Here is a 57,671-nt window from a genome sequence, read left to right on the forward strand (position 1 = left end):
ACTGTTATCTGTTGGATTTTCGAGTCTCAACATATAACCGGCACCCACATGCTTAGCTTTCTCGCCCTCGCCTACTTTTTTGATAGAAACATTGCTGTATTTATCAACGCTAAAAGTAATAGCTTGAGTTTTCATAGGGCATGTACCACCACCGTTTAGTGAATAAGTTCCAGTATAATTATTAGGAATCAACTTCCACGCGCTTCCTACGAAACAGTTAATATCAGCACCCTCGTCAAAAGGCTTGATACTATATGATTTATTGTAATCCACATTAGAGATTGTCCATTCTCCTTTCAGTTTCATTACATCTGCTCTCAGACTTTGAGCCTGTCCTGGAGTAACACTACCATCAGACGAAGCTGTTTTTGTTGTTGAACAGGAACCGGCAAATAATGCGATCCCAAAAAGCCCAAAAATTATTTTTCTCATAGTATTATATTTAAGCGCTAAGTTATTATAAAAAACTGTGCCAAATTGTAAAAAATAAAAAATCTGAGAAAACTCAGATTTTTTTATTTTTAATTGGATACTTGCTCAATTTTTATCAAAATGTAATATTATCGAGCTCTCACTTTCTTAGCCGGCTTTTTTATTGACTTAGTTGATGCATCAGGTCTATAAAAATGGCTGTATGCATACTCAGCTGCCTTTTCAACATCAATAACACCTTGTGATCTAGAAAGGTTATTAAATCCATTAGCATTAGACTTGTTTGACGTGTTTACCAAAGATTCTATAACCTGAGCCGGACTCAAATTCGGCATATAGGCTAATAAAACTGCTGCGGCACCTGCAACGACCGGCGAAGCCATGGATGTCCCCTGAAGATATTCATACTTAGCATCTGGTACTGTAGAATAAATTTGGTCACCAGGCGCAAAAACATCTACCATCTTGGCATCATAATTAGAAAAACTAGCCTTCAGCTTATCCGAATCATTGGTACTGGCACCCACTACAATCATATTATTGATGAACGGTTTTTCATCAGTTTGAGTTTTAAAATTAGTAGGAAAATACTGGTGTTCGGCAATATCCTCATTCTCGTTACCTGCAGCTTTTACAAGAAGTACACCTTTGCTCTCGGCATATTTGAAGGCGTCCCAAACCACATTTTTACCTGGCGAAACCGGTTTCCCAAAACTCATGTTAAGAACTTTGGCACCATTATCCACCGCATATCGGATTGCATTAGCCACATCCTTATCACGCTCGTCACCATCCGGAACAGCTCTTACGGTCATGATTTTTGCCACTCTGGACGCAACACCATATTGAGGTTCTGCACCATTAGCCAATCCAGCAATAATCCCTGCAACGTGCGTCCCATGCTTGCCATCAGGACCTTCGTAATGGTTATTACCATAGTTTTTCTGGGAGTAATCATCATAATTATCACCCACAATTTCTTTTCTTGGATCAAAATCGAGATTATATCCTTTCTCGGCCTGAGGTTTAAAATAATCAATCGCCTCTTTCATCTGGGCCTTCATATATTTTTCTACCTCGGCACCGGATTTTCCAGTAGCTTGTGGATCATTGGCAACTTGAGCCAACACCTGCATTGCCATAGCTTCTTGCTGCGTAGTAGGTTTGATGGTGGCCAGATTCTCTTTAGTAAGGGTTTTATTGCCCAACAACCTTACCATATCAGGAATAACGCCATCTATCATGGTGTACATCTGCAAATTTTGCTTGGCTTCCTGACTTTTTTTCGTAAAGATCTCTTTCGATTTCATGTACATTGCGAAATCTTCAGGATACTTGGCCTGGTTTTCTTTGTTTTTGGCAGAGTCAGTACCTTCAAACACCGGTTGGAATTTTTTTACCATCCTGGTGACTTCCATATTATCTACACTAATGTCACCATTTTTGCCACCGAGAAAATTCCATCCGTGGATGTCATCTACATAACCGTTCCCGTCATCATCTTTACCATTGTTTGGAATCTCGTTAGGGTTTTTCCACATATTTTTCACCAAACCGGGATGATCCACTTCTACTCCACTATCCAAAACACCTACGATAACAGGTTTTGGTTTAAGACCTTTGCTCTCCAAAAATTTGTAGGCATTGGCGGTATTCACGCCATACACTTTTGTGGTCGCAAAATCTTTGTGGTACCAGGTTTTGAGATCGTTATCCTTTTCCGGTGCGGTTGTCTGCGCCGCTACATTTAAAAATCCGGCATAAAAAGCTGCCGCTATCAATAATTTTTTCATATTAGATAATTGTTATTACTAAAATAGAATTACTTATAAGGCACGTATATTTTAAGTTAAAGGCTATCAATTTTTTTTATATATGTAAGGCTTTCCGGGCCAATATTACAAAGGAGATCCAAAATAGACAAATCTTTTACAAATCCATACTTGTCAGAAAAGCTCTGGTAATATTCCGGCATTGTGGCTGTAGATTCTGTTTTAGCAGAAAACTGCCCGCGTAAATCTATTGCATCGGGATTTTTAAAATATTCTGTGGTAAGTTCAAAATCCTTTTCTGTTTTTAGGATATTGAGAATAATCTGTAGTGCCCTGATATTAAAATCTTTCAAAGATGCTGATTCATCCTCATAAATTTTTTTGAGTTTATCCTCATAAAACTCAAAGTAAGGTGTGCTTTGGTATGCCGTCTTTATAGATTTCCAATGCAGTTTTTTCCAATCTTCGGAAAAAGAAACCTCAATATCTTTCATCCCCCGCTTGCCGTTATGCTTTATCGGAATAATCAATGCTAATTTTCCATTGGCACCATAGATGGCTGACCGGTTTCGGTAAGTTTGTTTGGGGAAATTCTCATACTGCTCCAGCAAAATCCCGTTTTCATCATCCAAAAAAACCGAGAACCATGAGACTGGCGGCAGATAAAATATAGGTAAAAGAACTTTTTTCATTCTATTTTAAAAAAAACTTTGTCAAAGATACGAAGCTTTGACAAAGTGTTGAATGTTTATTCCGGAGGACAAATCCCATAGCCCCGATAGGAACGGCATCCTTTTTTGTTATTGCGGTTGTCAAAAACTTCAACAGACGGCTTCACGTTGTTCGCAATAACAAAAAAGATATAGTGGATAGCGGGAATTAGCTCCTAATTTTTTTTATTAATCTTCTTCTTTTTTCTTCCTGAAGAGTTTGGCAAAGTAATCCCAGCCGAAGAACAGCACCAGAATGGCAACTGCCACCCACCAATAAGAAGTTTTGTTGGCCTCGCCTGTGTTGGTTGCTTTGAACATCCTGTCCCAACGGATTTTCTTGCCCGGTGCCTGATACGTAGAACTGGCATCTGAGAATAATCCCTCAACACTTAACCAAGTAAACATGGGGCGACCGACGATATTTTCCTCTGGAACAACACCAAAGAACCTGGCATCCAGAGAAGCATCGCGGTTGTCACCAATCATCATGTAATAGTTTTGTTTGATGGTATATTGGTTGGTTTCCTGCCCGTTGATATAGATTTTCCCGTTTTTGTTTTCGAGTTTATTATGCTCGTACTCGGAGATGATCCATTGGTATTGCGGCAAAGATTCCTGATCCAGTTTTACAACATCCCCTTTTTTAGGAATGCGGAGCGGCCCGTACCAATCCTGATTCCAAGGTTTGTTGATGGGATAGATGGACTGCGTGGTATCTATATGCTTAGTATAGGCTGTTTTGTCTGCATTCAGCTTATAACGCACGGCAGCTTCACCTTTTTTCTCTATCATTTCCTTCATGTCAATCACCTGAGGAAGTGCTTTGATTTCTTTAGCAATCTGATCTGTCAAGCCCTGAAAAGCATAGACAAAACCTGTATCGGTTTGATTTTCCTGAACCGGGAGAAACCCATACGCTTTGTACAATTGCGGAATATCCAGCTGAGAACCTGTGGTTACCAGATAACCGTGCTGCTGCTGCTCATCGCCTAAAATTTTCTCAGGTTGATTATTGATAAACAACCTGCCAGCGCGGAATTCTATAACATCACCAGGAATACCGACACACCTCTTAACATAAGGGTCTTTTCTGTCTATCGCTGTATGAACGGAATCTTGAGGATAGTTGAAAACGACAATGTCGTAACGCTTCACTTCATCGTAACCCGGGATCCTTAGATAAGGCAACTTAACGGCATCCACATAAGATTTGGGATCATCTTTCGGATTCCCTTTCTCGCCGGTGTCAAAGATGGTTCCTTGTAAAAACGGCAAAGCTACCGGACGCATCGGCATCCTGAAACCATAAGCCCATTTGTTGACAAACAAGAAATCACCAACCAACAAGGTCCTTTCCATTGAACCAGTGGGAATCCCAAATGGCTGCGTAATGAAAGCATGAATAATGGTTGCAAAAACTACCGCAAACGTTACAGAACCCAAAAATGTTTCTTTCTTTTTGGCTTCGTCTTCCTCCTCTTCGGTTTCGATTTCCGGATCTTTGCTGTAATTGACAGTCGCCATAAAAATGAATGGTAAAATTACCGTCAGTAGTCCATTTACAAAACCTCTTTTACCAAATTTTTTCATCAGGAAAATATGGAAGACGGACATCATAATGGGCCCAACAATAGGAAGGTAAGACAATATAGCCCACCACTTTGGATGTTTGGTTTCCTTGAGGATAATCAGATAATTGTAGAAAGGCACAAAAGAAAACAGCGGATTGTAACCCATTTTCTTATATAACTTCCAGGTTGTAAGCCCCATCAGCACACTGATGATTAGGACATAAACCGTATAAGTAATAATATAATTCATATTGTTTGGCTTTTAGCTCCCAGCACATTGCTGTCGGCTTTTCTTAATTTTTCTAATTAGTTTTTAAGAAGTCTGTTTTGTTACAATTTTTATAGTCCCAGAACATCTTTCATGGTGAAAATGCCTTTTTTCTCGGCAATCCATTCCGCTGCTATAACGGCTCCCAATGCAAAACCACTTCGGTTATAGGCTTTATGTTTAATCTCGATTTCGTCCACTTCTGACCTGTAGAAAACGCTGTGTGTACCGGGAACCTCATCCTCACGGATAGCAAAAATCCCCAATTCTTTATCTTTGGTCTCATCCAGCTTCCACGCCTTGTAATCCGAATTGGCAATGATACCTTCGGCCAGGCTGATCGCCGTTCCGCTAGGTGCATCTTTTTTATGAATATGATGAATCTCCTCCATTTGGCAGGTATATTCATTAAATTTGCTCATCATTTTGGCCAGATTCTCGTTAAGCGCAAAAAAAAGGTTGACGCCAAGACTAAAATTGGATCCGTATAAAAATGCAGTGCCGTTATCTATGGCTAACTGCTCCACAGCAGGTTTTTTGTCTAGCCAGCCTGTTGTCCCGCATATCACAGGAATCTTGTTCTGAAGGCAAACGCTGATGTTGTCAAAAGCAACTTCGGGATTGGAAAACTCAATCACCACATCGGCATTGTTGAGCGATTCTTTGGTAGGTGTTTCTTTTAATCTTGCAACCACTTCGTGACCGCGGTTTTGGGAAATTTCATCAATAATTTTTCCCATTTTACCATAACCTACTATTGCAATTTTCATTCTTTATTAATTAAAATTTCTTTGATTTAAAACCGAAAACTCAAGGTTAACCCAGGTTTTGCAATTCCCAAATTGTATTGATCATTAATGACCGATGGGACAATAGCCAGATCCGGATCATGCCGCCCCTCGTAGAGTTGGGCGTCTACCACCGCATCTATAATATTAAGAATATAGATAAGCCCCGTGATGCCAATGGCGTAATCCCGTTGCCGCTTGGATCTGTCTTGTGCATTACCCAAAACAGTTTTATCTACACCTTTTATTCCAGAAAACTCATGTGGCAAGCCATTAAGCTCTGCAATGAAGGCATTTCTATAACGCTTGTACTGTTTATCATTCCACAAAGCAATGCCAACACCAGTTCCCACAGCACCCCAGACAATGGGGATTTTCCAGTATTTTTTATTATAATACTGCCCCAGCCCCGGCAATACAGCGGAATAAAGCCCTGCTTTTGTAGGACTGAATTTAAGGACTTTTGCAGGCGCATTTTTCTGGTCAATCTCCCCCAAAAGCTGACTCTCAGATTGAGGTTTTGCAGCAGGAATACTGTCTTTAGGCAAATTCTCTACCCGAATAGTATCATTGGGATTGACCTGAGAAAAAACCAAACTGAATGCTAACAATAGGAAAACTGAAAATAATTTTTTCATTTATCGGATATGCGCCAGGATATTTTCCAGCTCTTCTTCATTTTTAAAATCGAGGACTATTTTCCCTTTTTTGCCATTAGCCGCTGTTTTGATTTCCACATTCACATCCAAAATATCAGAAAGTGTTTTCTGTGCTTTTTTTACATGATTGGGAATAATGATTTGTCTGACTGCTTTTTCCTTTTCCTGTGGGTTTTTCATCAGTCCGGCTAGTTGTTCTGCCTGTCTTACATTCAGGTGATCCTGTATAATCCTGTCAAACAAAATCTGACGTTTTTCATCGGTATCAAGCCCCATAATGGCGCGGCCATGTCCTGCAGAGATTTCCCCACTTCTTATCCCATTTTGGATGCTTGGTGATAGTTTAAGCAAACGGACACTATTGGTAATTGTGCTGCGCTCTTTACCTACACGCTGGCTCAGATTTTCCTGAGTCATGCCCACTTCATCCAATAGGCGCTGGTATGTAAGCGCAACTTCGATAGGGTCAAGATCTTCCCTTTGGATATTCTCTACCAAAGCCATTTCCAGCAATTCCTGGTCGTTTACCAAGCGGATATAAGCTGGTATAGCGGCTAGACCTGCAATTTTGGAAGCCCGGTAACGTCTTTCCCCGGAGATGATTTCGAATTTTTCGCCGTCTTTCCTCAGCGTGATTGGCTGAATAATGCCAAGACTCCTAATGGATTCGGCCAAATCATTCAAAGCTTTTTCATCAAAATAAGTCCTAGGCTGTCCGGCATTGGGATATATATCTTCTATAGGTACCTCCACAATGTTCCCGACAAGGGTTTTTGCACCTTCATCAGTAGCAGAATTGATATTGGTTCGGCTTTCCGCATTTAGAATTGCTCCCAAACCACGTCCCATAGCTCTTTTTTTGTCTTTCATATTTTGCTGCTGGTTAATAGCTATTGGCTTTTTTAATTTTTTACTAATTTTTCGTTTTTCAACAGAACTTCCTCTGCCAACTGAATGTACTGGATCGCCCCCTTACTTTCGGCATCATAACTCAGGATACTTTCCCCAAAACTAGGCGCTTCACTAAGGCGGACATTCCTGCTGATAATGGTTTCAAAAACCATCTCAGGAAAATGGGAATTAACCTCTTCCACAACCTGGTTAGACAGTCTCAACCTGCTGTCGTACATCGTGAGCAAAAGGCCTTCTATATCTAAGTCCTGATTATGGATTTTCTGAACATTTTTGATGGTATTGAGTAATTTCCCAAGACCTTCCAAAGCAAAATATTCGCACTGGATCGGGATAATCACGGAATCCGAAGCCGTCAAAGCATTAATGGTAATTAGACCCAAACTCGGCGCACAGTCAATAATGATATAGTCGTACTGATCCCTGATATTTTTAAGAGCCTCACGCATCATATACTCGCGGTTTTCTCGGTCAACCAGTTCTATTTCGGCAGCCACTAGGTCTATGTGAGACGGGATAATGTCTACGTTTGGCGAGCTGGTTGGCAAGATACATTTTGTAACCTCGGCACTGTGCTCCAGCAAATTATATGTGGAATAATTAACTTCTTCCACACCAAGGCCTGATGTTGCATTGGCCTGTGGATCTGCATCTATCAGAAGAATCCTTTTCTCCAAAACGCCCAACGCCGATGCCAGGTTAACGGCTGTCGTGGTTTTCCCAACACCACCTTTCTGATTCGCAACACCTATAATTTTTGCCATAAACATTAATTTAATCCTCAAAAATACAATTTTTTACCACTTAGAAAGATTTGAAAAACACTGCACTCAGTTAAAGTATTGTTAATTAATGGATTGACTGATAAAAAAATTATCCACATTCGGTAGCAGAATGTGGATAATTAATATTAATCCGAGATCAAATAAAATTCAATCCATTGGTTTTCAGGTTATTCTATTTGCATAGAAATAGGCATTCTGAAAGATGATCTCATGGCTTTCCCTTTAAGCAAAGCCGGTGACCATTTGCTTTTAACAGACCTAATTGTACGCTCGGCTTCACGATTAAAATCAGAATTATTGCCCATTACTTTTATATTAGAAATACTGCCGTCTTTTTCTACAATAAAAGTGACTGTAGCCGATACAACGCCAGATTGATCAACCGCCGAAGTATCAAAATTTTGAGATACTTTTTGGCGAAACATATCCATACCTCCTTTGAAAGATGCCGCTACATCTGCCTCATTTTGATTAATCAGTTGATTAGGATCCATTGCCGGAGCGGAAGATGCAACTGATGGAAAATGGCTTACAGAGGGAGGTCCTGGCAAAGCAGGCGGCGCAAAAGTAATGTCTGTACTTTCACCTGCTTTGGTTTCTGTACCAACTGCGGCACCTTCAAAATCTTCTTTGGTTGGCAATTTGGCTTCCTTCTTCACATCCCTCACAGGCGTATATTCTGGGCTTGCAACTGTTTTGATATTGGAGGGCGCAGTGTTTGGCTGCATAGGTTTCACAAGGTCTGGCGCATTTACATCAGTCATTTCAAACGGAACTAAAGGCGGATTGATATGGATTGGTATTTCTGTTTTAAATGCAGAAATAATAAGTGGCAATACAGCCACGGAGGCAAACAAAGCAACGCCGACAACAAGTGCCTTTGTCAACTGATTAGAATATTCATTCCGAAGGATGTAAGCGCCATACGCCTTGTTCCGATGCTCGAAAACCACTTCATCCAAATTATTTCTACCAAATGATTGTAATAGATTTTTCATAACCAATAATATTAAACGATTAATAACATATTTTAAATTAAAATAAACAACCATCAAATAACATTCCTTTTTATAGTTAAATATTTAAACAAACTATGAATTACATAAAAAATAATCAACATCATCATAATAATTCTTATACTTGTATAAGAACATTCATATTAAAACTGATGAAACGGTTCGCTATTTTTCTTTGCATCATTATAAATTTTCTGTCCGCCGGACAAGAAGGGTTTGTGCTGGAAAACACTGATAAAACGGTGATTAAATTCAAGCTCATCAATAATCTTATCTTTATTCCCATCAAAATTAACGGTGCTGAACTAACCTTTATGCTGGACTCTGGAATTTCTGAAACTATGCTATTCAGCCTGGAAAATAGGGATGTCGATTTTAAAAATATCGAGAAAATTACTTTCCGCGGATTGGGAGAAACGGTAAGCGTAGAAGCTTTAAAATCGATCAAAAACAACTGCAGCATCGGGAATCATTTTGTAGACAGATCCCATACGGTTTTTATTGTATTGGATGAGAATTTCAACATTTCTCAGGATATAGGCATTCCGGTCAACGGGATAATTGGTTATCATTTTTTCAGAAACCATCCGGTAGAAATCAATTATCAGAAAAAGACCATTACCATTTACAAAGACGCTTCTGCCTTCCCAAAACGAATTAGCAAATTCCAAGAGTTGCCAATGTCTGTAGAGATGAACAAACCCTATATTATGGCCGATGTGGAGATGAAACGCAGCCCACAAAGCTCCAAACTTTTGCTGGATCTTGGCAATACAGATTCGGTTTGGCTCTTTCCTATTCTTATCAAGGATTTTGTTTACAACAGACCAAATATTGATGATTTTTTGGGACGAGGTTTTAGCGGTGATATTTACGGCAAGAGAAGCCGGATCAATGCTTTGTCGATAGGGAAATTTCGGCTTAACAAACCCATCGCAGCCATGCCTGACGAGTTTTCTATCCAGCATCTTCACATTGTTAAAGACAGAAAAGGTTCGATAGGTTCGGAAATACTGAGAAGATTCAGTATTCTGTTCGATTATCCCGGCAAAAGGTTCTTGACAAAACCCAACCGGCATCTGGATGACCCTTTCCTGATTGACGGCAGCGGGCTGGAAATAAAACAGGAAGGCCTTGTATGGGAAAAAGAGCAGGTGCAGATTCAAACTGCTAAAAGGAATTCTGCAGGAAATGAAATCAACATTATCGACAACGGCAACAATTTCCATTACAAATTTTCACTAAAACCTGTTTTCATGGTATCGGGGACCAGAAAAGATTCTCCGGCGCAGAAAGCTGGCATCCTGAAAAATGATGAATTAATCAACATCGATAACAAAGCGTCCAAAAATATGACCCTGAATCAAATCCACAGCATCTTAAAGACCGATAACAGCCGAAAAATAAAAATTGAAGTTAAAAGAAATAATATGCCTGTAAAGGTAGAAATTACCCTGGAAGACCCCATCCCTTACATAGAGGAATAATTATTGAAATAAAAACGAAAAAAATTAACAATGAGCGAAACCTTAAACAATATCCGGAATAGGCCAAGATTCAAACTCTACACACATCTTTCGCCGGAGCAACATGAAGAAAACCTCAGAAATTACTTGGATAAAAACAAGGATCGCTTTTTCGGAAATATCAACCGGGAAGTGGCTACGATTTTTGTAAAAACAGAGGAAGAAAACTACTGGAAACCCAATCTGGCACTCAGGATTGAGCAGGAAGACGGGACAACTGTTATCCGTGGGATATTTGGGCCAAGCTCGGCTGTATGGACGTTTTTTATGTTCCTTTATTTTCTGTTCACCATTGCCTGGATGACATTTTTCACACTGTATTATGTAGAAAAGCAAATCAACACCCATAATTACCCTTGGGCTTTGCCATGTTCTTTTGTCGTATTGTTTTTGATCCTGTTAACTTATGCTGCCGCCCGGTTTGGACAACTGAAATCCAAGAAAGAAATGGCAGCACTGAGGCATTTTGCAGAAGAATCTACCTTCCCGATTGAGAAAACGGTTTAGCTTTTCCTATAGTCTCGCCTTACCATTTGATGCTTTAGCTTGAGACCCATTTTCATTATCAAATACTGTACTGGCTGCTGTTTCCTGTAATATTTTTTGATAAACAAATCCATCGCACCAAAAAAACGGGAAAGGTAAACCTCATCTTTTACCGTGCTTTCGCCCTTGTGGTGCAATATCGCATACCTACCATAATAGAAATTCCTGTAGCCTTTTTTGAGAATGGTGTAGCATACATCGATATCTTCCCCGTACATAAAATAGCGTTCATCAAAACCACCAACTTCTTCATAAACCGATTTTTTCATCAGCAGGTTGGCTCCGGTCATGATTTCTACCTCAGCAATATCCGTTTCGCCGATGTCATTCCTATAATAGGTTTTGGAATTTTTGCTAAGTTTTGTAAATAATTTTTCAAAAGAATTAACCAAGGCTGGAACAGACCTTTTACTTTCGGGCAAAAATAAACCTTCGGCATTATGCATCCGTAGCCCAAGAGAACCAAATCTACTCTGCTGATCGGCAAAATCCAGAATTTCTTTAAAGTAATCACCTTCTATCTCAGTATCGGGATTCAGGATGTAAACATAGTCACCTTTCGCATGCTTTACACCAAAATTATTGGCTTTAGAAAATCCCAAATTATCCTCCAAAGCTATAAAGTTTACATCCGGAAAATCATTAATCAACGACTTCCAAGATGAATCCGGCGAATGATTATCCACCACGATAATCTCATAGTCAAAATCCAGAAAATAATTCTGGATAGACTGGATGCACTTTTTCAGCAAATCGGGCACCTGATAATGTACAATGATAACACTTACTTTCATCAGCCAGCTTCGTTATAAACAGTCCTGTTGGTTATCGATCTTCCCAGAGAAATCTCATCGGCATATTCCAGCTCATCGCCCACGGCAATTCCTCTTGCAATGCTGGAAAACACCACCGAGAAATTTTTGAACTTTTTGTAAATATAATAAGCGGTAGTATCACCTTCCATAGTCGCACTGAGCGCAAAAATTAACTCTTTTACTACGCCTTCTTCCAGTTTTTTCTCAATGCTCCCTATCCTCAATTGGCTGGGGCCAATACCTTCCATCGGGGAGATTTTGCCACCAAGTACCAGATATTTGCCACGGTACTTACCGGTATTTTCTATCGCCATCACATCGCGTACATCTTCTACAATGCACAGCAGCTCATCATGCCGTTTTTCATCACTGCAAATATCACATATATCAGAATCAGAAAAATTATGACAAACTTTGCAGTACTTGATGTCAGTCACCAGTGTCTGAATGGCTGTTCCCAAAGAAACACCCTGAGAAGCCGGCTGCCTGAGAAGGTGAAGTGCCAGTCGCAACGCTGACTTTTTCCCAATACCTGGGAGGCCCGCTATCTCTTCTACTGCTTTTGACAATACTTTACTTGGATAATCCATGATTAATAATGAGGCAGAAACAAGAAAAGAATCTGCTCCTACAAATTATTTTTGATTGATTTTCTGATACGTCTGGAAACAGTAATCATAGTTGTTTTTATCGTCTTTCTGATGGCAAGATTCGTCCGTTTTTTGCCATATTTTTGGATCAATTTTTGGAAAAAATGTATCCGCTTCGAAATCGCCCATTACCTGCGTAATCTCAAGGCGATCGGCTGTATCAATGGTTTGTTTGTATATGTCGCCACCGCCAATGATGAAAAAATCTTCATTGATTTTCTTAGCAAATTTCAGTGCTTCTTTTAGCGTAGATACAATCAAGACACCTTCTGCAAACCAATTTTCTTTACGACTTACAACAATGTTGGTACGGTTGGGCAAGGGTTTTCCTATACTCTCGTAGGTTTTCCTACCCATCACTACGGGATGGTTCTCGGTAATTGATTTAAAATGTTTGAGGTCTGCTGGCAGGCGCCAAAGCAACTGATTGTCTTTTCCCAGTGCATTTTTGTTCCCAATAGCAGCAATTAATGTTGTCATATCACTTACAAAACTAATGTTTTATACTTAATTTAAGAAACATTTATGAAAATTTACTTTTGATAATTTTGTATTTTTGGGCATTAATACAAATAAAATCATACATTCATAAATGTGAATTACTCCATTAGTATGAAAAAAATAATCGGAATGAAAAAAATTATTTTAGCTTCGGCTCTTGCTCTCCTCATCCTAACCGGCTGTAACAAGGATAAAGATATCCTGAACACGCTTAACGATTACAATATCAGCCAACAGGATAAAGGTTACCATTTTGGAGACCGTATCAAGGTTCCGCAGGATGTTTTGGATTATGCAGAGGCCATTAGCATCAGTTTTGGAGATAAGGAAACAAAAAACCTTGCCATAGATCCAAAATTTTTCTCTTTAGGCGAAAACGATGTCACCTTCAACATCAAGACAAAAAGTGGTGAGGTTTTGCAACAAGATGCTACCATCAACGTTTTTGCAAAAGCCGTGGCCAAGCCTATTTCTTATGAAATTGCCAATCAATATCCGCATGATGTCAACAATTTTACCGAAGGTTTTGAACTGCATGGCGACACTGTGCTAGAAAGCGTAGGACTTGACGGAAAATCTAAAATCATCAAGTATACATTAGGCAGCAGAACACCCATTCTGGAAGTTCCTCAGCCAAGCAATATTTTTTCTGAAGGAATTACAATGCTAAACGACAAAGTTTATCAGCTGACTTATAAAGCTAAAAAAGGTTTCATTTACGATGCCGGATTTAAACTGATTAAAGAGTTTAAATATCCAGATGTGATTGCTGAAGGTTGGGGAATGACTAATGATGGCAAAAACCTTATTGTATCCGATGGTACCCAAAACATTTATTTCCTAAACCCGGACAATCCTTCTCAGATTGTAAGAACTATTGCAGTTGCCAGCAACAAGGAAAGCTACGACCAGGTAAATGAATTGGAATACCACAATGGCTCTATCTACGCCAACGTTTGGCAAAAACCTATTATTTTACAAATCAATCCGGCAAACGGCGAGGTGACAGGTATTCTTGACTTTACCAATATCGCAAAACAAAATTCAACTGGTGGCGAAGATGTCTTGAATGGAATTGCCTTCAAAGGAAACAATATGTTGATTACCGGTAAAAACTGGAGCAAGATTTATGAGGTTATTTTAAAATAGATAATTCTTAATTAACTAAAAAAAAGCTTCAACCTTTTAAAAGGTTGAAGCTTTTTTATTGAACTCGTCCTATGGTATCAGAACGTTTTATCATATTATAGCTAATGCTGAGCATTGTATTTTCATAAAATGATCTGGAAACATGATAAGGGCTTTTGCAAACTTCGGAGCTCATATCGTAACTCCCTTGCTCTAGCACAATACTTTCCGTTTTCTTGGAAGCTATAGGAATGTTGTAAGAATGTGATCCCGTGATGTGCATGGTAAAGTCACAATCCGAGTCATTTCTTATCATCAGCACCATATCTGTATTGGCCGCATCTGTATTGAATAACTGATTAAGCAGGCTTACCGCTTTGTCCTCAATTGTTTTGGGCATGCGGCGTCGCTTTTCCGCTCTTAGGATGACCGAAAAATCCCTGCTGGCCTGCAGTGGCGAAACCGCATTGCTGACTGCGCAACTTGTAAGACTCAAAAAACCAAGGATAGCAAAAAGCCGTTTATTCATCTTTCAGCTTAAATTTTATATAAGTGATGGTTTTGCCTTTGGCAGAAAACAATTCTTCATAATAAGTCCTGATATCCTTTAACAAAGGCGTATCTGGCATATATTCTGCAGCGCCATAAATGTCGTGGTGAGCGGTAAGAATCTGATGTCCCTGTCCTTGCAAAAGCCCCAATGTATAACCATGCAGGAATTCGGAATCTGTTTTCAGGTGTATGACGCCGTCTTTTTTAAGAATCTTCTTATACATTGCCAAAAACTCAGGATTGGTGAGCCTGTGTTTGGTCCGCCTGTATTTGATTTGAGGATCCGGGAACGTTATCCATATCTCGGACACCTCATTTTCTGCAAAAAGATGATCAATCAGCTCTATCTGAGTTCTTACAAAAGCCACATTCTTTAGTCCGTCGCGGATGGCTTCTTTGGCACCAAACCAAAAACGGGCCCCTTTTATATCAATGCCAATAAAGTTTTTATCTGGGAATGATTTTGCCAGGCCAACAGAATATTCGCCTTTGCCACAACCGAGTTCCAAAACAATAGGATTGTCATTCCCAAAAAATTCTGCCCATTTTCCTTTGTGCTCAAAACTGTTGATAGCCTGCTCCCTGGTTGGTTGAATAACGTTTGGCAATGTTTTGTTTTCCTCGAATCTGGCAATTTTATTTTTCCCCATTATGATTGTCTTCTTTTAAAATTTTTCGGGTACAAAAATAGACAATATTAATTAACTCAACGATGAAGTATGAGGTGAGTAAGAAATGTGGATCTATGGTATTTTGACATCTTTATTATCAAAGCATATCAAACCTAAATACTCCTAAAACTATATCCGACAGATGCAATACCTAAATCAAAACGGAAATTTTCCGTCAAAATTATTTAGATACTGTTTGATTTTCGGGCACAGCCATTAGATGGGAATTTTGTACCCTTTTTAGATAGATCGGCAAATACTTCTCTATATAGATTTTGGTTGCTTCGTAATTGTTGGACTCTAGAAAAACCGTAATATTATCCGAGCTATAGACAAACTGTAGAAAATTAGGAATTAGCTGCTTTGGAATCTTCAGATTAATAAAATAGTCATCCCCAAAGTACTTCTGAAGGTTTTCTATATTTTTGTTCATGCGCTCGTATTGCTGATAGCGTTCTTTCTTTTTCTTCTCTCCTGAGATTAAATCAAAAATACTGTCTATACTGAAACTCAGCCCTTGATTAAAAGACATCACTGGAATCTCCGGCGGCAGTCCATTTCCCTTGGGCTCCGGCAAACCAATCATTTTTCTAAGTTCAAATGCTTTCTCCGACGACTTGAGCATCGCCACATCTTTGCGAAGATTACCCGATGGACGGAAGGAGTTGATGATCACTTCCTGAATCTCGTAATATGCAATCTGTAACTCGATAAAATTTTTGGGTGACGCCAGCATTTGTTTGGTCACCGTAACATCTTTTCGCTCGGTCACAATGGACGTAAAGCGGATAACATCCCCTTCTCTAGCCTCGATCCTAAAGTCGCCATTATAATTGGCCAAAACACTTTTTTGTGCATTGAGATTGGTAATATAAACCTGATTGAGATACAGGCTAGATTTGTCCCGGATAAATATCTCACCACTGTAATATTGTGCATTGATAGTTGCCGCACAGAATAACAGAAGCATTGCGATAAAATTCTTCATAATAGTGGCACAAATTTATAGAGAAATACAAACATGTCCACTACAAAAAAAATGGGATAAGGTTAAAGTTTTATTAAACTTCTGTCCACTTTGCTAATCATCAACAATTCCAATTACTAGTTTCTGTTTTTGAGAAGAATCCAACCTGTACATTTTACAGGCGCAGAATAATCAAAGTCTTTCCATTGTAAAAGGTACCAATACGATGACGTGGGCAAAGACCTGCCGTTGTGCTTTCCATCCCAGATAAATAGATTGCTTTTGGACCCCTCAAAAACTTTTACGCCATTCCTATCATGGATGTGAAATATTACATCTTTCTTAGTCTTTAAAAGGGACATATTTAAAACATCATTATGCCCATCTCCATTAGGCGTTAGAACGTTATAAATGTCTATGATTGTAAACTCCTGAATGTAAGGGGTACAATCATCCTTTGATACTACATAAGCTTTGAGAAATCCGGGAGTGACATTAGTAAATATATTAGAAGACTGGTAATTAACACCATCCAAACTGTAGAGATAAGGGAGATTCCCATTCTTTGCAGTAATAGTAACTGTTCTATCCTGAATTAAAATTTCTGAGATCTCGGGAAGTTCTACCGCAGTTATTTTTACATTTTGTTTATACAGACATCCGTTGGAAGCGGTAAGAATGACAAAATAATTACCTAATCCTGCATCCTTCAAAACCTGTTCTTGACCAAGCAATACGGACGGGTTTTTCTCTGCATACCATTCATAATGTAAAAAACCGGATCCTGCATCTAGGTTGGTCACTTTTTCTGGGCAGATTTTTTTATCTTCCAACACATTAGATTTTTCGGGGATTTTAATTTTTAATTTTAACTCCACCAATCTGTCGCAAACGCCATTTTTTGATAAACGCACGTAAAACGTCTGCTGATTTTGAATAGTTATCTGGGTAATATTATTGCCTCTATTATTTTGAGCATCTGTTTTTTCTGTATAAAATTTTGCTGAGACGTCATTATCTGATGTAAACAAAACTTTGTAATCATCAAGATGCTTGATCTTTTTTTTGTAGTCAAAGTAATCCTCTTCATCATCGCAAATATCTTCTGAATCTGACAATTTATTAACTCCAACTTTTGGGCTTATAATAAAATGAATAGGAAAAACTTTTGCCTGGCAACCATCGGGAGATTCCACTTTCATATAAATTGTGGTATTATCCGAATAAGACCAATTATTTGGTAATTCTGTTCCTACTGCGCCGGCATCTGAATAGAAATTGACTTTACCAAAATAAGTGTAATCTTTCAAAAAGTGGCTTACCAACTTATCGAGTTCTATATTTACTTGTCCTTCCAGCCGGTTATCACAAACTTCATATTTATCTGTAATCAGTTCAGCCACAGGAAAAAACTTAAGCTCAATTTTAACTGTTCTGGTGCAGATCGCATTTTCTAACCGGACATATACAAAGCCTTCTGCCGAAATATAATTACTGATGTCGGCATTAGAGATTAAGTTGTTACCACTATCATTATCGGCATCCAGCTGAGTTTTATAATATTTTTTTCCAGTGATGGAATTGTCTGTCGTTATGTTGGCATCTGTAAGATTAAATCGCCCATTAATGGAATCTATTTTACAGCCGCGGACTATATCATCATTAGCAACCATCCCAACAGTTACCTTCACCGTTACTTCTTCACAATCTGGCAACGAAGAAATACCACAAAAGCCATATTTGAAGGTATCCACACCTGTAAACCCAGGGGGTGAGCTATATTGAAACAATTTATTTATAGGATCAAGATTGAGGCTACCGTTTGACGCTGGGGTCATGATTTTTATACTTTTCCAATCGGTCGTTTGAGAACTGTTGGTAAGTTTGGGTATAATGGGTAGAGCCGCATTACAAATTTTACTGTCAACATTGGTAATAGTGCTGCAATTAAGCAACGTAAATTCCGGCGTGGTGACTGTTTTACAGACACTCCGCTGCACATCAGCGATATAGACTCCCGGTTTTGTGGGCTGATATATGTTGGAGGTAGCTCCCACTATTGGATCAAAATTACCTGAGGTCTCATTTCGTATGAACCACTGATATGAACTGTAACCTTCCGGAAGTTCCAAAACAACATCAGGGATGCATATACCATGTTTTTTCACGATAAAAGGAATTGTGGAAAAACCAGCAAAATATCCTGCATAACCCACTGCCTTGCCATCACCTCCAGCCAAACCAGCGTTCACCGCTTTGTCAGACTCTACGGTTATATTACCTTTAACATTCGGCACAGAATAGGTTTCCCAAGAACTGTTACCTTCCAAAGGGAATGGACCATAGCCGGCTGCAGGATTTATTTCCGCGCCATTTAGTTTGACCTTGGCTCCACTCTCTGTAATAATGTTGAGTTTGACCGTCAAAGAGCCTCCTCCCGGCTTTAATTGATCTACAAGTCCTATCTCGTCTATGGTTAATGGCAAATAACAACCCAGCGGTGGGATAAAATTCATGCTTCCTGTGGCACGACTTCCTTTTACACCACCCAATACCTGATACACATAAACATTTTCTGTTGTTTTGATAAACAGATTATAATGATTTGATGCCTTTTTTGAATAATATGTATCTGGTACAAAATAATATTCACCTTCATTAATAGTTTTTACAGGAGTAGGAGAATTATTGATATAGATCTGTGTATTATTCTTAGTTGCAACAATAATGGCCCTTTCCATCCCTTCGTTTGTAACATCTGTACCATTGCCAATGATATCTCCCATCCCACTAATAAGACCAAACTCATTACCCAAATTTTCTATAGGAACAGACTGGTCCATTAAAATATCAGACCCATCAAGCTGCTCGGCTTCAAAAACATATTGCCCATTGATATTACCATTAGTTAAAGAAACCGGTTTGTCCGCTGTTACTTTGGCTCCAATAAAGCCATCTTTATTACCGGAAGTAATTCCTCTTCCGTCGACTATATATGACTGTCCTTTATTTAGTTTAAAAGTTAACGGCTTAGCAATATTGCCATCTGTAAAAACAAGTGGTTTATTAAAATGGTTAATAGTGACCGTGGTATTATCTTCGGTTGCGATAACACTGGCTTGGAAACCATAATTATAAGAAATAGCATTCGAGGTTTTTATTTGATTGGGGGCAACTACGGTAAAAAATTCTTTACCAAGTGCTGCAGCACCTTTTGAAGTAATAATCTCGGCATGATTAGTCATCCCAAATCTTAAATTTGCAAAAAACCGTCTATCGGCTTTCACATTCAGTCCTTTGCTAAGTGGCGTAAACAACTCGTTGGTACCGCCATTTTCTACAATAATGTATTGCCTGGGAATAAAAACATATTGTGGCTTACCTTTACTAATGACTACCTGATTGATAACTACATTATTACTATATATGTAAACCGTGAAGGGATTGATGTCATTAGTGGATAGATAGAGATATTGATAGGGATCAGTATTTACTTGACCATCATACATTGCCGAAAACCAATGCTCTGTATCAAGCTGAGCAGATAATCTTGTACAAAAAATGCTAAGAAAAATAAGTAGCAGAATTTTTTTCACGCGTAATCAGTTTGTACAAATGTAGAAAAAACAATGATTTGGGCACATCAGTTTCTGTTTTTTAATAATATCCAGCCACTTTTCTTAACTCTTATAGGATTGCCTCCCTCTGTCCATTCCACAAGATACCAATATGACGCAGTTGGAAGATCTCTTCCGTTTAACTTACCATCCCACCGAAACTGATTGCCGCTATTGCCTTTGAAAATCAGCACACCATTTCGGTCATAGACTTCAAACTTAGGATCCTGTTTTCCCATCAAATCTGTATAATCGATATAATCATTGTATCCGTCTCCATTGGGTGTGATTAGATTAGCCAAATTAATAATAGAAAAATCCCCCATTACAAATCCACATTTATCCTGCACCTTAACGGTATGTGTACCTACGGCTACATTTTCAAAAACATTGTTTGTTGAGATTGTTTTACCATCCAGTAAAAATGTATAGGGCGCAAGGCCTCCCGAAGCAAAAACGGTAACTTTTCTGTCTTCTATCAGAATATTATCAATGACAAGTTTTGCAGACTCAGAAACCTTGACATGCTGCCGATAAACACAATGGTTAAAGCCCAAATCTACCCAATAACCCCCTGCCGGAAAATTCTTAATGCTTTGCGCACTTTCCCCGTTACTCCAATGGTAAGAAGAAAAACCAGCGCCTGCATCCAGATCGGTAAAAGTTCCTCTGCAAATTAATGTATCTTTTAGCACTGTTGATTCTTTTGGCTGTTTGAATTCAAAACTAATGGTTGCAACATTATCACAAGCTCCCGATTGATGAAAACGAACATAATATGTTTGCAGCGCATGTTGAGCATCCAGAGTTATTGTAGGATTATTACCCAAAAACTGATTAGAGTCTTTCGATTTTGCGCCGGTTATCGTTTTGTAAAAACCAAGACTGCCATCGTATCCTGCAGGTATCAGTTGATTAATGAAATCCGGACTTGATATAACAACCTCTTTTTTGCCCTTAAGTTCATCATCACACACTTCAAAAGCTTTTGCGCTGACAGAAGTATCAAATTGACTCAGTATATTTTTGTTAAAAGTTATTGGTGTAAGAATAGGATCACATTGTCCTGGTTTTACCCATAAATAAATTGTTTTTGCATTACCACTGAATTCCAGTTTGGTAATAGGAGATTCTGTAGGGTTATTGATATTAACTGGAGAAGTCTCAAAGTATCTGATATCATAATTATAATCTGGAGAAAGATTTTCGATTATGCGAGAGGTATAATAATTAAGATACACTTCCGCATGACCATCAAAATCATCATCACAAACATTATTAAATACGGTATTTCTTACGTCCGGTAATATCTGCTGCTCAATGGTTATGTGTCCTTTTAATTTGCATCCGCTATTCAGATCTATTTCCACCTCATAGTAACCGGGATCTCGATAATCCACAGTATATTTTGGATAATTACCACTCAGGATCTGATGTCCATCCTTATACCAGACAAAATTATTGGCAGTCCCTTGTGTTGCAGGATCAGGCGTAGCATCTATGGTATAGCTTCCATATGTACAAAGTGCAGTATTATTGGCCATAGTATGATCCGCACCAAGATTTTTGTTCCCCACAAAACTTCCAGCTTTTAAGAAAACAGCAGAATCATAAAGAGAATTTTCTACATCCGCAACTACAATTTTTATATGATACGTTACACCAATCTCAATATCAGCTGTGGCGGTCATTACTTTCGTTTGTCCGTAGAAATTGGTTGGGCTTATTTGTGGTGTATTGAGTCCAACAAATCCACCGAAATACGTTGGATCTCCACAAGTATTATTGATATTGGATACCGTTACAGGTTTGTTGGTTCCTGGTATTTTTGCAAAATTGACATAACCGTCGCTAGTTCCGGATTTTTTAATAAAAAATGCCAACCCATCTGAATATTTACAATAATTTGCGCCATATTCTTCAGATAAAAGCATATACTCAAAACTGATTTTATCACTGCTTAAAGATTTAAAATCAAATTCTAATGACGTTGCATCGACAGTTGGTTTGTGAATCTCATTATACAAATCATTATCTCCACTCCAGCCTCCGAAACTCTGGACACTACCTTTTGGGCCTACTGCGGCGGCGGCCTTACCTGTTGAAAGTATTATACCTTGATCTATCGCAAAACTGCTGCTGCTTTTATCAAAATAACCATAACTGTAATTGGAGTTCTGATCCCACCCGGTTATTCTCTCATCACTCACACTTATACAACCCACGCCGGCACCCAAAAATTTTGCAACTAATTGAGATGCCGAATTATTAGACGTATCCACAGAAATATATTGCGCCATCAAGCTACTAGCGGATAACAAAGTAAGGGTAAATAACAAAAACTTTGAGAAAAAACAGAATAGATTATTTGCTTTCATTTAACATAATATGGGCTACGAAATTATTCAATAATTATGACATAAAAAATCCCACTGCAAAACAGTGGGATGATTATAAGATTGAAGTCAGGATTAAGAAAGAGCAACTCTTACAAAACCTGTAACTTTAAGATCCGGGTTAACAGATTTTACATAATCTGCAACGCTTTGGCTTCCGTCTTTGATAAATGACTGGTGTACCAAAGTATTCTCTTTGTAGAACTTCTGCATTTTACCTTTCAAGATGTTATCGATAATGTTAGCTGGTTTTCCTTCTTTAGTAAGGATTTCTCTTTCGATTTCCAACTCTTTGTCGATTGTTTCCTGAGAAACCTGAGTCTCATCAAGCGCAATTGGGTTCATTGCAGCTACCTGCATAGATACAGATTTAGCAACTTCTTCTGCTCCGTCTACGTTTGCAGAAAGTGCTGTGATAGCAGCAATCTTGTTACCAGCGTGGATGTAAGCCCCTAAGAATGCACCTTGGATACTTTCAAAAGCACCAATCTCGATTTTTTCTCCAATGATACCAGTTTGTTCGATCAATTTTTCAGCAACAGTCATCCCGTTGAAATCTGAAGCTAAGAATTCTTCTTTGTTAGAATATTCGATAGCCTGTTCTGCCAATTCGTAAGCCAACTCAACAAATGCTTCGTTTTTAGCAACAAAGTCAGTTTCACAGTTAAGGGAGATTACCGCACCCAAAGTGTTATCTTCGTTCACTCTTGCGATCACAGCACCTTCTGTAGATTCTCTGTCCGCTCTGTTAGCAGCTACTTTCTGACCTTTTTTTCTAAGGATTTCGATAGCTTTTTCAAAATCTCCTTCAGCTTCTGCTAAGGCTTTTTTGCAGTCCATCATTCCTGCACCTGTTGTGTTTCTTAGTTTTGCTACGTCTGCAGCTACTGGTGTATAAGACATAATATTGATTGTTTTTTATTTAATTCTAGTTTTCTCCTGCATATTTTCAGCGTGCAAATATAGTGATTTTTATAAAATTAACAGTAACACCTTATAATCTTGACGAAAATTTAAGATGTCTGTAAAATTGCATCCAACAGTAAAAAGCCGACATTTTTTGAGTTTAAAACATCCATCACAATAAGAATTGCCTTACTTTTACGTTTATAATAGATAAGCCTATCCATATCATAATGAAGAAGATAATTTTACTTTCGTTTTTCCTTTTCTCGGTCAGCCTGTTTTCGCAAATCAGTGTTTTTGAAGCTAAAAGAACCACTGACCGTGCTGTTGTGGAAAAATTTATCCGCGATAACCCCAACCACCCCGCGGTTCCCGAACTAAAACAGCGTGCCCTCTCACTGCGCTATGCCGGCAACCCTCAGGTAGCCAAGCCAAGCATCACACCAATGACGGAAAATAAAATCGAAAAGACATCAAAAGTAGGAACTGTGGCTACAAAAGGGCAACCCTCGGAACAAGCCAAAAATACGGCTGCAATTCTTACCAGCCTTTTTAACAACAACCCCAACAAGAATGAAGCAGTCATTCAGTTTGTAAACAAATCCAGCTGTAACCTTCTTATCAAAATTGGTGGTAAAAAATTCTACAATCTTACCGTTCCTCCCAACAGTCAAAATTTTATCTTGGTAGACAAGGGCAATTACAATGTTTCGACATCTATTTGCGATGCTGTATATAATCAAAACAAATCTTTTACAAAAGATGTGATCATCACGTTAAGCGGTGGCAAATAAAATCAGACTAAAAACAATTGAGAACTCTATCCCTTATATTATTGCTGTCCTGTATTTTGGTATTTTCTCAAAAGCAGGCGATGATTGGCATCTCGCAGCTTAAAGATGCGCAGGATATTTTGGGTGATGATTATGGCAACATTTACATTTACAGCAAAAAAGATCTCAGCCTTACCAAATACGATTCTGTAGGAAACCAGATCGGTAGAACGATGATGACCTTCCCTTACAAAATACAGAGCGTGAACAATCCTCTCAACATTGTCATGTTTTCTGAAAATGCTCAGGAAATCAAATTTTTGGATCAAAATCTGAACGAAATCCAGAAAATAAATCTGAGTCAGGATTTTGGGTTTGTAAAAGGAGTTTATGCAGAAGATCTTCAATTTGCATGGCTCTTGGACGACAGCAGCAAAACACTTGTCCAGTATAACTTCCGTACCAATGCAGTGATTAATTCATTTCCATTTAGCATCAACACGTCTTCTCTTAAAGATTTTCTGGTTTATAATAATAAGATCTATATCCTAAAAGAAAAAAGTCTAGAAGTGTACAATACATCAGCAAACTTGCTCTACTCTGCCAATCTTGAGAATGCCGCAAAACTAAGGAGAAACAATGATCTTATAATGGTTTTCACTGCTAATACCATCAGTCAGTTGGATGGTAAAACCGTCATAACAATCTTCCAAAATCCCGACGCAAAAATTGTGGATAAAAACAGTTCAGGATTTTTGGCACTCATTGGGGACAAACTATATCTTTACAACCTAAAATAATTGATCACCGGTCATTGATAAATGATTGCAATTCCGTGTTATCAATTATCATTTATCATCTATCAATAATATAAAAATGCATATCGCTGTTACAGGAAATATCGGTGCCGGAAAAACCACGTTAACCACAATGTTATCCAAGCATTACGACTGGGAAGCCCAGTTTGAAGATGTTGATCACAACCCTTATCTGGACGATTTTTACGGTGATATGTCCAAATGGAGTTTTGCCCTCCAGATCTATTTCTTGGGAAGCCGTTTCCGACAGGTAAAAGAGATCCGCGAGAGTGGCAAAAACGTCATCCAAGATAGAACAATCTACGAAGATGCCCACATTTTTGCAGAAAACCTAGCCGAGATGAATCTGCTTTCCGAACGTGATTTTAACAATTATTTATCAGTTTTCAGGCTGATGAAAGACTTTGTTTCGGCACCGGATTTGCTCATCTACCTAAGAGCGGACGTCCCGACACTTGTGAGGCAAATCTCCAAAAGAGGCCGGGAATATGAGGCTGGAATCAGTATAGATTATCTGTCAAAACTCAACAACAAATACCAAAACTGGATAGAAAATTACAAAGAAGGCAAGCTCCTCATCATAGATGTTGACAACCTTGATTTTGTAGAGAAACCAGAAGATTTCGGTTATATTTTAGAAAGGATTGATGCAGAACTGAACGGGTTGTTTTAAGTAATCGGGCGGATAATTTTTACAATACCGTAGATTTTTATTAACGCCAGACTAAAACAAGCTTCATCATGATCAAAGTAATCCATAATAACAGTTGTCCCAATTCCAAAGCTATTTTGGAGTATTTGGACGAAAACGATATCAAATTTCAAATTATTGATATCGCCAAAAATCCGCTAAGCCTTTTTGAATTGCGAACTTTGTTCAAAAAACTGAACAAAAAGCCAAGCAAGGTCTTGAGAAAGTCATCGGAATTATTCAAAAAATATTTCTCTGAAGAAGAACAAGTAAGCGAAGAGAAAGCACTGGAAGTAATTGCCCTGAACCCCGAAGTTATCAATTGCCCTATCCTGATCAAAGGAAAAATCGCAATGCAGGGAAACCCACTGGAGAATGTGAAATTCTTTATTGATAATTAAGTTGTTACTCAGTCTCAAAAAAAGTAATATATATCCAATGTTTTTTTCTGATTCAGTTGCATATGTAAAAAATAATCCTTTATTTTGCACTCTCAAATATTCATTAGTCAAAAGAACATCGAGATATGTCAAGAATTTGCCAAATAACAGGTAAGCGTGCAATGGTAGGAAACAACGTTTCTCACGCTAACAACAAAACGAAAAGACGTTTTGAAATTAACTTACTAGAGAAGAAGTTTTATCTTCCTGAGCAAGAAAAACATGTTACTTTAAAAGTATCTGCTCACGGATTGAGAGTAATCAACAAGATTGGTATCGAGGAAGCACTTGAAAGAGCTGCTAGAAATGGATTTATTAAAAACACTACTAAGTAATGGCTAAAAAAGGTAACAGAGTTCAGGTAATTCTAGAGTGCACAGAGCACAAAGAAAGTGGCGCAGCAGGAATGTCAAGATACATTACTACAAAAAATAAAAAGAACACTACAGAAAGATTGGAACTTAAAAAATTCAATCCGGTTCTTAAGAAATATACTGTTCACAAAGAAATTAAGTAATTTATAAAAATATTTTACAATGGCAAAAAAAGTAGTAGCAACGCTTCAGGGTGGTGCTGGTTCAAAAAAAATGACAAAAGTAATCAAAATGGTAAAATCCAATAAATCTGGAGCTTACGTTTTTGAAGAAAAAGTATTGAACGCTGACGAAGTTGAAGGTTATTTGAAAAAATAATCCCCCAACCTATAACAATATAAAAACTACTCTTACAAAGGGTAGTTTTTTTGTTATATTTGTTTTTGACAATAGTCAGTATCCGAAATTTTAAAATTTTTAACGGATTTTCATTCATCAATTATCATTAATCATTTACAAAAAATGAGTTGGTTCAAAAAAATATTCAAAAAAGAAGATAAAGAAACCTTAGACAAAGGCCTGGAAAAATCCAGCCAGGGGTTTTTCGACAAAATATCCCGTGCGGTAGTTGGCAAAAACACCGTAGATGACGAGGTTCTTGATGATCTGGAAGAAATCCTTATCGCCTCTGATGTGGGCGCAGAGACTACCATCAAAATTATCAAAAGAATTGAGGATCGTGTTGCTAAAGACAAATATGTGAATGTGGCGGAACTGGATAATATATTGCGGGAAGAGATTTCTGCATTGCTTCTGGAGAATCCCCATATTGACACAGATAATATTGACACCAGCAAAAAACCGTATGTCATCATGGTAGTGGGTGTGAATGGTGTGGGTAAAACCACAACTATTGGTAAGTTGGCGCATCAATTCAAATCACAAGGCCTAAAAGTAGTTTTAGGTGCGGCGGATACTTTCCGTGCTGCGGCGGTGGATCAGCTTGTCATCTGGAGTGAGAGAGTGGGAGTTCCTATTGTTAAACAAGGCATGGGCTCAGACCCAGCTTCGGTTGCGTTTGATACAGTACAGTCTGCTGTGGCGCAGGACGCCGATGTTGTGATTATCGATACGGCAGGGCGACTCCACAACAAAGTCAACCTTATGAATGAGCTTTCCAAAATCAAAAGGGTGATGCAGAAAGTCATTCCCGATGCACCACACGAAGTTTTGTTGGTATTGGATGGTTCTACCGGGCAAAATGCTTTTGAACAGGCCAAGCAGTTTACAGCAGCTACAGAGGTGACTGCACTTGCCGTTACAAAGTTGGATGGAACGGCGAAAGGCGGCGTGGTAATTGGGATTTCCGACCAATTCCAGATTCCTGTAAAATATATTGGTGTTGGTGAAAAAATCCAGGATTTGCAAATTTTTAATGGTATGGAATTTGTAAACTCTTTCTTCAAAAAGAGATAAACAAATCAAATTTTAACAATTAAAAATTTAAACTATGGGTATTTTAACTTGGATTATTTTCGGTCTTATTGCCGGAGCAATCGCAAAAGCTATCCACCCGGGAAATGACCCTGGCGGATGGATTGTAACAATCATTATTGGTATTCTGGGCTCTATGTTAGGTGGATGGCTTGGATCGATGATCTTTGGCGTTGACGTAACAGGATTTAACTTTTCCAGCTTTTTGGTAGCCATCGGAGGATCTGTCCTTCTACTATTTTTATACAGATTGGTCACCAAAAAATAACTGAAATTTAGAAATTTTACTTTATAAAAAGCCCTGATTTAATATTAAATCAGGGATTAATTTTGTTATTTCATCAATGAATTTCTAATTGGCAGGCCAAACGTTATTTTTCACATTAATATCTGGGATAGTAGATGATGGATCAAGTTTTACTTGAGTAACTTCTTTTGTAGAATCCAACTGGAAAGTCCACTCTGTATTACGCTTCCATATTTCTACAGGCAACTTAACCGTTTGGGTTGTATTATCCTTAAAAGTAACCAAAACGGTTGTAGGCATTGGTAACTGTCCAATATTTTCAATGGTAACCTGTGCACCGTTTTTATAATCATTATTTACCGGTTTCACCGCTTTAACGGCTTGGTCAATTTTCCACTTATTCATAAACCAGCCCCTCCAGAACCAATTAAGCTCTTCTCCGGATACATTTTCTATAGTGTGGAAAAAATCCCACGGTGTTGGGTGCTTGAAAGCCCAACGGTCAACATAAGTTTTGAATGCCTTATCAAATTTTTCCGGCCCCAAGATGGTCTGCCTTAATATATCAAGACCCATCCCTGGTTTGAAATAAGCTAAAACGCCAATACTTCTTTCCTTCATGTTATCCGGACCAACCATCACCGATTCAAAATTATCATTAAGGACAAACTGCCCCATTTTCCCGATATCTTGCTTACGATAATATTCACCTTTGTTAAAAGCCTCGGTGGACAGTCCATTAATAAATGTATTAAAACCTTCATCCATCCAGGCAAATAATCTTTCATTAGACCCAACAATCATTGGAAACCAGGTATGGCCAAACTCATGGTCTGTAACCCCCCAAAGAGCCTCGCCTTTGGATTTCATATGACAGAAAACAATTCCCGGATACTCCATCCCACCCTCGTTACCGGCAACATTGGTTGCAGCTGGGTAAGGATATTCAAACCATTTTTGGGAGTAATGTTCGATAGCTGCTTTTGTATATTCTGTAGATCTTCCCCATGCTTTATCTCCGGCACTTTCTACAGGATATGCGGAGATGGCCAATGATTTTTTACCACTTGGCAAATTAATTCTGGCCGCATCAATGATAAAAGCAGCCGATGACGCCCATGCAAAATCCCGTGCTTTTTCGATTTTGAATTTCCAAGTTTTTGTGCCCGAAGCTGTATTTTTTCCAATCTCCGATTCAGGATGAATCATGACGGCTTTTTCGCTGCTTCTTGCAGAATTCCAACGGTTAATTTCCTCTTTGGAATAGACATCTCTTTCGTTCAACAACTCCCCCGAAGCCACAACATAATGATTGGCAGGAACGGTAATATTGGCGGATAAAGTGCCATATTCCAAATAAAATTCTGAAGCACCAAGATAAGGCAAAGTGTTCCAGCCCATCACATCATCATAGACACACATCCTTGGGTACCATTGCGCGATTGTGAAGATTTTACCGTTTTTAGTATCTTCTACACCCATCCTGTCAGAACCATATTTTGGAGACATGAAAGAATACTCAATTTTAATTTTGGCGACACCTCCATTAGCTTTCAATTCTTTTGGCAAATCAATCTGCATTCGGGTATCTGTTATGGTGTACTTGACATCTTTACCGTCATATTTAACAGATTTAATTTTATATCCACCATCAAAAGTTTCGCCATGCGCGCCATTTCTACTACCAGACAAAGGCACTACAGCATTACCGCGCGAATCTTTTTCAAAAAGGTTTTGATCCAATTGAAGCCAGAGAAAGCCCAACTGATCTGGGCTGTTATTGGTATAAGTAATGTCTGCCGAGCCTGTGATTTCGTTTTTTGTATCATCAAGGCTTACATTAAGCTGATAATCTGCCGAGTTTTGCCAGTATCTATGCCCAGGCTGCCCACTAGCGGATCTTGTTTCGGTACCGGTTTGCGGATAGAAAAACGGCTTAAAGGCTTCTGTGTAGTCGTACTTTGGAGCTGCAGGTTTTGGTACTTCCTGAGCGTAAATAAAGCCTGTGAAAGCTAAAGCAGCCAAGACGGAAATCTTAGTAGGAAATTTAATTTTCATTGATGGTAGAATTTTATGTTAAATAAAATTAGTGAAAAAAAACTGCAACTTGTTACATAAGTATGCGTTTTTATAAATAAAAACCTACAAAACAAATCTGTAGGTTATATCAATATATTTAGAAATTAAAATCTTAATTCGATTTTTTAGCCTTAATCATTGCCTCAAGCTGATCCCAAAGCTCCGTCGGAATCTGATCGAGCATATTAAATTCGCCGGCGCCCTGCAGCCACTCTCCGCCGTCAATCGTTACCACTTCCCCATTCATATAAGCAGAATAGTCGGAAACCAGATAAGCGGCAAGGTTTGCCAATTCCTGATGTTCTCCTACCCTTCTGAGTGGTACTTTTTTCTTCATGTCAAATTTCTCTTGGAGATCTCCCGGCAACAATCTGTCCCAAGCACCTTTCGTTGGGAACGGACCCGGCGCAATCGCATTGAAACGGATGCCGTATTTTGCCCATTCTACAGCCAGACTTCTGGTCATGGCCAAAACACCTGCTTTGGCACAGGCTGATGGAACAACGTAAGCCGAACCTGTCCAGGCGTAAGTGGTCACAATATTAAGAACCGTCCCCGGAATTTTATGATCGATCCAATATTTTCCAACAGACAATGTGCAGTTCTTGGTCCCTTTCAGAACAATATCCAGCACAGAGTCAAATGCGGAATGCGTTAATCTTTCTGTTGGCGATATAAAATTGCCGGCAGCATTGTTCAAAAGAATATCAATCTTACCAAATTCTTTGATGGCAGCATCTTTCATAGCTTCCACTTCGTCCCAGTTTCTAACGTCGCAGGCCACGCAAAGCACTTTTCCGCCGGTTGCATCTTCCAACTCTTTTGCAGTTCCCTGCAGTTTTTCCAAATTCCTGGAAGTGATGACAACTTTTGCACCCAATTCCAGAAAATATTTAGTCATAGCCTTGCCCAGACCGCTTCCGCCACCGGTAACAATAGCCACTTTATCTTTGAGAGCACCTTCGCGCAACATGGGTTGTGTATATAAATTCATGTTTGATGATTTTGGTAAATTTAATCAAATTTAGAAATGAGCTGCTTATTAAATATCAAAGAAAAAATGGATCGAATAATAATACTTCAATTATTTATTACAAAATCTCTTCTGTTTATTCAACGACATATTCCAAACGTTCTCCAAAACGCTCCTCGGCAAAGTTTCCGTTGTCATAAACAAGGTGCCCGTTTATAAAAGTATGGGACACTTTGGATCTAAATCGGCTGCCTTCCAATGGACTCCAGCCACATTTGTAGAGAATATTATCCTTTTCAACAGTCCACTCTTGATTCAAATCTACCAAAACCAAATCTGCTTTATAACCTTCGCGCACAAAACCTCTTTTTTCTATTCTGAACAAAATCGCCGGGTTGTGGCACATTTTCTCTACCAGTTTTTCCAGAGATATTTTTTGGTGGTGATAATTCTCAAGCATCAGTGGCAATGAATGTTGCACCAACGGCCCACCGGACGGGCATTTGGTATAGACATTCTGTTTTTCTTCCCAAGTATGTGGCGCATGATCTGTGGCAATAACGTCAATCCTGTCATCCAATAGCGCTTCCCAAAGGCCATCTTTATCTTTTTGCGTTTTTACGGCAGGATTCCATTTGATTAAACTGCCTTTGGAATCATAATCTTCATTGGTGAAGGTCAAATGATGCACACACACTTCGGCTGTAATTTTTTTATCTTTTAAAGAGATATCATTACGGAAAAGTTCAGTTTCTTTAGCCGTCGAAAGGTGAAAAACATGTAACCTTGCCCCCGTTTTTTTCGCCAATTCCACTGCTTTGCTCGATGATTTGTAGCAGGCTTCCTCACTGCGGATCAGATAATGGAATTTCACCGGGATGTCATCGCCATATTTTCCTTTGTATAGAGCTGTATTCGCACGGATGGTATCTTCATCCTCACAATGCACAGCAATCAGCATTTTGGTTTTACTGAAAATATTTTCCAAAGTTTCGGGATTATCTACCAACATATTACCTGTGGAAGAACCAAGAAAAAGCTTAATTCCCGGCACATTCTGAGGATTGGTTTTCAGTAATTCTTCGAGATTGTCATTGGTTCCGCCCATCATAAAACCATAATTGGCATAAGATTTTTGAGCGGCAATATCATATTTGTCCTGTAATAATTCTTGTGTAACGGCATTAGGAACGGTGTTGGGCTGGTCTATAAAACTTGTTACGCCACCGGCAATCGCTGCCCGGGATTCCGATGCTATATCGCCTTTCCAAGTAAGACCGGGTTCGCGGAAATGCACCTGATCATCAATAACACCCGGCAGGAGATATTTTCCCGAGGCATCAATTATTCTATCGATCCCAACTTCAGTTATGTTTTCAGCAATTTTGGCAATCAGATCATTTTCAATCAAAAGATCGCTGAGAATTATTTTTCCTTCGTTGACGATGTGGGCATTTTTTACAAGAACTTTCATTATTTACGGGATTTTAGATTATCACATTGACCTAACAAATTTAGACTATTATTAATGATTCATCAACTTTTACGGTTATCAATCCAATTAAAAAACAAAACAGTTCTCCCAAATCAGCCATGATAATTCTGGTATTAAAACAGAATAAATGTTAGCTGAATACACTAAATTAGCCATTATAATAATCATGACATTATGCTGCCGATCCAACTTACGATAGAAGGTTTATATTCTTACCAAACCAGACAGACCATCCCATTTTCTGAACTGACAGAAGCCGGCCTTTTTGGGATATTTGGTGCCGTAGGATCGGGGAAATCTTCTATTTTGGAAGCCATAGGTTTTGCCCTTTATGGCGAGACGGAGCGGATGAACAGCAAGGACAGCCGCGCCTATAATATGATGAACCTGCGCAGCAATAGGTCTTATATTGAATTTGATTTCCTGAATTTTGAAAACAGAAAATTCCGGGCGAGCCGGGAATTTAAAAGAAATTCAAAACGTTTTGACGATGTCAAACTTTCCAATTCGGTTTTTTATGAAGAGAAGGACGGCCAATGGATTCCGATGGAACATACCAATGCTGCGGAAATTTTGGGACTAAGCTATGACAATTTCAAAAGAACCATCATCATTCCGCAAGGTCAGTTTAAGGAATTTCTGGAACTGGGAGCTACAGACCGCACCAAAATGATGAAAGAAATTTTTGGACTCCAGAAATATGACCTACAGGATAGAGTGTCTTCCCAAATATCCGATGCCAAGTATCAACTGGCGGAACTGGAAGGAAAATTAGGGAATTTTGAAGAAGTTTCTGAAGAAATAATTCACCAAAAACTGGAAGAGCTGAATATTTCCAAAACTAATTATGAAAAAGAGAAATTGACTCATGACCAACTGGAAATTAGTTTTCAAAAACTGAAAAATCTGAAAAGTGATGCCGATCAACTGAAGTTGAAAGAAGCCGAGTTTCAGGTTAAAATTGCTGAGAATGACAAGTTTTCTCATCTGGAAAAGGAAATGGAAACCTTTGAAAATGCGGAACGACACTTCAAATCTTTGTTGACAGAGAAAGTGCGCCTAACCAGTGAAATTACTCAAAACCAAAAAGCTGAAATTTCTGCAAAAACCGAATTTCATTTGCTTTCTCAAACTCTGGATCAGATCAAAAAAAACAGGTCTGAACTGGAGAAAGACATCAGCCAACTTGAAAACAATAAGCAAAAAGCTATTGAACTGGCCAATATTGCTAAAATCCTGGACTTAGATCATCAGGAAAAAAAACTTGGCAAAAGAATCTATGAAGGGGAAGAAGTTGTTAAGCAATCTAAGAATAAAGAAAACGAAATTCAGATTGATATTAACTCGGAATCAAAAAATATCGCTGATTTAAAGTTAAAAAAAACCGATACCAAAATCCTGATGGATGTGGAAAACTGGTTTCTGGTGAGGAAAAACCTGCAAACAGAATTATCTAATGTCCAACAGAGTTTGATTTCAAAATATCAAGAAATTGCAAAACAACAAAATCTGTTAAATGAATTCCCGGAGAATTGGAAAGAAGAATTTGCCGCACAAACCCTTTCCCTGAACGATCAAAAAAGAAAGCTTGCACAACAAAAAAGCCATCTGGAACTTTCACAAAAACTTTCAGAATTTGCTCAAAACATCGAAGAAGGACAGCCTTGTCCACTTTGTGGATCTACAGATCATCCTCAAGTCTTAGCTTTGGAAAATGTTTCGGAACCGATGAAAAAGTTGGAGATTGATATTCTCGAAATTGAGAAATTAATCGAAAAAATAAGAATTGATGAAAATAGTATCGAGAAAATTCTGGAGTTGAAGTTGCTTTTGGAAAAGCAAAATAAAGAACTGGAACATCACCAATCTGAAGCTGCAAAAAAACTGGAATCTCATCTTGAACAGTTTATCTGGAACGCCTTTGATAAGGATAATGAAAGCCAATTTACTGCGCAAAAAACAGAAGCACTGGAAACAGAACGAAAAATCAATATTGCTGAAAAAGAACTGGATGAGAAACGAAAAACATTAGAAAAACAACAGAAAGAAACAAAGCGTTTTGAGGATGCCATTCTTGATTTAAAAAATAAAAGAATCAGCCTAGAAACAACAATTTCGGATTTGAAAAATGGTTTGAAATGCCTTGATTTCAAAGATTTTGAAAACGCAAACCATGAGGACATTTTGATGGAATCCGAAAACTTATCTTCTAAAAACAGTTCTGTTGAAACCCGTTACCAACAACTGCAGAAAGACCTTCTGGAAACTACGCCAAAAGTGGCATCCAAAGAAACTTTGCTTGCGCAAATTGCAAAACAAATCGATGAACTCAGGCAATCGGAAAAAGAAAATACAGAGAAACTGGAAGCTGAGTTGCAAAAATCTTCGTTTGAAAACCTTGAAGAAATCGAAAATATTCTGAAAAAGAATTTTGATATTCAGAATACCAGAAAGGCAATTCAGGCGTTTAAAATCAGCTTTAACACGCTTAAAGAAATCATCAAATCTTTAAAAGAAAAATTACAGGAATCCCACTTTGATGAAACAGATTTTGTGACGAGAGAGAATAGATTTTTAGCTTCCCAAGAGCATATTTTGCAGTTACAAAAGCAGTTGGTCATCTTTGAAAAACAGGTTACAGATCTGCAAAAAAACTTTGAAATCAAAAAAGAGTTGCTTACCGCGCAAAACCAATTACAACAGAGAAAAGCCAACCTGGATACACTTTTTAGCCTCTTTAAAGGTGCAGGATTTGTAGAATATGTTTCTTCCATTTACCTGAAACAACTTTGTGACAATGCCAATATCCGTTTTCATAGGATGACCAGGAACCAACTGAGCCTGCAGGTAAATAATAAATACGAGTTTGAAATCATCGATTATCTGAATGAAGGCAAAACCCGTAGTGTAAAGACTTTATCGGGCGGGCAGAGTTTTCAGGTGTCCCTAAGTTTGGCGCTGGCTTTGGCAGAGAGTGTGCAGGCTCAGTCCAAGTCTGACAAGAATTTTTTCTTTATTGATGAAGGATTTGGGACTCAGGATCCGGAGTCTGTGAATCTGGTATTTGAAACCTTAAGCAATCTGCAGAAAGAGAACCGGATTGTAGGCATTATTTCGCACGTTGAAGAGCTTAAAGAAAAAATCCCGATCTCGTTAAACGTAACAAAAGATGAAGAAACAGGAAGTAAAATTGATCTGATTCTTAACTAAGTTTTGAACCCACTTTTCTGTTTTTGGCCAACATCGGAATCGAAATTAATCCCATCACCAGCATAATAACAATCTGCAATGGCAGCGTGATAAAGGAGTAAGCAAGCCCCAACTCGCCACCTTCTATAGCGTCTTTTCCCATAGAGATGAAAAGAGCCGTAAAGCCAAATTTCATAGCGAGATTAAATGCGCCAATGCCACCACTCGCCGGGATAATCATACCAAGAGTTCCCACCACCAAAATAAAACAGCCGTCTGCCAGCGTAAAATCCGAAGTTTCCGGCAAAGAAAAACACACCAAATAGGACGCTAAGAAATAGCAAACCCAGATGCCTGCTGTGAGTATAATGAATTTTATTTTTTGACGAAGCCTGAATACAGACATCAAACCGGCAATGATACCCTCTATAAAATCAATGATTTTTGAGATGAAGCCAAACTTCCTGAATCGTTCCTTGAACCTGAAAAATGTCAAAAGGCCTAATATTCCTCCTGCTAAAATCCCTATAATAAAAATCGGGTTGAATGTTACACCAGAACGTTCGTAGAAGCTGTATATCGCATCAAATTTGAAAATAAGCGTCAAGCCGAGGAAGATCAACATACAAACCAAGTCAATCACCCTTTCCAAAATAATTGTCCCAAAAGATTTATCTACAGGTACTTTTTCTACACCATAGAGTGCCGTGGAACGCGCTACTTCGCCACTCCTTGGAATCGTGAGATTCATTAAATAACCAAAAGAAATAGACCACAACGAGTTGCTATTGGAAACTTTGTAGCCCATCGGTTCCAGCAGAAGATTCCATCTTATGGCGCGGAAAATATAGGCGGAAATACCAAAAACAGCCGCCGCCGCTACCCAAAGGTAATTGGCTTTCTGGAGAGAACTTTTAATTTTCTCAAAATCCAAACCCTTGAGCGCAAGCCAAAGGAAAACGCCAGCAATCAGCAGAGAAACCACAATGGTAAGGACATTTTTGAGTACAGAATTTTTCTTCTCCTCCAAGATAATTTGATTTAAAAATTAGGTAAGAAGATTGGTTTGTTCATCCGGGAACACAATCTTAGGTTGAAAATCCTTAGCCTCTTCTGGAGTCATCTGTGCATAGGCGATGATGATGACTGTATCATTTTTTTGCACCTTTCTGGCAGCAGGCCCGTTTAGGCATATTTCACCGGATTTTCTCTTGCCTTTGATCACATAAGTGTCAAAACGCTCACCGTTGTTAACATTTACAATATAGACCCTTTCTCCTACGATAAGCCCTGCAGCCTCGATAAGATCTTCATCAATAGTAATGCTGCCAATATAATTGAGATCCGATGCAGTTACACGGACTCTGTGGATTTTCGATTTAAAAACTTCGATTAACATAAGTGCAAATTTACATTAATTAAATAAGAGTTTAAAAAATTAGATGATAAAAACTACATTGATCAGGTAGGGATAAAAAACATCAAATTTTATGAATTTATGAATAATGCCTACAAAAATTCGAATTGGCGCAATTGTTGATTAACATTGGATAAACAGAATATTTTAAGTTTGTAAAACGCTTATTTTCGTTAAATTTGGTTTTAAGGAAAATTCATCAGAATAAAAAAAAATATATTGTTTTTATTATTTTTTTATAAATTATTTGCACGATATTAAAATAGTCTTATATTTGCTATAACAACATAACTTTAATTATAAAATATTATGAACAAGTCTGAATTAATCGATGCTATCGCAAAAGATGCAGAAATTACAAAAGCTGCTGCAAAAAAAGCTTTGGAATCTTTCGTTTCAAATGTAATGGAAACCCTTAAGAAAAAAGATGGTAAAGTATCCCTAGTAGGATTCGGTACTTTCTCAGTTTCTGAAAGAGCTGCAAGACAAGGTATTAACCCTGCAACAAAAAAACCAATCAAAATTGCTGCTAAAAAAGTTGCAAAATTTAAAGCTGGTGCTGATTTAGCAACTGCTGTTGCAGGCGCTAAGAAAAAATAATGTTTGAAACACTTTCAAATAAAAAACCCGCAAATTGCGGGTTTTTTTATATCCTTTAGTCATTATCGTCATCCAGAAGATGTCCGAAAAAATCCTTTTTTGTTTTAAGATATCCTTGGCTGGCTTCGTTGGCCTTGATCTGCAAAGGTATCCTTGAATTGAAAGTAATATCACTGTTTTTAATAATATTAATTTTCTCAGGATTATTAGTCATCAGATTAAGAGATTTTACACCAAGATCTTTTAGCATCTCTATCGCAACACCAAAATCACGATCATCTGCGGGTAAACCTAATTCTAAATTAGCCTGTACCGTATCCAAACCCCTTTCCTGAAGGGCATAAGCCTTTAGTTTATTGATAATGCCAATATTCCGGCCTTCCTGCCTTAGGTAAATTATAATACCCCCATTATCCTGCATGTATTTCATTGCGGAATCGAGTTGCTGACCACATTCACATTTCTGCGAATGAAAAACCTCACCGGTAATACATTCTGAATGAATTCTAACATTAACTGGTTGGCTATAATCTGTACCTTTGGCTATAAGTGCCATATGCGGCATCCAGTTTTTATCATCTTCGGAGAAGGCAACCATCCTAAACTCCCCAAAATCTGTGGGAACATTAGCTTCTGCTTGTACTTTTAACATTGAAATATAAAAGAAATTAGTTGGAGGACATGGTAGTTGTCTGGACACTTTTTGTTTGAGACGACTCCAAAAGATTGACATTTGTTTTAATCTTTACCATATACCTGTTAAGCACCTCATCATCTTCACTTGGTATAAATTTACGAAGCTTCTGAATTTTTTTGTAAGATTTCTCAAACTCTTCCATCGACCTTTTTTTATCGACTTCGTTTAGCTGCCTTACAGAATTCAAATAATCGGACAATGCTTCCTTCAAAAATCCAATTTCCCGATTGACATCATCGTTTCTGAATTTTGGAAATGTGGAAATAAGATTGGAGATAGATGAAGCATACACAATATCTTCTGGGGAAAGGTATGCATAAGAATCTGACAACAGATCAGAATGCAAATCGTCAGATGCTGCAGAACTAGCTGAACACGAACTTAAAAAACCTATCAATATTATCGCTAAAAGTTTTAAGAAACTTTTCATCACTTCCGTATTTTTTGATACAGGATTGGATTCAGGGATTCATCATTATACATCTTCATCTGCTTGTAAAGCTTCATCTTAACTTTGCCATTTTCTATATCTGCTAATAACTGCTCTATAGATGTGGACAAATCTGACTTTTGATCAAGCAGGACATTTAATTTTTGAGAACATTTTATTTTATGATCTTCTGTGGCATCGACTCTTGATGCTTCAATCGTCATGTGATAAATTTTCAACGAAAGAATAGAGAACCTATCTATAGCCCAAGCAGGCGTTTCTGTATTGATTCTCGAATCATCATTTGAAGTAATACCTTCAAACTTTTTATAGAACCAAAAATCGATCTGCTCTACTAAATCTGTCCGGTTTTGATTAAGATTGTCTATTCTTCTTTTGATTTTCAAAGCCTCTACAGGATTTATATCCTCTTCGCGAATAATATCCTCTAAGTGCCACTGAACCGTATCAATCCAGTTCTTGGAATACAAAATCCATTCCAGACTATCAGCCGGGAATGGATTATTCTCTTGTGAATCGACACTATCTTTTACATGATAATCTTCAACAGATCTGTTAAAGACTGTCCACGCATTTTCTGCAAAACTCATCAATAAAACTTATCTAAGAAGGATTATTGGTTGTGGATGAGTTGCTGTCTTTCTTATCCTCATCTTTTACAGCATCTTTGAATTCTTTGATTCCTGAACCTAAGCCTTTCATCAATTCTGGAATTTTTTTACCTCCAAATAACAAAAGTAGAATAAGTGCAACAATCACAATATGCTGCCAAGATAAACTCAATATAACTGTTGATATTAACATTTCAATTTTTTTGCAAAGTTAAATTATTTTTTAATATGAAACCCAACCCAAAGGATCAACCGGATTTGTTCCATTCCATACTTGAAAGTCGAGTGTTGTAGTACCGTCAAAATCACTACCTACTTCTCCAATTGGCGTGCCTGCAGATACCTGTTGATTCGCTCTCACCGCTGTATTTGCAAGGTTAGAATAGACTGTGAAATAATTACCATGTTTCACAACTACAGTCCTGCTGCCATTAATTGCCTGAATACTGGAAACAACGCCTGGAAAAACACACCTTGCTTTAGTTCCTGCTGCAACAGCAATCTTAATCCCTATATTCTCTTCTACAATATTTTTAAAGACCGGATGTGGCTGTCGACCGAAGCGGTGCGTTACCGTACCACGTTCTACGGGGAAGGACATTCTGCCTCTGTTTTCAGCGAAATTATTACCTACAACAGAACCAACACCATAACTTTTCATCACTTTTTTCTCGGCTTCGTCTTTAGCATCCTCATTCCTTTTATTAATGGCATCTTCATTGGCTTTAGCTGCTGCTAACCTGTCAGCCTTTTGTTTGGCAGACGCCTCCGCATCTTTGGTAGCCTTTTCTGCAGCAGCTCTTCGCTCCGCAGCTTTGTTAGATTCAGCAACCCTTCTCTCATCCTCTGCTCTTTTAGCTGCAATCTCGTTAGCTTTTTTAAGTTCAGCTTCGGCTCTTTTCCTTTCTGCTTCCGCTTCTGCTAATCGTTTTCTGTTTTCGGCATCAATTCTTTCCTTCTCTCTTTTGGCAGCAATTTCTGCTAATCTTTTTCTTTCTGCTTCTGCCTTTCTCTCGGCCTCCTCTTTAGCTTTTGCCAATCGTATTTCTTCTGCAATAATATTACGGATTTGTCTCTCCAATTCTTTGGATTGTGCCTGCTTTTGTTTTAACTCCGCGGTTAGTTGAACTTCGTTTTTCTTAAATTCATCCAAAAGCTCTTGTTTCTGCTGTTTCTCTGCCTGAATAGTAACCAAATCCTTTTTCTGAGTAAGCAAAAGATTATCTTTCTCGGTAACAGATCTTTTTTTAAGTTCTATATTTCTTTTAATTTCTGCGGCTTTATTAGAAATTTCCGCAGCTTTCTTATCCTGATATTCAGAATAACGTTTAAGATACTCCATCCTACTGAGTGCCTCTCCCAGATTTTTTGATGACAAGATAAAAGTTACTTTATTCTGTACGCCTTTTGTTTTATACGCTTTAACAAGAATTTCAGCGTAATTTTTTCTAAGAACAGCAAGCTCCCTGTTATTTTTATTGATTTCGAGCTGTCTTTTATAGATATCATCTTCTATAAACCGTTTTTCCTTCTGAGTATTGGTATAGACTTTCTCACGCAGATTAATCTTTTGGTTAACAGCATTAAGGTATGCAATTGATAATCTGGATTCTTTTTTGGTTTGATTTAACGAAGCATTTATCGATGATATCTGTTTCTTAAGATCGGAATTCTGTTTTTGCAACTGTTCTTTATCCTTCTGCCCAAAAACGCTTCCGAATAATAGAATACTCACGAAAAAACTTAATTTCTTAATCATTTAATTTCTGTCTTAGTATAATTGGCAGGAACGGCATAAGCAGTTTCCATTCGGGAAAAATCAAATTTCGTATTTTCAATTAATATTTCGCTGGTTTTGCTGGCTTTTATAATTATTTTAACATTTTTCGGAAAGCTCTCATTGTTGAGCATTTCTCTGTTAGAATAAGTGATATCCAGCTGGTCACTATTCTGTGGATTGGTTAGTAGTACATGATTCAGATTAAGGTCTTTGTCATAATCCAATGCAACATTGTAAGAAACCGTTTTTCCATTTTCTGTAATTTTTTGAGCTTCTTTAGAAACCAAGTTAAAGCCATTGGCGTTCATCGTTAATTTAAACTTATCATCCGAAACCGGCAAAAAAGTTTTTCCAGTCAGGAGATTCTGCATGGCATTGTAATCAATAAAATTAACATTTAGCAGCTTGTTAAGATAAGAAAAATCAGAATCTATATAAGTTTTATCTAGCCTGTTATAAGCTTTGATCCCTTGCGGCGTGGCAACTCCTCTGGCTGCCTGAAGAATTACCGCTGTAAGATTCATCCAAATCTTTTGCCCATTCTCTATATAAATTACGGCATCCAAAGTGGGAATAAAGGAGCCTGTTTTTGCGTCAATTTTGCTATTAATTTTAACCGCGTCAAAAGTTGGTTTTTTAGCAATGGATGAAAAAAATTCGGCATTATTCTCAATCGGTTTTGTAGTGCTTGTAGGTACTTCGGTTTGTTTTTTTTGTACTGCACAAGAAGATACAGCCAATGCTGCTATAATAATCAGGATACTGAATTTCATAAATTTTTTTTAATTAAAACTTGCAATATTAACGCCAAAATCGGCAAAAGTGTTACAGAACATACCGTCTTTAAACAACAAACTTTGCCAGATAACCGGCAAAGTTTATTTGATAGAGTTCTATATCTTAATCTTTGGATACAAAATCCAAAACGGAATAATCTCCCAAAGAAATCTCACGGGCAACACCAAAATATTTGGCTGAGTTACCAATCATCGAGTAGCTGAGATTACCATTATCGATAATAGTATTTTCTTGAATTAATGAGTTATTAATATTGGAATTAATAACAACCGTATTGTTACCAAGGGAAACATTAGGGCCAATCTTAGAATTGGAGATCTTAACATTTTCTCCAATAAAACACGGCGGAACAATCATACAATTCACAATTTCTGCAGATTCTGGATATTTAGCCATCGCCTCTTTTTCATACTCAAGGATTTTGCTATTGGTTTCTACAGTAGCAGTTTTGTTACCACAATCCATCCAGTCATCTACTTTTCCTAGGGAAAATTTGGCTCCCTTTGCTCTTAGATTTTCTAGAGCTGTAGTCAACTGATATTCGCCACCATGCATAATATTATTGTCCATAATATAATCAATCTCAGCCATCAGTTTTTCCGCAGAATTGAAGTAGTAAATCCCGATAATAGCAAGATCTGAAACGAATTCTTTTGGTTTCTCTACAAAATCTGTGATAAAACCGTAATCATCTAATTTCACTACGCCAAAAGCCGATGGATCTTCTACTTTCTTTACCCAGATTACACCGTCAGCATTGGTATCTAGATGAAAATCTGCGCGAAACAAGGTATCTGCAAATGCAATAATTACTGGCCCACTCATACTTTCTTTTGCACAGTTGATAGCGTGCGCCGTACCCAGCGGCTCTGTCTGGCTGTAGATGCTTCCTTTTGCACCAAGGTTTTCTGCTACTTTAATAAGAGAAGCTTCTACCTCAGGACCAAAGTCACCAATGATAAACGCAATCTCTTCAATAGGTTCATTGGCTACTTTTGCAATATCTTCTACTAACCTCTGTACGATAGGTTTTCCTGCGATTGGGATTAGCGGTTTTGGCACAGTTAAGGTATGTGGTCTCAACCTGGATCCGCGACCCGCCATTGGAACGATTATTTTCATAAATTTCTTTAGTTATATACTGATTATCAGTTTTATAAATTACTATTTCATTTTAATTTTATTCAGGATTTTCTGCGGAACTAACCTTTCTTTCTTGAATAAAATGGTTGCCAAAATTAGAAATATAACATTGCCCAACCAAATGTTTTCTTTTAAATATTGATAATACGCCAAGGATACGATCATCGTAATAAGAATCACAATACTGTTTTTATAAATATTATAAGCCACCGGATATCTATAATGACCCCAAATGTAAGAGATGACCATCATTGTAAAATAACTGGCAATCGTTGCCCAGGTAGATGCCCAATAACCATATCTTGGGATAAAATAAAAATTGATTAATATGGTAATCAACACCCCTATCGCCGAAATATATGCACCAACAATTGTCCTGTCTGTCAACTTATACCAGATTGAAAGATTAAGATAAATCCCTAAAAACAAACTTGCAAAAAATAATATTGGAAGAATACTTATTCCTTCGTAATATTCGGGATTATTGATATAAACTTTGGCTATCCAATCCAGATTAACAGACAAAAACAAAACAATCAGGCAATTGACTGCGATAAAAATATCCATCAGCCTGACATACATCTGCTTGGCATTTTCGTTTTTTGAATTGCTAAAAAAGAAAGGTTCTATGCCTAACGAATAAGCCTGCCTGAAAAGAATGACAAACGTTACCACTTTTGCCACACCACCATAAACACCCAACTCGTGACGGCCTATTTCTTCGGGAAGAAGAAATTTCAGAAACTGACGGTCAAAAGTTTCATTGATAATTCCAGCTAATCCTGCAATGGTAATTGGCCAGGAATATTTGATCATTTTTTTCCAAAGTTCCCAGCAGAAATATTTAAGCCTGGCGATAAAAAGCTCTTTGGAAAGCATCAGGAATGTCATTGCACTGGCAACCAGATTGGCTACAAAAACATATCCAATCCCAAACTTAGCACTGTACTTTAGTCCAAAAAGACCATTAGGATATTTTGGAAGGATAATAATAAAAAATACAACCAGCAGAAAATTGACTATGCCATTTGCTATCCTGATTCCGGCATATTTCAGAGGTCTTTCGTTTTTTCTGAGCATTACAAAAGGCATTGCACAAAAAGCGTCTAAAGCCAAAGTAACCGTTAAAATGGCTAACAAATCTACCTGATCTGGCGTTTTGAAAGCCTCTGCAAGCGGTTGCCTGTACAGCAAAGTAAAAACGAGATAAACCAATGTTACCGCAAACACACTGAAAAACGAGGTCGAGATCAGTTTCCTGTCATCTTTTTCGTCTAGGGCAAAACGGAAAAATGTAGTTTCCATACCGTGTGTTAGAAGCACCGCAATAACACCTGCAACTGAATAAAAATCGGCAAAAGGCGAATAGGCAGTTGGCCCAAAAGTTCTCGTAATAATGGGATTGATAACAAAAGGGAACAATCTGATAATCACCGTTGTTAATCCATAAAGAGCGGTTTGTCCGAGAAGTTTTTTCATCCAGATGGCTGTTCTAAAATTTTTGCAAAGATATTCTTTTAATTATATCTCAAAACCTTGTTTAAAATCAAAAAACCTCATAGGTTTTAAAAACTTATGAGGTTTAGTTCGATTAATCTTAAAGGAATACTATCTTTTCGCTTTATTCGTCATATAGAAAATCAACTTTCCGCCATTGGTAATATCCTGATGCCTGATTGTCAAATCTTTTATCACTTTGCCGTTTAGCTCAATTTTATCAACATAAACATTTTTATCGGACTGATTTTTGGCTTCAATTTCAAAGGTTTTTCCGTTTTCCAGATTCAAAGTTGCATTTTTTATACTTGGGCTGCCAATAGAATATTCATCAGAGCCTGGCGAAATCGGGTAAAATCCCAAACTATTGAAAATATACCACGCACTCATTTGTCCGCAATCGTCATTTCCACCCAATCCATCGGGTTTTGCCTTGTATTGCATCGTCAGGATTTTACGGATTTGAGCCTGAGTTTTCCAAGGTTGTCCGGCAAAATTGTAAAGATAAGCCACGTGGTGCGCCGGTTCGTTGCCGTGAACATAACCACCAATAATTCCTTCCCGTGTGATGTCTTCTGTATCCGCAAAAAATTCGTCTGGCAAATGCATTGAGAAGAGCTGATCCAGGTTTTCCGTGAATTTCTTTTTTCCGCCCATTGCCTCAATTAAAGCATTCGGGTTATGGGGCACAAAGAAACTGTAGTTCCAGGAATTGCCTTCTATAAAGCCTTGCCCGTGCGTGCTCAGCAAATCAAATTCTTTTTTGAAACTTCCGTCTGCCAATCTTGGCCTCATAAAACCAATGGATTTGTCAAAGACATTTTTCCAGTTTTCGGAACGTTTCAGATATTCATTATAAATGTCGGTTTTGCCTAATTTTTGAGCGATTTGAGCGATTGCCCAGTCATCGTAAGCATATTCTAAAGTATTGGAAACCGATGTTCCGTTTTTCTCCGCAGCAATGTAACCTTTATCAATATACTCACCGATGCCTTCGTAACTTCTTTTGTTGGACGTGGCGATGCAGGCTTTCAAAGCGTCTTCCGGATTTCCTGTAAATGTATTTTTGATAATGGCATCCGCAATCAAAGAAACCGAATGATAACCGCTCATACACCAGTTTTCGTTAGCATAATGCGACCAAACCGGCAACATTTTCAAACTGAATTGCTCATAATGCGCCAACATCGATTTTACCATATCATTATTCCTTTTTGGCTGAATAATATTGAAAAACGGATGCAAAGCGCGATACGTATCCCAAAGTGAAAACGTGGTATAATTGGTAAAATCCTTAGCCTTATGAACATTCTGGTCAAGGCCTTTGTACTCGCCATTGCCGTCCATATAAACCGTTGGATTGATAAAAGTATGATACATTGCCGTATAGAAATTAACCATATCATCCTGGGAAAGTGCTTGGATTTGAATTTTATTCAATTCTTTATTCCAATCGTTTTGAGCCTGGGATTTTACGTTTTCAAAATTCCAATCCGGTGTTTCTTTTTGCAAATTTTCCAACGCATTGGCTTGGCTGACAGGCGAAATCGCTAATTTGACCTGAACTTTTTCATTGTCCTGCGTATCAAAATCAAAATGCATTCTGATTTTCTTGCCGGCAATTTCCGGGAAATTCTCATCCTGATTCCATTTTCTCCAAAAACCGCGGTAAGGCTGTTTGCCATCAAAATTTTTCTGGCCGTAAGATTTAAAAGGTTTCGAAAATTCCATAGCAAAATAAACCGTTCTGGTTCTTGCCCAACCGTTGGTTTGCCTGTAACCTGTGATTCTGTGGTCGTTTTCGATTCTTACATATGTCCAGACATTCTTGTCATCATAATTGTAAATCCCGGACATCAAGTCCAAAATAATATGTGCATCATCCGATTTTGGAAAAGTGTATTGATGAAATCCAACTCTTGTAGTGGCCGTTAATTCAGCTAAAATATTAGAATCATCCAGTTTTACTCTGTAATATCCGGCTTCCGCTTTTTCGTTCTGATGAGAAAATCGGGAACGGAATCCACTTTCAGGATTTTGCGCAGTTCCAGGATTTAATTTAAGTTTTCCGACGGTTGGCATTATTAGAAAATCGCCCAAATCCGAATGACCTGTTCCGCTGAAATGCGTGTGCGAAAAACCGACAATTGTTTTGTCTTCGTAGCGGTAACCAGCGCAATATTTATAAACATCAGGGTTATATTTCCCATTGATTTCGTAAGATAAAGTATCGGTTTCGGGACTCAATTGAACGGCTCCAAAAGGAACGGTTGCACCAGGAAAGGTGTGTCCCATTTTTTCTGTCCCGATAATAGGGTTGACATATTTGGCAAGATTCTGCATTTTTTGAGCGTTGAATAATAATGAAAAGCAAATTAATAATAATAGAATGTGACTTTTTCCTGCAAGCATATTGGTATGATTTATAGTTATTTTTTGTTTTTTATTAATGTGATGCATTTTCGCCATTCGATATTTCGCGGAAAAGCTGGAGCAACTCTTCATTAGGTTCCTGGTTTTTATTTTTTGATTTAAAATAATCCCGAAAAAGATCCTGAATATCCTGATTAAGATTAATCGAATTATTTTGTTCACTTACCGCTAACGCATCATTTTTAATTTTCGGAATAAGATGGATAATACCATTATGTGACTGATACAAGCGTTTACGGTCTTCTGCCTTTAGAAAAGTATCACTTTCTAGGGTAAGCTCTACCAGTGCATCAGGGTTTTCTCTCAACCAATCCAGAGCAACATCTACACTACCGAAGGTTTTGCGGGATAATTTTTTGCCGTTTGTAATAGGAATTGGCCGATGAGAAACATCTTTCCCCGGTTCTGCATCAATGATTGTGACAGATTTGGTTTGCCCGGCCTCGCTGAAACTGTAACAGAGCGCAGCGGAAGAATAAATTACCGGTTTTTCTACAGTGCCAACATTTTGATAATTGTGAAGATGACCCAATGCGCTGTACTGGATCTGCTGCGGTATAATCTCAGAATAGATAAGGTCTGCATTGCCAATCATAATCGGTTTTTCGCCTTCGGGTTCTTCGGGTTTTGGCATACCTTTTTTCATCATAAATAGATGCGCAAGCAGAAGATTGACCCCTTTATCATCACAATAATTTTCAGCAAGATTATTCCAACGGTTGTGCAAAATCTGATTGAGTGCCAGTTCGCGGTTTTCCTCGCCAAGATATTCTTTGAGGCGAATCTCATTGGCATATGCCGTATGCAAAATCCTGACAGGAAACAGGATATCTTTGATGATTAATTCCAGAAACCCTTTGTCGGTTTTAGAAATTTTTAAATTTTCTAGTTCAAAAAGCGGAACTTCTGCATTTGGATGGCCTATCAAAATAATACCACATTCTTTGGCCAGAACATCCGGAGCATCGATCCTGTCCGGAGAATCATGATTACCCGCAATGGCTACAACGGGACGCCGGCCGTTGTTGGAAAGGGCTTTCAGGGTTTTATAAAAAAGCTCTACCGCTTCGGTTGACGGATTAAAGTTATCGAACAAATCGCCGGCAACCAATACCAAATCCACATCTTCCTGATTTGCAATATCGATAATTTCCTTCATGACCAGTCTTTGCTCATCGAGGCGGGAAAAATTTTCAAGACGTTTTCCAAGATGCCAGTCGGCGGTATGCAAAATTTTCATCCGTTAAAAATTAATATTTGATTGGCATTGTAAAAACAGTTGCAAAGACCCAACGATTTGTTTCATTGGATAAAGATAGTTTTTTGGCAAAAAAGGACAAAGCATAAAGCCTAAAGAATTAATTCCCCGATCTAACATTTTGATTACAGAACCATTCTGACCTTAATCCAAATTAATTAAAATCAACGGAAATTACTTAAATTTGTATTGTGAATCCCAATCTCGAACTTCAGCTAAAAACCCTTCCTATGGAGCCCGGCGTTTATCGTTATTATGACAAAAACGACCAGCTGCTGTATGTAGGAAAAGCCAAACATCTTAAGAAAAGAGTCCTCTCCTATTTTAATAAAAACCTTTCCGGATACAGGACCAGGATTATGGTATCCAAAATCCATCGACTGGAAACCACAGTTGTGGACAGTGAATATGATGCGCTGCTGCTGGAAAATAACCTCATCAAAGAGCATCAGCCGTTCTATAATGTAATGCTGAAAGATGACAAATCCTACCCTTGGATTTGCATTAAAAATGAAGATTTCCCAAGGATTTTCATGACAAGAACCAAGATCAAGGACGGATCCGAATATTATGGGCCTTATGCCAAAGTAAAGCCTGCCAGGGTTTTGCTGGATACAATAAAAAACCTGTATAAAATAAGAACCTGCAACCTGAATCTTTCCCCAACCAAGATTGAGGAAGGCAAATACCGCGTCTGCCTAGAGTATCATATCAAAAACTGCAACGGCCCTTGTGAAGGTCTTGAATCTAAAGAGGAATACGATGAAAAGGTAGAAGCCATCCGCGGGATCATAAAAGGAGACTTCCGCTTTGCCAAGAAATATATGGAAGAGCGCATGTTCCGCTATGCTGCCAACCTGGAGTTTGAAAAGGCACAAATGATTAAGCAAAACATCGAATCCCTAGATGATTATCAGGCGAAACACACCGTAGTTAACCCGAGTATAGATGATGTGGATGTTTTTGGGATGACAAGCGATGAGACGGCGGCGTATGTGAATTATTTCAAAATAAGGAATGGCTCTATCGTGCAAAGTTTTACCACCGAGATCAAAAAAGTATTGGAAGAAACGGATGAAGACATTCTGGAAGAAGCCTTGATCGAGATCCGGCAAAAATTTGACTCTACATCGAGGGAGATTTTAATTCCTTTTCATCTGGGTTTGGAAATCCCCGGCGTAAAACTAATTGTGCCCAAAGTGGGTGACAAAAAAAGAGTGGTAGAATTATCTGAAAAAAACGCTAAAGAATACCGCTTGGAAAAACTGAAACAGGTGCAAATCATAGATCCGGAAAGGCATACCAACCGCATTATGGCAGAGATGAAGCACATCCTGAGAATGCCTGTGGAACCAAGACATATCGAAGGGTTTGACAACTCCAACATCCAGGGAACCAATCCAGTTTCTGCGTGTGTGGTTTTCAAAGACGGCAAGCCAAGCAAGTCGGATTACAGGATTTTTCATCCCAAAACCGTGGAAGGCCCTAACGACTTTGCCACCATGGAAGAAGTTATCTACCGCCGCTACAGACGACTGATAGACGAAGGCGAATCTCTGCCACAGCTTATCCTGATAGACGGCGGAAAAGGCCAATTGTCATCCGCGGTTAAAAGCCTGAAACTGCTTGGGCTATACGGAAAAATCACCATTATTGGGATTGCTAAACGACTGGAGGAAATTTATTTCCCTGAAGATTCCGTTCCTCTCTATATCGATAAAAAAGCGGAAACGCTCAAAATCCTGCAGCGTGTACGGGACGAGTCCCACCGTTTTGGTGTCAAACATCACCGCACAAGGCGTAAAAATTCTACCATCAAATCCGAATTGGAAGAAATCCCGGGTGTAGGGCCAAAATCCATAGAATTATTACTCTCCAAACTGAAATCCGTTAAAAGAATAAAAGAAGCAGACCTTGCAACATTGGAAGAAATCCTAGGAAAATCAAAAGCCAAGGTTGTTTGGGCGTTTTTTAACACACCTGAAAATTCATAATATCATATCTATCGGAATTCTTAACGTTAATTCTTATCTTTGCAACCTAAATTTTAATAATGAACAAATACATAAAGTTTGTAATTGCAGCCATCATCATTGCGCTGGGTGTTTATCTGATGTTTAACCGCAACATCGGATGGGGAATTGTTTTGGTAATCCTATCTGCCATTCCTATTGCACTGTTTTTCAAAAACGAATACATCCTCTTGGCTTTTTGGCAACTGAGAAAGCAAAATATGGAAAAAGCTTCTCACTTCTTAGCCAAAATCACCAATTACCAATCACAACTTCATAAGAGTCAATATGGCTATTTCCATTATCTACAGGCTTTGACAACGGCCCAGGAACAACCTGCAAAAACCGAAGCCCTAATGAAAAAAGCATTGGAATATGGCCTTAATATGAAACATGACCGTGCCATGGCTAAGCTAAATTTGGCAGCTTCTGCATTATCCAAGGGAAGAAAAACTGAAGCTCAGAAACTTTTGGAAGAAGCTAAACAACTTGATTCTGCAGGGATGATGACAGACCAGATCAAAATGATGAAAGAGCAGCTAAAGCTGCCATCCATGCAAAAACACATGCACAATCCCAACATGAGACAGAGAGGAAAATTCTTCTAAATCATAAAAAAATCGGTTTCTATAAACCGATTTTTTGTTTTCAAAGCTTTGCAAATTTTTAGGATTTAATTTTCTTCTTTTCTATGATCGCTTGTATAAAATTTCGGGATTTGCCAATGGTACTTAACCGCCAGCGTACGGATGGCCACAATTAAAATAATCGTGGAAACCTGAACCAGCGTATAGGACCATCCGGAATATTTGGTCATCAACAAAAAAATACCGGCACCAATAATACAGGCTGTTGCATAGATCTCTTTACGGAAAATCAGTGGAATCCTGTTAAGCAAAATATCCCTAATAATCCCCCCAAAACACCCTGTAATAGTCCCTAAAGTGAGGCAAATCAACGGATGCAATCCTTCTGTCAAACCTTTCTGGATACCAATGATTGTAAAAAGCCCCAATCCAAAACTGTCAAAAATAAACAGTGTTACTTTAAAATTCCTCTCAATGGATTTGAAGATCATTGAGAAAAGACAGGTAAAAAATATAAGCGAGCAGGTAAGCATATCCGTCATCCAAAACACAGGGACATCCAGCAGCAAATCTCGCACGGTACCACCACCCACCGAGGTTACAAACGCAATAATCAAAACACCAAAGGGGTCCAAACGTTTTTGCATGGCAGCAAAACTACCAGACATGGCAAATGAAATGGTTCCCAAAACTTCTATAAGAAAATTAAACTGCTGATGCACGGCTATTTTATAATTGATAAATGATGAATGATAAAATGATGACGGACGAAAAAATACTATTTAATATCCAATTCTACAAGAACCGGGCAATGGTCAGAATGTTTGACTTCCGGCAAAATGACAGCCCTTGTCATCTTATCTTTCAATGGTTCTGAGACAAAATTGTAATCCAAACGCCAACCTTTGTTCCGGGCGCGTGATCCGGCGCGGTAGCTCCACCAAGAATATTGATCCGGCTGATCATTAAAGTAACGGAAACTGTCCGTAAGGTGATTGTCTGTCATAAAACTGGTCATCCATTCGCGCTCCATCGGGAGAAACCCGGATGTATTGGCCAAACCAACAGGATTATGGATATCAATTGCCTGATGGCAGATGTTGAAATCTCCACAGATAATGAGATTGGGAATAATCTTCCTAAGTGCCTGAATATAATCTAAAAAATCCCGGCAAAATTCCATCTTGAAACTGAGCCTGTCTATGTTAGACGCAGAGGGCACATAAACCGAAATGACTGAAAACCCTTCAAAATCTGCGCGTATAATGCGTCCCTCGTTATCATAACTTTCTATCCCGCAACCATATTCCACATGCTTAGGTTTGACTTTGGAGGCAATCCCTACGCCGCTGTAACCTTTTTTAACGGCTGAATGCCAATAGCTGTGATAACCCAGCTTTTCGAAACTTTCTATGTCAATCTGGTCATTGCCGGCTTTGCTCTCCTGTATGCAAATTACATCGGGAGCGGCTACATTGAGCCAGCCGAGAAAATCTTTGGTAAAGGCAGCACGAATGCCGTTGACGTTGTAGGAAATGATTCTCATATCTTTTTTAGCTGATGAGTTAAAGTTGATTGATAATAATGAACTGGCAAATTTCGGGATTTTGGATGGATTGGTCAAAAAGATTTGTACCCGAAATCTTAGCCCCGATTGCAGTGAAAATCCTTTTTTGCGGCTGGCAAATGCCAAGGGAAAAAGATTGCAACGGAAAGCGGGTACCAACGCCTATGGAACGGGAAGACCCAATGCTCCTAAAAATAAAAAGGCGGAAAAAATAAAAACTTTTTCCGCCCCAGAAAACCCAAATCAAATAAACTATGAAAAAAAACTATTTGGGTTCTAATATGCTGATCGGGATGATGATCTCCTCTAGCGAGATGCCGCCGTGCTGATATGTGTCTTTGTAATAGTTGACAAAATGGTTGTAATTTTTGGGATATGCCAAGAATATGTTGTTTTTGGCAAAAATATACTTAGAGCTCAAATTGCCTTTTGGCAAAAACAACTTGTCTGGATTGCTGATGGCCCAAACGTCCTTGTCTTCGTACGTGAGGCTGCGCCCGGTTTTGTAACGGATGTTGGTAGAGGTTTCTCTGTCACCCACCACTTTGCTCGGTTTTTTAACGTAGATTGTCCCATGGTCTGTTGTAATTACCAGTTTGAAACCACTTTCTGCAGCGGCCTTTATAATTTTGATTAACGATGAATTCTCGAACCAGTTGTATGTCAAAGAACGGAAGGTTTTATCATCCCTAATCAATTGATTGACAATATTATTATCTGTTTTTGCATGTGATAGAATATCGATAAAATTATAGACAATCACCAAAAGGTCATTGTTTTTATGCTGATTAAAATCGTCCAGGATTTTTCTTTCAAAATCGGCATTGAGAATCTTAAGATACTTCATTGATTTGCCGGAAAGGCCGATCCTTTTCATCTGATCTTCCAGAAAATCGCGCTCGTGTTCATTCTTGTTACCTTCTTCGTTGTCATTAAACCAATATTCCGGGAAACGTTTTTCGATCTCAGATGGCATCAGTCCTGCAAAAAATGAGTTGCGGGCATATTGGGTAGCCGTTGGTAAAATACTGAAATAATAATCTTCTGATGTCTTATTATAAAACCTTGTGAATAGCGGCTCTATCACCTTCCATTGGTCATATCTCAGGTTATCTACCATCAGCAGCAACACTTTTTCTTTCTCTACTTCCGGTTTTACCTTGTCTTTGAAGAGCGTATGGCTCATCATCGGTTTATCGTTGCTGTGGAGCCATTCTTCGTAATTATTTTCTATAAATTTTGAAAACTGGATATTGGCTTCTTCTTTCTGATTTTGCAAAAGATCTGCAAACTCGCTGTCAAACACTTTATCGAATTTGATTTCCCAGTTCAGGATCTTTTTATAATACTCTGCCCAATCCTGATAAGTGCGGAGATAAGACAACTCCATGCTCAAGTTTCTGAACTCCTGCTGATAATCCACGATGGTTTTCTGCTCTACCAATGTCTCGCTTTGGAGATTTTTTTTGAGCGACAAAAGTACCTGATTGGGGTTAACCGGCTTCAGGATATAATCTGCGATCTGCGAGCCAATGGCCTGCTCCATGATGTGTTCCTCTTCACTTTTGGTCACCATCACAATTTTCAGCGCGCTGTCTCGGTCTTTAATCATGGGAATGGCTTCCAGGCCGGAGATACCGGGCATATTTTCGTCAAGAAGCGTTAATTCGAATTTCTCTTTATCGATCAATTCCAGCGCCTCATTCACATTGTTAACAGGCGTTACCTGATAACCCTTGTTCTCTAAGAAAACAATGTGTGGTTTTAGCAAATCTACTTCATCATCGATCCATAAAATTTTTCCTGACATATATATTTATTTATTGAGGTTTGTACATCAAAATTATGACCAAAATATCATAATAATGATTAAATTAACACGGTGAGGACGTTAAATATTAGTTAATGCAATAAAAAAAACTTTGCCGATTTCTCAGCAAAGTTTTTATTAGTTAGAATAACTAATCAGTTCTTTCTTGTTGGCGTTGTAAAGATGAAACTCCAACATCTTGAAAGAATCTCTTGGGATAATGGTTACCCATTTTTTGTACTTCAAAAACCACTTATTCTGGATGCTTGCCAGGCCTTTGGTAAGGTAGGCTTCCAAAAATGGATGTACATGGAGGTATAGTTTGCCTTTCTCCTTCTGCATAATAGTTCTGATAGATTCCTCCATTTGCTCCACAATCACGATGGGCGCAATAATCTCGCCATCTTTGTTGGGATTTTCTTCGGACGTTTCTATATGATTCTCTGGCCGTACGCGCTGTCTCGTCATCTGTATCAGCCCAAATTTTGAAGGTGGCAAAACTTTGTGCCTTGCCTTGTCACGCTGCATCTCGTTTCGGAAATGCTCGTATAATTCTTTACGGTGTTCGGGATCTGTCATATCGATAAAATCCACTACGATAATACCGCCCATATCACGCAGCCTCAATTGCCTTGCAATCTCAGTTGCCGCCATTTTGTTGACATTTAGCGCATGGGTTTTATTGGTATTAGCAGACGAAATATTGTTCCCGGAATTGACATCCACAACATGGAGCGCTTCTGTATGTTCTATCACAAGATAAGCCCCTTTGGACGCAGGAATGTTGACATGTTTCCCGAAACTCTGTTTCAGTTGCTTCTCTACATTATAATATTCCAACAACGGGATATGCGAGTCGTACAGCTGAACAATATTCTTCCGCTCTGGCGCAATCACCTCAAGGTAAGCTTTCATATCGTCCACCATTTTTTCGTCATCGCAAATAATGCTGACAAAATCCTGGTTAAAGTTATCCCGAAGGATAGATGAAGCTTTATCATCCTCGCTGAGAATCTTGCTTGGGACCTTATTTTTCTGAATATTCTTGAAGGTGGTCTCCCATTTTTTGATCAGCTGATTCATATCATTATGAAGTTCAGCCACTTTCTTTCCTTCTGCAACGGTTCTGATAATCACACCGAAACCTTCTGGACGAATACTTTCGATCAAAGTTTTCAGCCTTGTTTTTTCTTCCTGATTACTGACTTTTTTGGATACAGAAATCTTATTGTCAAAAGGAATTAATACCAGAAAACGTCCGGTAAGTGAAATCTGTGTAGAGATCCTTGGACCTTTTGTAGAGATCGGTTCTTTGGTGATTTGCAACAGGACAAGATCGCCTGCTGTAAGCACTTTATCAACCGTTCCCATCTTATTGATGTCTTTTTCTTTCTCAAAATTCTTGAGACTTGGCGTCTGTTGTTTTTTGGAAATGGTATTTTTCAGGAACTTCTGGTACGAGAGAAATTGCGGACCAAGATCCTGATAATGCAGAAAAGCATCCTTATCTGTGCCGATATTTACAAAAGCGGCATTAAGGTTAGGAGCCAGTTTTTTAATTTTTCCCAGAAACAAATCTCCTACTACAAATTCGGATTTTGTCTCCAGCTCATGGAGTTCGAAAAGGCGACCATCCTCCAATAAAGCGATTTTTGAAGCATCTCCCTCATTGGAAATAATCAGTTCTTTCTTCATAACTTCATAAAAGGTTTTATTAAGATTAGGTTGTAAATATAAAACAAAAATATAGTTGGCAAAAGACCAACTATATTTGTATGTATAAGACTTAGTAAGTGCAGAAAATTATTTCTTCTTATGTCTGTTTGCTCTTCTCCTTTTCTTTCTCTTGTGAGTTGCTACCTTGTGTCTTTTTCTTTTTTTTCCGCTTGGCATAATTTATATATTTTTATTATGGTTAATATTTAACTTATTATTTAACTGCAACTTTGGTTTTAACCTTTTCTACAAAAGTTTTTGAAGGTTTAAAAGCAGGGATGTTGTGAGCAGGGATCTCTATCGCCGTATTCTTAGATATGTTTCTACCGGTTTTAGCGGCTCTGGTTTTGATGATAAAAGAACCAAAACCTCTAAGGTATACGTTGTCCCCGTTATACATAGACGTTCTTATTTCCTGCATAAAAGCTTCGATAACCTTCTGTGTATCATTCTTTTCCACTCCCAGCTTGTTCGAGATGGTATTTACCAATTCTGCCTTTGTCATTTTCTAAAATTCTTTATATTTTTGGTGTGCAAATATAAAACATATTTTTGAAAACTAACAAACAAAATGCTGATTTTCTTCACATTGGAAAAAAGCTTATAAAGTGGTACGATCATAATGCCAGACCCCTCCCGTGGAGAGAAAATAGACTCCCTTATAATATATGGATCAGCGAAATTGTCTTGCAGCAGACCCAAGTGAAACAAGGCCTTGGACATTATCTTAGATTTATTGACCGTTTTCCCACAGTTAAAGCGCTTCATAACGCTACCGAAGATGAAGTTCTACTCTATTGGAAAGGCCTTGGCTATTACAGCAGAGCCATCAACCTGCATAAGGCAGCACATCAGATTGTAGAAGAATACGAGGGAGAATTCCCAAAAAATTACCATGAGATCCTCAACTTAAAAGGTGTTGGAAAATATACCGCGGCTGCCATTGCCAGCATCTGTTACGAGGAAAAGGTTCCGGCTGTGGATGGTAATTTCTACCGCGTCCTCTCAAGGATTTTTGCTGACAATTTTGACATTTCCAATTCGAAAGCGTTTCAATATTTTTCGGATTTAGCAATGCGCATGATGCCTGATGACAAACCAGGAGAGTTTAATCAGGCTATTATGGATCTGGGCTCCGAGATTTGCAAACCCAAAAACCCATTATGCCAAGACTGCCCCGTGAATGATGACTGTAACGCTTTCATCACTGGCACAATAACGGATTATCCAGTTAAAAGCAAGAAAGCAAAAGTCACGGATCTGAGTTTGAAATATTACTTCATCAAATTTCAAAACCAATTTCTCATCAAACAGAGAGGAAATGATTTTATCTGGAAGAAACTTTATGAATTTCCGACTTCGGTTCCGGCAGAATGGGAAGAATTAATTATCAATTCGAAAATCATCAATCACAAGCTGACACATAAAAATATGACGATAGAAATCAACACGATTGGACTGGAATCGAAAAAAGCTTTAGAAAAATTCGCTTCGGATAATCATTTCATAATCGTGAATGAAAAATTGGCGGATGAAAAATCTTTCCCAAAACCACTAGAAAATTATTACAAAAAAATCTCTATTCCCGAG

General features: G+C 38.3%; 56 protein-coding genes (2 of these 56 only partly in view). 18 read left to right on the forward strand and 38 right to left on the reverse strand.

Annotated elements, in window-relative coordinates; genetic code table 11:
- The 9 genes from AC00Y6_RS01465 to AC00Y6_RS01505 all read right to left on the reverse strand — a co-directional run.
- On the reverse strand, window positions 1-432 hold the 5' portion of the coding sequence (locus tag AC00Y6_RS01465; RefSeq protein ID WP_474488840.1) for a hypothetical protein. Its footprint begins 78 nt before the window's first position; only the first 432 of its 510 coding nucleotides appear in the window; its start codon is at window positions 430-432; its stop codon lies off the left edge, out of view.
- 128 nt (window positions 433-560) lie between these two features.
- Window positions 561-2,225, reverse strand: coding sequence for a S8 family serine peptidase (locus AC00Y6_RS01470; protein WP_474488841.1), 1,665 nt, complete (start codon window positions 2,223-2,225; stop codon window positions 561-563).
- 56 nt (window positions 2,226-2,281) lie between these two features.
- On the reverse strand, window positions 2,282-2,896 hold the full coding sequence (locus AC00Y6_RS01475) for a WbqC family protein (protein WP_474488842.1): 615 nt from the start codon (window positions 2,894-2,896) through the stop codon (window positions 2,282-2,284).
- 207 nt (window positions 2,897-3,103) lie between these two features.
- Window positions 3,104-4,738, reverse strand: coding sequence for a signal peptidase I (gene lepB / locus AC00Y6_RS01480; protein WP_474488843.1), 1,635 nt, complete (start codon window positions 4,736-4,738; stop codon window positions 3,104-3,106).
- 89 nt (window positions 4,739-4,827) lie between these two features.
- On the reverse strand, window positions 4,828-5,526 hold the full coding sequence (dapB, locus tag AC00Y6_RS01485) for a 4-hydroxy-tetrahydrodipicolinate reductase (RefSeq protein WP_474488844.1): 699 nt from the start codon (window positions 5,524-5,526) through the stop codon (window positions 4,828-4,830).
- A gap of 26 nt (window positions 5,527-5,552) precedes the next feature.
- Window positions 5,553-6,182: a DUF5683 domain-containing protein gene (locus AC00Y6_RS01490; protein WP_474488845.1), complete on the reverse strand. Its 630-nt coding sequence runs from the start codon at window positions 6,180-6,182 to the stop codon at window positions 5,553-5,555.
- Window positions 6,183-7,073, reverse strand: coding sequence for a ParB/RepB/Spo0J family partition protein (locus AC00Y6_RS01495; protein ID WP_474488846.1), 891 nt, complete (start codon window positions 7,071-7,073; stop codon window positions 6,183-6,185).
- A 32-nt stretch (window positions 7,074-7,105) separates the two neighbouring features.
- Entirely contained in the window at window positions 7,106-7,879 is a 774-nt protein-coding gene (locus AC00Y6_RS01500) for a ParA family protein (protein WP_474488847.1), read from the reverse strand.
- 188 nt (window positions 7,880-8,067) lie between these two features.
- Window positions 8,068-8,898 (reverse strand): energy transducer TonB, encoded by an 831-nt coding sequence (locus tag AC00Y6_RS01505; RefSeq protein WP_474488848.1) that lies wholly within the window; start codon window positions 8,896-8,898, stop codon window positions 8,068-8,070.
- Window positions 8,899-8,993: 95 nt separating this feature from the next.
- On the opposite strand from AC00Y6_RS01505, the gene AC00Y6_RS01510 reads away from it, so the two are divergent.
- Window positions 8,994-10,403 carry an aspartyl protease family protein gene (locus AC00Y6_RS01510; protein ID WP_474488849.1) on the forward strand — a complete coding sequence of 470 codons (1,410 nt, stop codon included), beginning with the start codon at window positions 8,994-8,996 and terminating at the stop codon, window positions 10,401-10,403.
- A gap of 30 nt (window positions 10,404-10,433) precedes the next feature.
- Window positions 10,434-10,949 carry a hypothetical protein gene (locus AC00Y6_RS01515; RefSeq protein WP_474488850.1) on the forward strand — a complete coding sequence of 172 codons (516 nt, stop codon included), beginning with the start codon at window positions 10,434-10,436 and terminating at the stop codon, window positions 10,947-10,949.
- On the opposite strand, the gene AC00Y6_RS01520 is transcribed toward AC00Y6_RS01515, so the two are convergent.
- Genes AC00Y6_RS01520 through AC00Y6_RS01530 form a run of 3 tightly spaced genes read right to left on the reverse strand, consistent with a single transcriptional unit; the run spans window position 10,946 to window position 12,933 of the window.
- Entirely contained in the window at window positions 10,946-11,782 is an 837-nt protein-coding gene (locus tag AC00Y6_RS01520; protein WP_474488851.1) for a glycosyltransferase family 2 protein, read from the reverse strand. The genes AC00Y6_RS01515 and AC00Y6_RS01520 overlap by 4 nt on opposite strands.
- A complete protein-coding gene (recR, locus tag AC00Y6_RS01525) occupies window positions 11,782-12,393 on the reverse strand; it encodes a recombination mediator RecR (protein WP_474488852.1) in 612 nt (203 codons plus the stop codon). The genes AC00Y6_RS01520 and recR overlap by 1 nt, the downstream gene beginning before the upstream one ends.
- Before the next feature lie 45 nt (window positions 12,394-12,438).
- Entirely contained in the window at window positions 12,439-12,933 is a 495-nt protein-coding gene (locus AC00Y6_RS01530) for a dihydrofolate reductase (protein WP_474488853.1), read from the reverse strand.
- 150 nt (window positions 12,934-13,083) lie between these two features.
- On the opposite strand from AC00Y6_RS01530, the gene AC00Y6_RS01535 reads away from it, so the two are divergent.
- Window positions 13,084-14,103 (forward strand): glutaminyl-peptide cyclotransferase, encoded by a 1,020-nt coding sequence (locus AC00Y6_RS01535; RefSeq protein WP_474488854.1) that lies wholly within the window; start codon window positions 13,084-13,086, stop codon window positions 14,101-14,103.
- 55 nt (window positions 14,104-14,158) lie between these two features.
- Here AC00Y6_RS01535 and AC00Y6_RS01540 read toward each other — a convergent pair whose 3' ends face one another.
- From AC00Y6_RS01540 to tsf, 6 genes are all read right to left on the reverse strand, one after another.
- Window positions 14,159-14,611: a DUF6759 domain-containing protein gene (locus AC00Y6_RS01540; RefSeq protein WP_474488855.1), complete on the reverse strand. Its 453-nt coding sequence runs from the start codon at window positions 14,609-14,611 to the stop codon at window positions 14,159-14,161.
- Window positions 14,604-15,284 (reverse strand): tRNA (guanosine(46)-N7)-methyltransferase TrmB, encoded by a 681-nt coding sequence (trmB, locus tag AC00Y6_RS01545; RefSeq protein ID WP_474488856.1) that lies wholly within the window; start codon window positions 15,282-15,284, stop codon window positions 14,604-14,606. Before trmB ends, AC00Y6_RS01540 begins: the two co-directional genes overlap by 8 nt.
- Window positions 15,285-15,486: 202 nt before the next feature.
- Window positions 15,487-16,293, reverse strand: a complete 807-nt coding sequence (locus AC00Y6_RS01550; RefSeq protein WP_474488857.1) for a hypothetical protein — start codon at window positions 16,291-16,293, stop codon at window positions 15,487-15,489.
- Window positions 16,294-16,409: 116 nt separating this feature from the next.
- On the reverse strand, window positions 16,410-19,868 hold the full coding sequence (locus AC00Y6_RS01555; RefSeq protein ID WP_474488858.1) for a T9SS type B sorting domain-containing protein: 3,459 nt from the start codon (window positions 19,866-19,868) through the stop codon (window positions 16,410-16,412).
- A 47-nt stretch (window positions 19,869-19,915) separates the two neighbouring features.
- Window positions 19,916-22,189, reverse strand: coding sequence for a choice-of-anchor L domain-containing protein (locus AC00Y6_RS01560; RefSeq protein WP_474488859.1), 2,274 nt, complete (start codon window positions 22,187-22,189; stop codon window positions 19,916-19,918).
- 171 nt (window positions 22,190-22,360) lie between these two features.
- The gene (tsf, locus tag AC00Y6_RS01565) at window positions 22,361-23,188 is read right to left on the reverse strand and encodes a translation elongation factor Ts (RefSeq protein WP_474488860.1); all 828 of its coding nucleotides are present in this window, start codon (window positions 23,186-23,188) and stop codon (window positions 22,361-22,363) included.
- A 233-nt stretch (window positions 23,189-23,421) separates the two neighbouring features.
- Between tsf and AC00Y6_RS01570 the strand changes: the two genes are divergently transcribed.
- From AC00Y6_RS01570 to AC00Y6_RS01610, 9 genes are all read left to right on the forward strand, one after another.
- A complete protein-coding gene (locus tag AC00Y6_RS01570) occupies window positions 23,422-23,985 on the forward strand; it encodes a DUF6759 domain-containing protein (RefSeq protein ID WP_474488861.1) in 564 nt (187 codons plus the stop codon).
- 17 nt (window positions 23,986-24,002) lie between these two features.
- Window positions 24,003-24,764 carry a hypothetical protein gene (locus AC00Y6_RS01575; RefSeq protein WP_474488862.1) on the forward strand — a complete coding sequence of 254 codons (762 nt, stop codon included), beginning with the start codon at window positions 24,003-24,005 and terminating at the stop codon, window positions 24,762-24,764.
- Window positions 24,765-24,840: 76 nt separating this feature from the next.
- Window positions 24,841-25,455, forward strand: a complete 615-nt coding sequence (locus AC00Y6_RS01580) for a deoxynucleoside kinase (protein ID WP_076783380.1) — start codon at window positions 24,841-24,843, stop codon at window positions 25,453-25,455.
- Between the two features lie 68 nt (window positions 25,456-25,523).
- The gene (locus AC00Y6_RS01585) at window positions 25,524-25,874 is read left to right on the forward strand and encodes an arsenate reductase family protein (RefSeq protein ID WP_474488863.1); all 351 of its coding nucleotides are present in this window, start codon (window positions 25,524-25,526) and stop codon (window positions 25,872-25,874) included.
- A 125-nt stretch (window positions 25,875-25,999) separates the two neighbouring features.
- A complete protein-coding gene (gene rpmB, locus AC00Y6_RS01590) occupies window positions 26,000-26,248 on the forward strand; it encodes a 50S ribosomal protein L28 (protein WP_072996642.1) in 249 nt (82 codons plus the stop codon).
- On the forward strand, window positions 26,248-26,430 hold the full coding sequence (rpmG, locus tag AC00Y6_RS01595) for a 50S ribosomal protein L33 (RefSeq protein ID WP_474488864.1): 183 nt from the start codon (window positions 26,248-26,250) through the stop codon (window positions 26,428-26,430). Before rpmB ends, rpmG begins: the two co-directional genes overlap by 1 nt.
- Before the next feature lie 19 nt (window positions 26,431-26,449).
- Complete coding sequence (locus AC00Y6_RS01600; RefSeq protein WP_474488865.1) at window positions 26,450-26,605, forward strand: DUF4295 family protein; 156 nt, start codon at window positions 26,450-26,452, stop codon at window positions 26,603-26,605.
- A gap of 144 nt (window positions 26,606-26,749) precedes the next feature.
- The gene (gene ftsY / locus AC00Y6_RS01605) at window positions 26,750-27,703 is read left to right on the forward strand and encodes a signal recognition particle-docking protein FtsY (RefSeq protein ID WP_474488866.1); all 954 of its coding nucleotides are present in this window, start codon (window positions 26,750-26,752) and stop codon (window positions 27,701-27,703) included.
- A 34-nt stretch (window positions 27,704-27,737) separates the two neighbouring features.
- Window positions 27,738-27,989 carry a GlsB/YeaQ/YmgE family stress response membrane protein gene (locus AC00Y6_RS01610; RefSeq protein ID WP_474488867.1) on the forward strand — a complete coding sequence of 84 codons (252 nt, stop codon included), beginning with the start codon at window positions 27,738-27,740 and terminating at the stop codon, window positions 27,987-27,989.
- Window positions 27,990-28,073: 84 nt separating this feature from the next.
- On the opposite strand, the gene AC00Y6_RS01615 is transcribed toward AC00Y6_RS01610, so the two are convergent.
- The 3 genes from AC00Y6_RS01615 to AC00Y6_RS01625 form a co-directional block, all read right to left on the reverse strand.
- Window positions 28,074-30,026: a M1 family metallopeptidase gene (locus AC00Y6_RS01615; RefSeq protein WP_474488868.1), complete on the reverse strand. Its 1,953-nt coding sequence runs from the start codon at window positions 30,024-30,026 to the stop codon at window positions 28,074-28,076.
- A 133-nt stretch (window positions 30,027-30,159) separates the two neighbouring features.
- Window positions 30,160-31,041 carry an SDR family oxidoreductase gene (locus AC00Y6_RS01620; RefSeq protein ID WP_474488869.1) on the reverse strand — a complete coding sequence of 294 codons (882 nt, stop codon included), beginning with the start codon at window positions 31,039-31,041 and terminating at the stop codon, window positions 30,160-30,162.
- 115 nt (window positions 31,042-31,156) lie between these two features.
- Window positions 31,157-32,494 (reverse strand): dihydroorotase, encoded by a 1,338-nt coding sequence (locus tag AC00Y6_RS01625; RefSeq protein WP_474488870.1) that lies wholly within the window; start codon window positions 32,492-32,494, stop codon window positions 31,157-31,159.
- 195 nt (window positions 32,495-32,689) lie between these two features.
- Here AC00Y6_RS01625 and AC00Y6_RS01630 point away from each other — a divergent pair, with 195 nt between their 5' ends.
- Window positions 32,690-35,725 carry an AAA family ATPase gene (locus tag AC00Y6_RS01630; RefSeq protein WP_474488871.1) on the forward strand — a complete coding sequence of 1,012 codons (3,036 nt, stop codon included), beginning with the start codon at window positions 32,690-32,692 and terminating at the stop codon, window positions 35,723-35,725.
- Here the strand turns inward: AC00Y6_RS01630 and AC00Y6_RS01635 are convergent.
- Window positions 35,718-36,737, reverse strand: coding sequence for a lysylphosphatidylglycerol synthase transmembrane domain-containing protein (locus AC00Y6_RS01635; RefSeq protein ID WP_474488924.1), 1,020 nt, complete (start codon window positions 36,735-36,737; stop codon window positions 35,718-35,720). The genes AC00Y6_RS01630 and AC00Y6_RS01635 overlap by 8 nt on opposite strands.
- Before the next feature lie 15 nt (window positions 36,738-36,752).
- Window positions 36,753-37,103: an aspartate 1-decarboxylase gene (panD, locus tag AC00Y6_RS01640; RefSeq protein WP_474488872.1), complete on the reverse strand. Its 351-nt coding sequence runs from the start codon at window positions 37,101-37,103 to the stop codon at window positions 36,753-36,755.
- A 327-nt stretch (window positions 37,104-37,430) separates the two neighbouring features.
- Here panD and AC00Y6_RS01645 point away from each other — a divergent pair, with 327 nt between their 5' ends.
- Window positions 37,431-37,721, forward strand: coding sequence for an HU family DNA-binding protein (locus tag AC00Y6_RS01645; RefSeq protein ID WP_374441056.1), 291 nt, complete (start codon window positions 37,431-37,433; stop codon window positions 37,719-37,721).
- 55 nt (window positions 37,722-37,776) lie between these two features.
- Here the strand turns inward: AC00Y6_RS01645 and ribA are convergent, their stop codons facing one another.
- The 10 genes from ribA to AC00Y6_RS01695 all read right to left on the reverse strand — a co-directional run bounded on the left by ribA (window position 37,777) and on the right by AC00Y6_RS01695 (window position 48,371).
- A complete protein-coding gene (gene ribA / locus AC00Y6_RS01650; protein ID WP_474488873.1) occupies window positions 37,777-38,373 on the reverse strand; it encodes a GTP cyclohydrolase II in 597 nt (198 codons plus the stop codon).
- Window positions 38,374-38,389: 16 nt separating this feature from the next.
- The gene (locus tag AC00Y6_RS01655) at window positions 38,390-38,848 is read right to left on the reverse strand and encodes a hypothetical protein (protein ID WP_474488874.1); all 459 of its coding nucleotides are present in this window, start codon (window positions 38,846-38,848) and stop codon (window positions 38,390-38,392) included.
- Window positions 38,848-39,459 carry a DUF4254 domain-containing protein gene (locus tag AC00Y6_RS01660; RefSeq protein WP_474488875.1) on the reverse strand — a complete coding sequence of 204 codons (612 nt, stop codon included), beginning with the start codon at window positions 39,457-39,459 and terminating at the stop codon, window positions 38,848-38,850. The genes AC00Y6_RS01655 and AC00Y6_RS01660 overlap by 1 nt, the downstream gene beginning before the upstream one ends.
- 13 nt (window positions 39,460-39,472) lie before the next feature.
- Entirely contained in the window at window positions 39,473-39,673 is a 201-nt protein-coding gene (locus AC00Y6_RS01665) for a twin-arginine translocase TatA/TatE family subunit (RefSeq protein WP_474488876.1), read from the reverse strand.
- A 30-nt stretch (window positions 39,674-39,703) separates the two neighbouring features.
- On the reverse strand, window positions 39,704-41,239 hold the full coding sequence (locus tag AC00Y6_RS01670) for a murein hydrolase activator EnvC family protein (protein WP_474488877.1): 1,536 nt from the start codon (window positions 41,237-41,239) through the stop codon (window positions 39,704-39,706).
- Window positions 41,236-42,033: a lipoprotein insertase outer membrane protein LolB1 gene (gene lolB1 / locus AC00Y6_RS01675; protein WP_474488878.1), complete on the reverse strand. Its 798-nt coding sequence runs from the start codon at window positions 42,031-42,033 to the stop codon at window positions 41,236-41,238. The genes AC00Y6_RS01670 and lolB1 overlap by 4 nt, the downstream gene beginning before the upstream one ends.
- Window positions 42,034-42,160: 127 nt before the next feature.
- Complete coding sequence (locus AC00Y6_RS01680; RefSeq protein WP_474488879.1) at window positions 42,161-43,180, reverse strand: sugar phosphate nucleotidyltransferase; 1,020 nt, start codon at window positions 43,178-43,180, stop codon at window positions 42,161-42,163.
- A gap of 42 nt (window positions 43,181-43,222) precedes the next feature.
- Window positions 43,223-44,680, reverse strand: a complete 1,458-nt coding sequence (locus AC00Y6_RS01685) for a lipopolysaccharide biosynthesis protein (RefSeq protein ID WP_474488880.1) — start codon at window positions 44,678-44,680, stop codon at window positions 43,223-43,225.
- A 129-nt stretch (window positions 44,681-44,809) separates the two neighbouring features.
- Complete coding sequence (locus AC00Y6_RS01690; RefSeq protein ID WP_474488881.1) at window positions 44,810-47,110, reverse strand: GH92 family glycosyl hydrolase; 2,301 nt, start codon at window positions 47,108-47,110, stop codon at window positions 44,810-44,812.
- 34 nt (window positions 47,111-47,144) lie between these two features.
- Window positions 47,145-48,371, reverse strand: coding sequence for a metallophosphoesterase family protein (locus tag AC00Y6_RS01695; protein ID WP_474488882.1), 1,227 nt, complete (start codon window positions 48,369-48,371; stop codon window positions 47,145-47,147).
- Window positions 48,372-48,580: 209 nt separating this feature from the next.
- Between AC00Y6_RS01695 and uvrC the strand changes: the two genes are divergently transcribed.
- Together uvrC and AC00Y6_RS01705 are read left to right on the forward strand one after the other, a co-directional pair.
- Window positions 48,581-50,383: an excinuclease ABC subunit UvrC gene (gene uvrC / locus AC00Y6_RS01700; RefSeq protein WP_474488883.1), complete on the forward strand. Its 1,803-nt coding sequence runs from the start codon at window positions 48,581-48,583 to the stop codon at window positions 50,381-50,383.
- Between the two features lie 59 nt (window positions 50,384-50,442).
- Window positions 50,443-51,009, forward strand: coding sequence for a DUF2892 domain-containing protein (locus tag AC00Y6_RS01705; RefSeq protein WP_474488884.1), 567 nt, complete (start codon window positions 50,443-50,445; stop codon window positions 51,007-51,009).
- Window positions 51,010-51,074: 65 nt separating this feature from the next.
- Here AC00Y6_RS01705 and AC00Y6_RS01710 read toward each other — a convergent pair whose 3' ends face one another.
- A complete protein-coding gene (locus AC00Y6_RS01710) occupies window positions 51,075-51,710 on the reverse strand; it encodes a trimeric intracellular cation channel family protein (RefSeq protein ID WP_474488885.1) in 636 nt (211 codons plus the stop codon).
- 56 nt (window positions 51,711-51,766) lie between these two features.
- Window positions 51,767-52,534, reverse strand: coding sequence for an exodeoxyribonuclease III (locus tag AC00Y6_RS01715; RefSeq protein WP_474488886.1), 768 nt, complete (start codon window positions 52,532-52,534; stop codon window positions 51,767-51,769).
- On the opposite strand from AC00Y6_RS01715, the gene AC00Y6_RS01720 reads away from it, so the two are divergent.
- A complete protein-coding gene (locus AC00Y6_RS01720) occupies window positions 52,524-52,835 on the forward strand; it encodes a hypothetical protein (RefSeq protein WP_474488887.1) in 312 nt (103 codons plus the stop codon). The two genes, AC00Y6_RS01715 and AC00Y6_RS01720, sit on opposite strands and share 11 nt — an antisense overlap.
- Here the strand turns inward: AC00Y6_RS01720 and porX are convergent.
- From porX to AC00Y6_RS01735, 3 genes are all read right to left on the reverse strand, one after another.
- Window positions 52,821-54,365 carry a T9SS response regulator signal transducer PorX gene (gene porX, locus AC00Y6_RS01725; RefSeq protein ID WP_474488888.1) on the reverse strand — a complete coding sequence of 515 codons (1,545 nt, stop codon included), beginning with the start codon at window positions 54,363-54,365 and terminating at the stop codon, window positions 52,821-52,823. The two genes, AC00Y6_RS01720 and porX, sit on opposite strands and share 15 nt — an antisense overlap.
- A 138-nt stretch (window positions 54,366-54,503) precedes the next feature.
- Window positions 54,504-56,060 (reverse strand): Rne/Rng family ribonuclease, encoded by a 1,557-nt coding sequence (locus AC00Y6_RS01730; RefSeq protein WP_474488889.1) that lies wholly within the window; start codon window positions 56,058-56,060, stop codon window positions 54,504-54,506.
- A 235-nt stretch (window positions 56,061-56,295) separates the two neighbouring features.
- Window positions 56,296-56,586, reverse strand: coding sequence for an HU family DNA-binding protein (locus AC00Y6_RS01735; RefSeq protein ID WP_027383593.1), 291 nt, complete (start codon window positions 56,584-56,586; stop codon window positions 56,296-56,298).
- A gap of 47 nt (window positions 56,587-56,633) precedes the next feature.
- On the opposite strand from AC00Y6_RS01735, the gene mutY reads away from it, so the two are divergent.
- Window positions 56,634-57,671 carry the 5' portion of an A/G-specific adenine glycosylase gene (mutY, locus tag AC00Y6_RS01740; protein ID WP_474488890.1) on the forward strand. Its footprint extends 21 nt past the window's final position, so only the first 1,038 of its 1,059 coding nucleotides appear in the window; it begins with the start codon at window positions 56,634-56,636; its stop codon lies beyond the right edge, outside the window.

Source organism: Epilithonimonas sp., assembly GCF_056329745.1.

Bases quoted from the DNA above. Each gene is read 5' to 3' on its own strand.
- AC00Y6_RS01470 (WP_474488841.1), bottom strand. From the start codon at position 2,225: ATGAAAAAATTATTGATAGCGGCAGCTTTTTATGCCGGATTTTTAAAT.
- AC00Y6_RS01475 (WP_474488842.1), bottom strand. From the start codon at position 2,896: ATGAAAAAAGTTCTTTTACCTATATTTTATCTGCCGCCAGTCTCATGG.
- lepB (WP_474488843.1), bottom strand. From the start codon at position 4,738: ATGAATTATATTATTACTTATACGGTTTATGTCCTAATCATCAGTGTG.
- dapB (WP_474488844.1), bottom strand. From the start codon at position 5,526: ATGAAAATTGCAATAGTAGGTTATGGTAAAATGGGAAAAATTATTGAT.
- AC00Y6_RS01490 (WP_474488845.1), bottom strand. From the start codon at position 6,182: ATGAAAAAATTATTTTCAGTTTTCCTATTGTTAGCATTCAGTTTGGTT.
- AC00Y6_RS01495 (WP_474488846.1), bottom strand. From the start codon at position 7,073: ATGAAAGACAAAAAAAGAGCTATGGGACGTGGTTTGGGAGCAATTCTA.
- AC00Y6_RS01500 (WP_474488847.1), bottom strand. From the start codon at position 7,879: ATGGCAAAAATTATAGGTGTTGCGAATCAGAAAGGTGGTGTTGGGAAA.
- AC00Y6_RS01505 (WP_474488848.1), bottom strand. From the start codon at position 8,898: ATGAAAAATCTATTACAATCATTTGGTAGAAATAATTTGGATGAAGTG.
- AC00Y6_RS01510 (WP_474488849.1), top strand. From the start codon at position 8,994: ATGAATTACATAAAAAATAATCAACATCATCATAATAATTCTTATACT.
- AC00Y6_RS01515 (WP_474488850.1), top strand. From the start codon at position 10,434: ATGAGCGAAACCTTAAACAATATCCGGAATAGGCCAAGATTCAAACTC.
- AC00Y6_RS01520 (WP_474488851.1), bottom strand. From the start codon at position 11,782: ATGAAAGTAAGTGTTATCATTGTACATTATCAGGTGCCCGATTTGCTG.
- recR (WP_474488852.1), bottom strand. From the start codon at position 12,393: ATGGATTATCCAAGTAAAGTATTGTCAAAAGCAGTAGAAGAGATAGCG.
- AC00Y6_RS01530 (WP_474488853.1), bottom strand. From the start codon at position 12,933: ATGACAACATTAATTGCTGCTATTGGGAACAAAAATGCACTGGGAAAA.
- AC00Y6_RS01535 (WP_474488854.1), top strand. From the start codon at position 13,084: ATGAAAAAAATTATTTTAGCTTCGGCTCTTGCTCTCCTCATCCTAACC.
- AC00Y6_RS01540 (WP_474488855.1), bottom strand. From the start codon at position 14,611: ATGAATAAACGGCTTTTTGCTATCCTTGGTTTTTTGAGTCTTACAAGT.
- trmB (WP_474488856.1), bottom strand. From the start codon at position 15,284: ATGGGGAAAAATAAAATTGCCAGATTCGAGGAAAACAAAACATTGCCA.
- AC00Y6_RS01550 (WP_474488857.1), bottom strand. From the start codon at position 16,293: ATGAAGAATTTTATCGCAATGCTTCTGTTATTCTGTGCGGCAACTATC.
- AC00Y6_RS01560 (WP_474488859.1), bottom strand. From the start codon at position 22,189: ATGGCGCAATATATTTCTGTGGATACGTCTAATAATTCGGCATCTCAA.
- tsf (WP_474488860.1), bottom strand. From the start codon at position 23,188: ATGTCTTATACACCAGTAGCTGCAGACGTAGCAAAACTAAGAAACACA.
- AC00Y6_RS01570 (WP_474488861.1), top strand. From the start codon at position 23,422: ATGAAGAAGATAATTTTACTTTCGTTTTTCCTTTTCTCGGTCAGCCTG.
- AC00Y6_RS01580 (WP_076783380.1), top strand. From the start codon at position 24,841: ATGCATATCGCTGTTACAGGAAATATCGGTGCCGGAAAAACCACGTTA.
- AC00Y6_RS01585 (WP_474488863.1), top strand. From the start codon at position 25,524: ATGATCAAAGTAATCCATAATAACAGTTGTCCCAATTCCAAAGCTATT.
- rpmB (WP_072996642.1), top strand. From the start codon at position 26,000: ATGTCAAGAATTTGCCAAATAACAGGTAAGCGTGCAATGGTAGGAAAC.
- rpmG (WP_474488864.1), top strand. From the start codon at position 26,248: ATGGCTAAAAAAGGTAACAGAGTTCAGGTAATTCTAGAGTGCACAGAG.
- AC00Y6_RS01600 (WP_474488865.1), top strand. From the start codon at position 26,450: ATGGCAAAAAAAGTAGTAGCAACGCTTCAGGGTGGTGCTGGTTCAAAA.
- ftsY (WP_474488866.1), top strand. From the start codon at position 26,750: ATGAGTTGGTTCAAAAAAATATTCAAAAAAGAAGATAAAGAAACCTTA.
- AC00Y6_RS01610 (WP_474488867.1), top strand. From the start codon at position 27,738: ATGGGTATTTTAACTTGGATTATTTTCGGTCTTATTGCCGGAGCAATC.
- AC00Y6_RS01615 (WP_474488868.1), bottom strand. From the start codon at position 30,026: ATGAAAATTAAATTTCCTACTAAGATTTCCGTCTTGGCTGCTTTAGCT.
- AC00Y6_RS01620 (WP_474488869.1), bottom strand. From the start codon at position 31,041: ATGAATTTATATACACAACCCATGTTGCGCGAAGGTGCTCTCAAAGAT.
- AC00Y6_RS01625 (WP_474488870.1), bottom strand. From the start codon at position 32,494: ATGAAAGTTCTTGTAAAAAATGCCCACATCGTCAACGAAGGAAAAATA.
- AC00Y6_RS01630 (WP_474488871.1), top strand. From the start codon at position 32,690: ATGCTGCCGATCCAACTTACGATAGAAGGTTTATATTCTTACCAAACC.
- panD (WP_474488872.1), bottom strand. From the start codon at position 37,103: ATGTTAATCGAAGTTTTTAAATCGAAAATCCACAGAGTCCGTGTAACT.
- AC00Y6_RS01645 (WP_374441056.1), top strand. From the start codon at position 37,431: ATGAACAAGTCTGAATTAATCGATGCTATCGCAAAAGATGCAGAAATT.
- ribA (WP_474488873.1), bottom strand. From the start codon at position 38,373: ATGTTAAAAGTACAAGCAGAAGCTAATGTTCCCACAGATTTTGGGGAG.
- AC00Y6_RS01655 (WP_474488874.1), bottom strand. From the start codon at position 38,848: ATGAAAAGTTTCTTAAAACTTTTAGCGATAATATTGATAGGTTTTTTA.
- AC00Y6_RS01660 (WP_474488875.1), bottom strand. From the start codon at position 39,459: ATGAGTTTTGCAGAAAATGCGTGGACAGTCTTTAACAGATCTGTTGAA.
- AC00Y6_RS01665 (WP_474488876.1), bottom strand. From the start codon at position 39,673: ATGTTAATATCAACAGTTATATTGAGTTTATCTTGGCAGCATATTGTG.
- AC00Y6_RS01670 (WP_474488877.1), bottom strand. From the start codon at position 41,239: ATGATTAAGAAATTAAGTTTTTTCGTGAGTATTCTATTATTCGGAAGC.
- lolB1 (WP_474488878.1), bottom strand. From the start codon at position 42,033: ATGAAATTCAGTATCCTGATTATTATAGCAGCATTGGCTGTATCTTCT.
- AC00Y6_RS01680 (WP_474488879.1), bottom strand. From the start codon at position 43,180: ATGAAAATAATCGTTCCAATGGCGGGTCGCGGATCCAGGTTGAGACCA.
- AC00Y6_RS01685 (WP_474488880.1), bottom strand. From the start codon at position 44,680: ATGAAAAAACTTCTCGGACAAACCGCTCTTTATGGATTAACAACGGTG.
- AC00Y6_RS01690 (WP_474488881.1), bottom strand. From the start codon at position 47,110: ATGCTTGCAGGAAAAAGTCACATTCTATTATTATTAATTTGCTTTTCA.
- AC00Y6_RS01695 (WP_474488882.1), bottom strand. From the start codon at position 48,371: ATGAAAATTTTGCATACCGCCGACTGGCATCTTGGAAAACGTCTTGAA.
- AC00Y6_RS01705 (WP_474488884.1), top strand. From the start codon at position 50,443: ATGAACAAATACATAAAGTTTGTAATTGCAGCCATCATCATTGCGCTG.
- AC00Y6_RS01720 (WP_474488887.1), top strand. From the start codon at position 52,524: ATGATTCTCATATCTTTTTTAGCTGATGAGTTAAAGTTGATTGATAAT.
- AC00Y6_RS01715 (WP_474488886.1), bottom strand. From the start codon at position 52,534: ATGAGAATCATTTCCTACAACGTCAACGGCATTCGTGCTGCCTTTACC.
- porX (WP_474488888.1), bottom strand. From the start codon at position 54,365: ATGTCAGGAAAAATTTTATGGATCGATGATGAAGTAGATTTGCTAAAA.
- AC00Y6_RS01730 (WP_474488889.1), bottom strand. From the start codon at position 56,060: ATGAAGAAAGAACTGATTATTTCCAATGAGGGAGATGCTTCAAAAATC.
- AC00Y6_RS01735 (WP_027383593.1), bottom strand. From the start codon at position 56,586: ATGACAAAGGCAGAATTGGTAAATACCATCTCGAACAAGCTGGGAGTG.